Genomic DNA, 57,326 nt, shown 5'->3' with positions numbered 1-57,326 from the left:
TGGCACCGCGTTACCAACGCCCTCACACGGAAGTAGATTCTGTGTGTGGGCTTTTTTCATATCTTGAAATCAATACAAAAAGAGGAAAAATTATGACAACTAAAGGTTATTTTGGACAATTTGGTGGTAGTTTTGTACCGGAGCCGATTCAGGTTTTGTTGGATGAGTTGGAAGTGACATTTGACAAGTACAAGGATGATCCAGAATTTTTGGCAGAATTTCGCCATTACTTGAAGGATTATTCCGGTCGCGAAACACCGCTTTATTTTGCGGAAAGTTTGACAGATCACTTAGGTGGAGCTAAGATTTATCTCAAGCGAGAAGACCTTAACCACCTTGGTTCTCATAAGCTTAACAACGTTTTAGGGCAAATTCTTCTGGCAAAACGTATGGGCAAAAAACGGGTTATCGCAGAAACAGGGGCTGGTCAGCACGGGGTTGCGACTGCAGCTGCTGCAGCCAAGTTTGGTATGGCCTGTGATGTTTATATGGGGGCAGAAGATGTGGAGCGTCAACGTCTCAATGTTTTCCGTATGGAGATGATGGGAGCAACTGTGCACGCAGTTGAAATAGGCACTCGTACCCTTAAGGATGCGGTCGATGCAGCCTTTGGAGCATGGATGAATGACCTTGAAGCCTTCTATGTTTTGGGATCTGCTGTTGGACCTCACCCTTATCCTACCATTGTCCATGAGTTCCAAAAGGTTATTAGTGAAGAATCTCGTCGTCAAATTTTGGAAAAAGAAGGACGCTTGCCAGACTACGTCATTGCCTGTGTAGGTGGTGGTTCCAATGCCATCGGTGCTTTTTCACAGTATGTGGCTGATGAAGAAGTCAAATTGGTTGGAGTTGAAGCTGCTGGTCATGGGCTTGACACAGACAAGCACGCAGCTACCATGACAAAAGGTAGTGTCGGAATTGTCGACGGAATGAAGACCTATGCTGTCTTTAAGGAAGACGGAGAGTTGGCTCCAGTTTACTCTATCTCAGCTGGTTTGGACTATCCAGGTGTTGGCCCAGAACACGCCTACTTCAAAGACTCAGGTCGCGTGGAATATGTGGCAGCGACGGATGAAGAAGCTGTCCAAGCCCTGCTCCTTCTCAGCAAGACAGAAGGGATTATCCCAGCGATCGAAAGTTCACACGCTATCGCAGAAGCAGTTAAACGTGCACCGAAACTAAGTAAAGATGAGATTATCATCATCAATGTCTCTGGTCGTGGAGACAAGGACGTAGCTGCAATTGCAGACTACCTAGAAGCTAAAAAATAAGAGATGGAAAAATTACAGTCCTTTCTCTCACAGAGAGCTTGTGGTTGCTGGAAACAAGCAGAGAAAGCTGTAAGGTTGGGTCCATCTGAAACGAGAGAAGAAAACATAATTCTCAAGGGAGTGCCCTTTATCGCACAGCCTGTTACAAGAGGTATCTGAGACAGGAATGAGAGATAGGAGAAATCCTATAATTGAGGTGGCACCGCGAATTTCGTCCTCACGCAAGTTATTTTGCGTGGGGATTTTTATATATTTATCGTAGATATGGTCATCAGTTTTAAATTATGCTTCATCAATAGATAGATTTCTATAAAATATTTGCGAACGAAGTGAGCATTGAACCGCTATTTTCCGCTATAGTGGTATTCTAGAGAAGCAAAGATGCTTCTCTAGAACGGAATTTTTGAGAGTAAAATAGTTCGGGGAACTATTTTAGCCTGAGGCTAGAAATGAATGAGCGAGGAGCTCGAAAATTAGGTCTTTCATTTCATGGATTTCTAAAATCATCCACTGGACAATTTTACCTCCCGTCCTCATTATTTTAAGGGAAATAGAAAAAAAGACCAAAAATTAAAAATAAGAAACTGAAAGGGAAATTACAATGGAACGAATCATTCATGGAGATGTCTTATCACCAATATTGGCTTATATGCGCTTAAAAGGGCAACGCAAGGTTATCCTAGAGAGTATTCCGAGAGACAAGGAAACCGCTCGTTTTTCTATCCTAGCCTATAATCCAGTTTTTGAGATTCAGTTTGAAAATGGAGTCCTTTATCAAAATGGTCAAGTGATTGATAGGGATCCCTTAGATTACCTTTATGAAGTGACTCATAAAAGCCAGCACCATTCAGACCTCCCCTTTGGTGGAGGAGCCATTGGTTTTGTTGGTTACGATATGATTTCGCTCTATGAAGAAATCGGCCAAATCCCTGAGGATACAATTGGGACGCCAGACATGCATTTCTTTGTCTATGAGAGTTACATGGTCTTTGACCATAAGAAGGAAAAAATTCATATCATTGAGGATGCTCTCTATAGCGATCGCAGTCAAGAAGACTTGGAAAAAGCTTTGAGCCAAGTGCTTGAGGAATTATGCATTCCTGCTCCAAATGAATTTGAAGATTTGGATCTATCTCCGCTGGATTTCAAACCGCACATCGCTCCTCAGAAGTTTGAGCAAATGGTCGAAACCGCTCGCGACTTGATTCGTAACGGAGACATGTTCCAATGTGTGCTCAGCCAGCGTTTCTCAGCCGAAGTCACTGGAAATCCATTTGACTTCTACAGAAATCTCCGCGTGACCAATCCATCCAATTACCTCTATTTCTATGATTTTGGGGATTATCAAATCATCGGAGCTAGTCCAGAAAGTTTGGTCTCTGTAAAAAATGGCATCGTGACAACCAATCCGATTGCGGGTACACGACCAAGAGGAGCTACAGATGAAGAGGACAAGGCCTTAGCGACAGACCTGCTTTCTGATGAGAAGGAAACAGCAGAACATCGAATGTTAGTAGACTTGGGTCGTAACGATATTGGCCACATCTCTGAAACGGCAAGTGTCCAAGTTACCAAGTATATGGAAGTGGAGCTCTTCCGCTACGTCATGCATTTGACCAGTGTGGTCAAGGGGCGATTGCTTCCCGAACTCACTGCCATGGATGCCTTGAAAGCTACACTTCCAGCTGGAACAGTTTCGGGAGCACCAAAGATTCGGGCGATGAGACGGATCTATGAACTGGAAACGGAAAAACGTGGTGTATACGCAGGAGCAATCGGCTACTTGTCTGCGACGGGTGATATGGACTTCGCTATCGCTATTCGAACCATGATTCTTAAAAATCAAACAGCCTACGTGCAGGCTGGGGCAGGCATTGTCTACGACTCCATCGCCCAAAACGAATACCAAGAAACCATTAACAAGGCTAAATCTATGACTAGAATTGGAGAACTAAGACCATGATTTTATTGATTGACAACTATGATTCCTTTACCTATAACTTGGCCCAATACATCGGGAATTTTGCAGAGGTGCAGGTTTTGAGAAATGATGATCCCAAGCTGTATGAAGAGGCTGAAAAAGCAGATGGTCTGGTCTTTTCTCCTGGTCCAGGTTGGCCAGTTGATGCTGGAAAGATGGAAGACATGATTCGTGACTTTGCAGGTAAGAAGCCGATTTTAGGGATTTGTTTGGGACACCAAGCCATCGCAGAAGTCTTTGGTGGGAAGCTAGGTTTGGCTCCAAAAGTCATGCATGGGAAACAGAGCAATATCAGCTTTGAAGCGCCATCTGTTCTCTATCGAGGTATTGAGGATGGTCGTCCAGTCATGCGTTATCACAGCATTTTGATTGAAGAAATGCCAGAAGGCTTTGAAGTGACAGCTCGTTCGACTGATGACCAAGCTATTATGGGAATTCAACACAAAAGCCTGCCGATTTATGGCTTCCAGTACCATCCAGAAAGTATCGGAACGCCAGATGGCTTGTCTTCTATTCGGAATTTTATCGAGAAGGTTGTAAAGTGAGGAAACTAGGATGAAAGAGATTATTGAAAAATTAGCAAAATTTGAAAATTTATCAGGTGTGGAAATGACGGATGTCATCGAGCGCATCGTAACTGGGCGTGTAACCGAAGCTCAGATTGCTTCTCTCCTTTTAGCTCTTAAGATGAAGGGGGAAACACCTGAAGAACGCACAGCTATTGCACAAGTCATGAGAGGCCATGCCCAACACATTCCAACTGAAATTCATGACGCCATGGACAACTGTGGTACAGGTGGGGACAAGTCTTTCAGCTTTAACATTTCCACAACTGCAGCCTTTGTCTTGGCTGGTGGCGGCATTCATATGGCCAAGCACGGTAACCGTTCGATTTCTTCTAAATCAGGTTCGGCAGATGTCCTTCAAGCATTGGGCATCAATCTTGACCTCAAACCAGCTGAATTAGGTAAGGTCTTTGATAAAACTGGCATCGTCTTTCTATTTGCCAAAAATATGCACCCAGCTATGAAATACATCATGCCAGCTCGTTTGGAGTTGGGAATTCCAACAATCATGAACTTGACTGGTCCACTGATTCACCCAATGGCCTTGGAAACACAGCTTCTTGGAATTAGTCGTCCAGAACTTCTAGAAAGTACAGCTCAGGTTTTGAAAAATATGGGTCGTAAACGTGCCATCGTGGTTGCTGGGCCAGAAGGACTGGATGAAGCTGGTCTAAATGGAACAACCAACATTGCTCTTCTTGAAAATGGCGAAATCACCTTGTCAAGCTTTACTCCAGAGGATTTGGGTATGGAACGCTACGCTATCGAAGATATTCGTGGAGGCAATGCTCAGGAAAATGCAGAAATTTTGCTTAGTGTTCTGAAAAATGAACCAAGTCCATTCTTGGAAACTACAGTCTTGAATGCTGGTCTTGGTTTCTATGCCAATGGTAAGGTTGATAGCATCAAGGAAGGAGTTGCCTTGGCTCGTCAAGTGATTGCTAGTGGCAAGGCACTTGAAAAACTCAGACTGTTACAGGAGTACCAAAAATGAGTCAGGAATTTTTAGCACGAATCTTAGAGCAGAAGGCGCGTGAGGTCGAGCAAATGGAGTTGGAGGAAATCCAGCCCTTGCGCCAGACTTATCGCTTGGCAGAATTTTTGAAGAATCACCATGACCGTTTGCAGGTCATCGCTGAAGTCAAGAAGGCTAGCCCTAGTCTGGGAGATATCAATCTCGATGTGGATATTGTGCAACAGGCCCAGACTTATGAAGCAAATGGAGCAGTGATGATATCGGTTTTGACAGATGAAGTTTTCTTTAAAGGGCATTTGGATTATCTGCGGGAGATTTCCAGTCAGGTAGAGATTCCGACGCTCAACAAGGACTTTATTATCGATGAAAAGCAAATCATCCGTGCTCGCAATGCAGGTGCGACAGTCATCTTGCTCATCGTCGCGGCCTTGTCAGAAGAGCACCTCAAGGAACTGTATGACTATGCGATAGAGCTTGGTCTGGAAGTCTTGGTGGAGACTCACAATCTAGCTGAACTAGAAGTGGCCCACAGACTTGGTGCGGAGATTATTGGGGTTAATAACCGCAACTTGACGACCTTTGAGGTCGACTTACAAACCAGTGTAGACTTGGCCCAGCACTTTGAGGAAGGTCGTTATTACATTTCTGAATCTGCTATTTTCACAGGACAGGATGCAGAACGAGTAGCACCATACTTTAACGGAATTTTGGTGGGAACAGCTCTGATGCAGGCAGAAGATGTAGCCCAGAGAATCAAGGAGTTGCAGATTGACAAAGGTTAAGATTTGTGGATTATCGACCAAAGAAGCGGTGGAGACAGCCGTATCAGCAGGGGCAGACTACATTGGTTTTGTCTTTGCGCCTAGTAAAAGACAGGTGACCTTGGAAGGGGCTGCTGAGCTAGCAAAGCTCATTCCTTCCGATGTAAAAAAGGTTGGCGTATTTGTTTCGTCAAGTCGGGCTCAACTGCTAGAAGCGATTGAAAAAGTTGGCTTGGACTTGGTTCAAGTTCATGGTCAGGTAGCAGATGAGTTGTTTGAGGATTTACCTTGTGCCAGCATTCAGGCTGTGCAGGTGGATGGAAATGGGCATGTGCCTAATTCTCGGGCAGACTATCTACTCTTTGATGCCCCTGTGGCTGGGAGTGGTCAGACCTTTGACTGGGGCCAACTGGATACGGCAGAACTAGCTCAGTCCTTCTTTATCGCAGGTGGGCTCAATGAAGATAATGTAGAAAAAGCAATTCAACACTTTACTCCCTATGCAGTAGATGTATCAAGCGGAGTGGAGACGGATGGACAAAAAAATCAGGAAAAGATTAGAAGATTTATAGAGAGGGCAAAGAATGGCATATCAAGAACCAAATAAAGATGGATTTTACGGAAAATTCGGCGGACGTTTTGTCCCAGAAACATTAATGACAGCAGTTTTGGAGTTGGAGAAGGCCTACCGTGAAAGTCAGGCAGACCCAAGTTTCCAAGAGGAATTAAATCAACTTTTGCGCCAGTATGTAGGACGTGAAACTCCCCTTTACTGCGCAAAAAACCTGACCCAGCATATCGGTGGAGCCAAGATTTATCTCAAACGGGAAGACCTTAACCATACAGGGGCTCACAAGATTAACAATGCCTTGGGACAAGTTCTCCTTGCTAAACGTATGGGCAAAAAGAAAATTATCGCTGAAACAGGCGCTGGTCAGCACGGTGTAGCAACTGCAACAGCTGCAGCCCTCTTTAACATGGAATGTACCATCTATATGGGTGAGGAAGATGTCAAACGCCAAGCCCTTAATGTCTTCCGTATGGAGCTTTTGGGAGCCAAGGTTGAGGCAGTAACAGATGGTTCGCGCGTGCTCAAGGACGCGGTCAATGCAGCCCTTCGTTCATGGGTGGCTAATATCGATGATACCCACTATATCCTTGGTTCTGCCTTGGGACCTCATCCTTTCCCAGAAATCGTTCGTGACTTCCAAAGTGTGATCGGTCGAGAAGCTAAACAACAGTACCGCGATTTGACAGGTCAAGATCTGCCAGATGCCTTAGTAGCCTGTGTTGGCGGTGGTTCTAATGCCATCGGTCTCTTCCATCCATTTGTGGAAGATGAGTCTGTAGCAATGTATGGAGCTGAAGCAGCAGGGCTTGGTGTGGATACAGAGCACCACGCAGCTACCTTGACCAAGGGTCGTCCAGGTGTCCTTCACGGTTCCCTCATGGATGTGCTCCAAGATGCCCATGGTCAAATTCTTGAAGCCTTCTCTATCTCAGCAGGTTTGGACTATCCTGGTATCGGTCCAGAACATTCTCACTACCACGATATCAAGCGTGCTAGCTATGTCCCTGTGACAGACGAAGAAGCCTTGGAAGGATTCCAACTCTTGTCTCGTGTGGAAGGGATTATTCCAGCCTTGGAATCAAGCCACGCCATTGCCTTCGCAGTGAAATTGGCCAAAGAACTCGGTCCAGACAAGTCGATGATTGTCTGCCTATCCGGTCGTGGGGACAAGGATGTAGTTCAAGTCAAAGACCGCTTGGAAGCAGATGCAGCAAAGAAGGGAGAAGCTCATGCCTAAGACTCTAACAGAAAGATTGAACGCTATCAAAGCAGCAGGAAAAGGAATTTTCGTTCCTTATATCATGGCTGGAGACCATGAGAAAGGTCTGGATGGTCTTGGTGAAACAATCCACTTTTTAGAAGATTTGGGTGTTTCTGCAATCGAAGTGGGCATTCCCTTTTCAGACCCTGTTGCAGATGGACCTGTGATCGAAGAAGCAGGCTTGCGCAGTCTAGCTCATGGGACTTCTACCCAAGCTTTGGTTGAAATCTTGAAAACCATTCAAACAGAGGTTCCACTGGTCATTATGACCTACTTCAATCCCCTCTTTCAGTACGGTGTGGAAAAATTTGTCAAAGATTTGGCAGATACAGCGGTTAAGGGTTTGATTATCCCAGACCTGCCTCACGAGCATGCCAACTTTGTGGAGCCTTTTTTGGCAGATACAGACATTGCCTTGATTTCCCTAGTTAGCTTGACAACAGGACTCGAGCGTCAAAAAGAGTTGATCAAGGGAGCAGAAGGCTTTGTCTATGCTGTTGCCATCAATGGGGTGACAGGGAAGTCAGGAAATTACCGTGCAGACTTGGACAAGCACTTGGCACAATTGCATCAAATGGCGGATATCCCAGTCTTAACAGGATTTGGCGTGTCTAGTCAAGCCGATGTGGAACGATTCAATGCGGTGTCCGATGGCGTTATCGTCGGTTCGAAAATTGTAAAAGCTCTCCACCAAGGAGAGCCAATTCAGGACTTTATCAAACAAGCAGTAGCTTACCAAAAATAATCATGCAAGCAGCAAGTAAGAGGAAAGGCACAAAAGGAAGTCTTTCCTTTTTCTTTTGAGGGTATAAGTTCATGAATGACAGTTGAATATTAGTTTGGGTATTGCTTATGAATGGTATCTATATAGCTGGTGAAATGTTTCAAGAAATGCTTAGGAGATATAACAGTGATGTATTTTCCAAAAGCAAGCAAGGTATTGTATCCCCAATCATTGTCGTTTAACGGATAAGTAATCTCGTAAATATCGCTATTAATAGGTTTTATGGCATTATAGCCTAAGAGTTCCACAAATCGATCAAGAACAATTTTCTGGACATGCAGGATGACAGGTACTTTGTTTTCATTCATCCAAGCACCACCATCATAGGGAAGTGGTGTAAAATGTCTTTTTGAAAAAGTATCGGAGAGAGTAAGTTCACTAATTCTAGCAACTTTAAAAACAGAAAAACGCGCTTTATCAGTATCGTAGGCATCCATATACCAACTCCGGTCCTTATAGACAATACGGTAAGGCTCACAATTTTTTTGACTCACTAGTCCTTGTGAATTAATATAGGAAAATTTTATTTTTACTCTGCCTCTGATAGCTTCCAATAACTTAAAAATCAAAGTTCGTATTTCCAAGTTCCCATGAGATAGAGACAAATCAATTTCGAAATCAGAGTATGCATTAGTAGCATTTAATTTCAATATAGCATTGAAAGTAGAGGCATCTTCCAATACTTGATAGCGACTTTTTAAACCAGATTCGATCGAAAGCCGTTCGGATTGGGTCAGGGGAGGTTTGTCAGTTTGGAAGTCTTCCATAAGAAAAATGCCTCCATTTTTTCCTTTCATTACATAGAGAGGAATGCCTGCAAGAGATAAATCATCAATATCTCTCATAATAGTTCGTGTGCTGACTTTAAAAAGTTCTGATAGTTCTTTAGCTGTTGTTTTTCGTTGATTTACTAAATGAGAAATGATTCCCATTTGACGGTCGATTTTCATAATTTTCTCCTTAAATATGACATATAGTTGTCATATTATTTTTGTTATGATTATACCATAAAGAAAGGAGTTCATATAATGAAACATCAAACTAAACCATCGTTTACCTTAGTTGGCAAGAGTATTTTGATAGAAGGAACTACAGTTCATGAACATCACTATTCTAAAGAGAAAACGGCATTCTATACTCAGTTATTTAAAGAAGGAATGCTAGGAAAATTGATGCCCCATTCCATAGATAAAAGAGGCTATGCTTTGATAGTTCCTCATAAAGATGGTATACAATACTACGCAGGAGTTGCGGCAAATAATGCTGTGGCAGGTTACGAAAGCATTCTTGTCCCAGAGAAAGATTATTTAGTAAGCTCAGCCAGTGGTGATAAATCAAGACTCTTGTTTGATAAATTGGAGGATAACTTTTTTGAGGGAGAATATAGCTCGCTTTACAATGATGGAATTATCTTAGAAATACTTTTAAACGGTAATCCCATGGATGCAGAAGTTGAGCTTTGGGTTCCCAATTCAACAAACTAATAAGAACTGATAGAAAATTATTATAGTCGCAGCAAGTAAGAGGAAAGGCACAAAAGGCAGTCTTTCCTTTTTCTTTTGCGAAAGAAAGGCTAAAATCCCTGTCGCAGAAGCAAACTGAATCAAGATCAGTAATTCGGTTACACTAAAGACGAGAGCACAAGAAGCCAGAAAGAGAAAATCCCCTGCGCCCATGCGGATATCGATAAAATGAGCCATGATTCCGAGGGCAAGAAAGAAGACCATAACCAGATTCCAACCAGTGCAGGCCATGAGGATTAGGTGAAATGTCAGCCAGACCAGTAAGGGATATTCCTGATGGCGAAAGTCGTAGATGCCCAAGGTCAAGCCAGCAGTGATTAGGATGACTTGACCAAAGGAAATCAAACCCCATGACCAAGTCAGAAAGAGTAACCCCAAGCCCAATTCAAAGAGGGCATACCAGAATGGATAGCGAGCCTTGCAGTAGCGACAGCGAAAGCGACCAATTACTTGAGAGATAATCGGAATCAAATCTAAGGGACGCAAGCGAGTCTGACAGGAATCGCAGTGACTAGCTGGTCGAATAATGGATTGCTCAGGAAAACGGTCAATGACCAAACCCAAGAAAGAAGCGAGAATGCTCCCGACAAGAAAAAAATAAAGATCAATCATACTTATCTATTCGTAAAAAATAGGAGAAGTGGTATAATGGAGAAACATAGATAAGATGGTGAGGAAATAGATGACAATTCGTTTTGAAGAAAATGTGAGCACAGAAAATGCTCAGCTCGTATGCCAATGGTCCAACTCCCTTGGCAAATCCTTTCAAGAACAATGGATGGGAACAATGATTCCTTTTCCCTTAACAATTCAAATCTTGCAAGATTTGGAAGGAATCTTTTCAATCTTTGATGAACAAGAGTTTGTGGGGCTTATCCAGAAAATCAGGCTAGAAGACAGGAATCTTCATATCGGGAGATTTTTTATCAACCCTCAGAAGCAGGGGCAAGGCTTAGGTAGCCAGGCTTTAAGGGAATTTGTTAGTTTGGCCTTTGAAAATGAAGACATAGACACTATTTCTCTAAATGTCTACGAGGCAAATCAAACAGCTTACAAGCTTTACCAAAAAGAAGGATTTGAAATCGTTCAAATGGTTGAAGTACCTATACGAAAATACATCATGAAAAAGGGGAGGTAGCAGACAAAGAAGATGCGGAAAACAGCTTTAAAATCAAAAAACGCATAATATCAGGTATTAAAAAACTTGATACTATGCGTTTTATTATAGAGGGATTTACTGGATTTTCTCTACAACTTGAGTTTATATCTAACTTCTCTTTCTATTAACGATTTTTCCAAGCTTGGTAGCGGGTGTCAATCAAGAGTTGGGTTAAGCGCCCCATGGTTTCTCTTTCTTCGGGAGTGAGGGATTGAGCTTGTACAAAGAGTTGATGAATGTGTTCAATGACATTGAAGGAAGAAAGATCGTTGATAGAGGAGATGCCCGCATCGAGAATGATTCCAAAAAAGAGGTCGAAGTAGAGCTGCAGTTCTTCGTCAGGGACCGTCTCAACCCATTCCTTGAAGGTAGTATCAACTTGCTGGCTGTCACTATTGGTCTCGTCTAGTTGGACAAAGTGTTTGTCTTCGACCTGCCAACTAAAGGTGTCATGCTGGGCAAGGCCACCTAAGGCGGTGCTTCGAACGACGATTTTTTTATCCGGAATTTCCAGCATCATCCCGATGATAGACCCTTGTGGGATAAATACTTTCGTTCCTTCCATCATGTTTTGATATCCAGGTGTTTCGGTTAGTTCCTTGTGAAGCCCAGGGGCATCAAAAGTATAGACAGCGACAATGTTTTTCTGTAAGTTTGGATCAAGTTGACTGGCAGCATAGACAGCTAGATTGCCCCCTTTTGAGTGTCCTGCCAGAATAACTTTTTGCTTAGGATGTTGAGCAAAAAAGTCCTGTAAATACTGAAGGGCGTGTTTTTGAGCTGGGATTTCTTTCATATAGGTCATATGGAAATCTTCTTTCCAACCGATGATACTATCATCCGTCCCGCGAAAAACAAGCAAATAGGTATCGAGGCTGATACGATAGGTCATGGCTGCAAACTGTTTTTGCAATTCAGGATCAATATCATTGATAAAGTTTGATAGTTTGCAATTTTTAAACCGTTTGTGTTGAGAGAGTTGATCCAATAACTGGAGGCGGTTTTTGCTGGTCAGCATCGTCGTTTCTCTAGGGATTTGAGGTGCAAGATCTATGAGACGCTTTGGTTCTTGGGCGACTAAATCATCAAAAGTAAGGTAGGTTAATTCAGTCAAGGCAAGAACATCTAACTCGTTCACGGGGAGGTCATAAAAGGAATCGTATGCTACATCATTCAAGTAGTCAAAAATATTGGCCATAAAAGCTCCTTTCTCTATGTTTATCCTATCACATTTACCTAGAATTAGCTAGTAGGCTTGTTGGAATGACCTAGTAGGGTTTGATTGAAATACATAGAAGATAGATTGCTCCTATTTCAAACCTCTAAACGAGCTTACTTGGATGTTTTTGCTATCAATCCCATTTTCCTTTAAAAAATTCTTCATCTCATTTACATCATCAGGCTGACCTGTGATGAGATAGCTGGCTTGATTGCCGTATTCATCAATAGCACGTTTTAAAAATTCTTGACTTTGAGAAAGTTCATCGCTAGTTTTATAAGTAAAATTCGATGTTTTTTGAGCCAGTTCCTTCATCTCATTATTGAAAATAGTAACTCCTTTGTCAAAATGGTTGAGAATAATCGGACATTTACCAGCCCATTCTTTGATAAGGGGGCGTAGAGCAGAAATACCGACATCAGATGCAAAGCAAACTAGTGGCTGATTCGTATCTTTAACAGTCAAAGAGGAATCCAGCCAACTCATCTCAATCTCACTGTCAGCCGGTAAATGCGTCAAGGTTTCCTTAAAGTGGCTACCACTATTATGAGTCAAAATGAGAATTTCATCTTCATCAGGTGTGGAGGCAATGGTTAGCCATCGACTGGATTGCTCTCCCTTGGCTTCATATTTACTAGAAGTAGACGAGGTATCAGGGAGTGTAAACTTAGCATAAGCCCCCGCTTTCCAGGTTTGATGACTCGGTTTTGTGATATGAATTAAATATAGATCTCCGCTGGGATTTTCGATGGATTTTATCGATAATGTCTGGCTTCGTCCAAGATAAGCGATGGTGCCCCAAGTTATAAGGCCTAAGACTCCAAGTGTTGATAGAATGATGATAAACATTTTTTTACCTCTTTTCATTTTTTATGACTCCTGTTCTTAATTTTATGAATGAACTAAAAAATAATTCATTCATGTCTTTTCAAAAAATAAAGAAATCCATCTTCTTTATTTTAGAACTCCTTTTATGAAGTTGGTTGCAAGTATTTCAACGGTCTTGCCAATATATGGAAAATCTTTTTCCGTGATATGCATATCTATATAGTAAAACAGATTATAAACCTGTAAAATATCTTGAATTTTTTCTGGCGAGTACCCTTCAGCCTGCATACGATTTGTAAAAGTTTTAACTAGAAACTGATGAAATGGATTTGCGACTTTGCCTTCTTCCGAGGAATAGTAGCTGTGCAACTCATCTGCTATGGCAGGATTGTACCATTCTGCAAGGATTTTATTGGAAGAAATGAGAGTTCTGGACTGAGCAAATAGTTGACCAATGAGGTCGATCATGTCAATTTCCCAATCCAGTTCTTCGATCATAGCTTTGCGAACACGGTTGTTTTCATCTATATAGATGTCTAGAAAAATGGCTTCTTTACTTTCGTAATAGTTATAAAAAGAGCCAACTGCCACCCCAGCTTGCCTAGCAATTTCTGAAATTCCTGTCGCCTTGTAACCTTTTTTCGAAAAAACTTCATAGGCCGCTGTCTTTAAAGCTTGTTTTTTGTCCAATATGATTTAGCCTCCTTTGTTTTATGAATGAATAAACCGATTTGTTCATTCATATTCTAACAAATCATGGCTAGTTTGTCAATAAGAAGGCTAGATCTATTAAATAAGTGAAAGAGACGCTAACTAAATGAGCACAAAAAGGAAAATATAGGATAAGGCTGGAACTATAATTAAAAATAAGGTATGATATCAGTGGGAATGTTCTCTATTTAGCATCTGTTTTCTGATCTGGATTTGGGGAATAGGCTGCTAAACAGTATGAGATACTAATCCGTAAATCTGATATGAAGGGTTTTGATACTTTGAGAAATAGCAAAGGAGGAGCGCATGCACAAGATTTTACTAGTAGAAGATGACCAAGTCATTCGGCAACAAGTGGGGAAACTGCTCTCTGAGTGGGGCTTTGAGGTCGTTTTGGTAGAGGATTTTATGGAAGTATTGAGTCTTTTTGTTCAGTCAGAACCTCATTTGGTCCTCATGGATATTGGTCTGCCTCTTTTTAATGGTTACCACTGGTGTCAGGAGATTCGCAAGATTTCCAAGGTGCCTATCATGTTTCTGTCTTCGAGAGACCAAGCGATGGATATCGTCATGGCGATCAATATGGGGGCAGATGACTTTGTGACCAAGCCTTTTGACCAGCAGGTGCTCCTTGCCAAGGTTCAGGGATTGTTGCGCCGTTCTTACGAATTTGGGCGAGATGAAAGTCTGCTGGAGTATGCAGGTGTGATCCTCAATACCAAGTCTATGGACTTGCATTATCAGGGGGAAATCCTGAGTTTGACCAAGAATGAATTTCAAATTTTGCGGGTTTTATTTGAACATGCTGGCAATATCGTGGCGCGTGATGACCTGATGCGAGAACTCTGGAATAGCGATTTTTTCATTGATGACAATACCTTGTCCGTCAATGTTGCTCGCCTGCGCAAAAAGTTGGAGGAGCAAGGTTTAGCAGGCTTTATCGAAACCAAGAAAGGGATAGGATACGGACTGAAACATGCTTGATTGGAAATCATTTTTTCTATCCTATCTGCGTTCTCGCAGTCGCGTTTTTGCCTATATTTTTTCATTAGGCTTTCTCGTCCTTCTCTTTCAGTTTTTATTTGCTAGTCTAGGAACTTATTTTCTTTATTTCTTTCTGCTTAGTAGTTTTTTGACCTTCTTATTTTTGGCTTGGGATATATTTGCAGAAGCTCAGGTTTACCGTCAGGAAGTACTCTATGCTGAGAGAGACCCCAAGTCTCCTCTGGAATGTGCGCTAGCAGAAAAGCTCGAAGAGCGTGAGTCTGAATTATATCAAAAGAGGTCGGAAGCCCAAAGTAAACTGACGGATTTGCTGGACTACTACACCTTGTGGGTTCACCAAATCAAGACCCCCATTGCGGCTAGTCGACTTTTAGTCGCAGAAGTCTCTGATCGTGAGGTCAAGCAGCAACTGGAACAGGAAATCTTCAAGATTGACTCCTATACCAATCTGGTGTTGCAGTATCTTCGTTTGGAAAGCTTCCACGATGACTTAGTATTTGAAAAGGTTCAAGTGGAGGATCTGGTGAAGGAAGTGGTTCGCAAGTATGCTCTTTTCTTTATCCAAAAAGGACTGACGGTCAATCTCCATGACCTTGACAAAATCATCGTGACCGATAAGAAGTGGCTGTTGGTCGTCATTGAACAAATCCTCTCAAACAGTCTCAAATACACCAAGGAAGGTGGGCTAGAGATTTATATGGAAGGTCAGGAGCTCTGTATCAAGGATACGGGAATCGGGATTAAAAACAGCGATGTTCTCCGAGTCTTTGAACGTGGGTTTTCAGGCTATAATGGTCGTTTGACCCAGCAGTCCTCTGGACTTGGTCTTTACCTATCTAAGAAAATTTCTGAAGAACTGGGTCACCAGATTCGCATCGAATCTGAGGTCGGAAAAGGAACAACCGTACGGATTAAATTCGCTGAAGTGAAGCTCGTTATTGAGTAGGAATAAATGATAAAAGGCTTTCGCCTGTATTCCCACTCAAAAGTTAGACAGGAAAATTTTTTATTAAGATTTTTAATAAAATCAACGAAAATACTTGCTAAAGTTTTCAGAATCTGATAGACTAGTATAGTAACAATCTATGGCTCGCAAAGAGACCATGGCAGAAAGGAAATATTGCAAAATGAAAAAAGATATCCATCCAGAATATCGCCCAGTTGTCTTCATGGACACAACTACTGGTTACCAATTCCTTAGCGGTTCAACAAAACGCTCTAACGAAACTGTTGAGTTCGAAGGCGAAACTTACCCATTGATTCGTGTGGAAATTTCATCAGACTCACACCCATTCTACACTGGACGTCAAAAGTTCACTCAAGCAGATGGACGTGTGGATCGTTTCAACAAAAAATACGGTCTCAAATAATCAACCGCATTTATTGCTTAAAAATGTTGATACAAAGCCTTTTCCAAGAAATTGGAATTGGCTTTTTTTATTTTTAGTACCGTTTTTGGTACCGTCTTGGAAAACTAACCTTTTGCACTATCCAGATAATCTACAAATTTTGTGATAGCTTTCTTCTCTCCTGCTACTGTAGAATGGCTATAGGTGTCCAGGGGCATCTGACTACTTGCATGCCCTAATCTTTTGGCTGCATTAACAGGATTAACACCCGTTTCAATAATCAAGGTAGCATGAGTATGTCTGAAGCCACGAGGAGTTATCTTCTTCAAGCCATGTTTCTTGATAATGCGCTTCAGTATACTATTGATATAGTCTTGGTATAAAGATTCTATCTTTCCGTCTCGATCAACAAACGTAAACATGTAATCACTATCAATCAAAGGGGGAACTGACAGTTGCCCCTTTTCATTTCTGTTCTTTTGTTTCCACTCTTTCAAAATCAGTATCAGACCACCTCAAAGAATACAGCTCCCCATTCCTCAAGCCACTACCAACAAACGAAATAAGGCATAGTTTTTATAAGTCTTTTCTGCATTGTCAATGATTTTTCTTACTCTTTTTCTTTCTTTGACTACAAACGTGTTATAATGATAGTATGAATTTTCAAAGGGGTGCCTTATGAAGGGAAACAATATTATTAGAAAAATGATTGAATCGGATATCCAATACCTGTCCCAAGGTTTTATCAATCAAGGTTGGCCAAGTAGAGAGGAGATTTTAACTCGATACTTGAAGGAGCAAGAAAGTGGGGAGAGAGAAGTCTTAGTTGCAGAGGTTGAGGGTGCTGTAGCGGGTTACATTACGATTTTGCCCTGCGCTAAGCAGGGGCCCTTTGCTGGAATGGCTCCAGAACTCTCAGATTTCAATGTCTTTGAAGCCTTTCAAAATCAAGGTATTGGAAATCTCTTGATGGAAGAAGCGGAAAAACGAGTCAAGCTTATATCGAATAAGGTGACGCTTGGTGTTGGGCTCCATTTAGGTTATGGACCTGCTCAGAGATTGTACATCAAACGAGGCTATATTCCAGATGGTTCGGGAGTTTGGTATCGAAACCAACCGTTGGAAATGAATGCCACTATTCAAAATAATGATGATTTAGTTTTGTATCTATCCAAGAAATTCTAATAAGAGATAGTGAACTTCTTTGAAGATATGGGATTTCTTTACTTTATGGTATAATGGAAAGAGTTAGATTGAAAGAGGTAGAGAGATGGATGCGAAATTAAAATACAAGGCAAAGAAGATTAAGATTGTCTTCTTTGATATTGATGATACCCTGCGTACGTCAAAGACAGGTTTTATTCCAGCTACGATTCCCACGGTTTTTAAGCAGTTGCGAGAAAAGGGGATTTTGACAGGGATTGCATCTGGGCGTGGTATTTTCGGTGTTGTTCCAGAGATTCGAGACCTCAAGCCGGACTTTTTTGTAACCTTAAATGGTGCCTATATAGAAGATAAAAAAGGAAATGTCGTTTATCAGTATCAGATTGACAAGTCAGATGTAGAAGAGTACATTTCTTGGACTAAAAAAGAGGGGATTGAATATGGCTTGGTTGGCAGTCATGACGCCAAACTCTCCACGCGAACAGAACTGATCAGTGAGGCTATTGATCCGATTTATCCAAACTTGGATGTGGATCCAGATTTTTATGAAAAAGCAGATATATACCAGATGTGGACCTTTGAAGATAAAGGGGATGACTTGCACTTGCCAGATTCCTTGTCGGATAAACTTCGCATGGTGCGTTGGCATGAACATTCATCTGATATCGTGCCCATTTCGGGTTCAAAAGCCACAGGTGTAGCTAAGGTTGTGGAGCATTTAGGCTTGAAACCAGAAAATGTCATGGTCTTTGGCGATGGGCTCAATGACTTGGAACTCTTTGATTATGCAGGAATTAGTATTGCCATGGGAGTTTCCCACGAAAAGATCAAAGAAAAAGCAGATTATATTACAAAAACAGTAGAAGAAGATGGTGCTTTTGATGCCCTAACTAAGTTTGGTTTAGTAAAAAAAGAATTGTATTTCCCACAAGTAGACATTGAAACAGTAGAAGGTCCGCTGGCGACCATTAAGACAAATCACGGAGACTTGCGTATCAAGCTCTTCCCTGAGCAGGCTCCCAAAACAGTAGCTAACTTTGTTGCTCTTTCAAAAGATGGTTACTATGATGGTGTGATTTTCCATCGTATCATCAAGGACTTTATGATCCAAGGTGGAGACCCAACTGGTACTGGTATGGGGGGAGAGTCAATCTACGGCGACTCTTTTGAAGATGAATTTTCAGAAGAACTCTACAATATCCGTGGTGCCCTTTCTATGGCCAATGCTGGTCCAAATACCAATGGTAGCCAGTTCTTTATCGTTCAAAACCAACATTTGCCGTACTCTAAGAAAGAGATTGCGCGTGGTGGCTGGCCTGAACCAATTGCTGAGATTTATGCAGAGAAGGGTGGGACTCCTCACCTTGACCGCCGCCATACTGTTTTTGGGCAATTGGTCGATGCAGAATCTTTTGCAGTCTTGGATGCCATTGCAGCTATTGAGACAGGCGCTATGGACAAACCGGTTGAAGATGTAGTAATTGAAACGATTGAAATTGAGGACTAAGATGAAAATTGGTGATAAGTTAAAGGGGCGTATTACAGGAATTCAGCCCTATGGTGCCTTTGTCGAATTAGAGACAGGGGTGATTGGGTTGATTCACATCTCGGAGATTCGAACAGGATTTATCGAAAATATCTATGAAGTTTTGAAAATTGGTGAAGAAGTGCAAGTTCAGGTTGTTGATTTGGATGAATTTACTGGTAAAGCCAGTCTTTCCATCCGCACTCTGGAAGAAGAAAAGCATCAGCTACCAAGACGGAGACGTTTTTCAAATGATCGGATCAAGCATGGTTTTGCTCCACTTGGGCGAATGATGCCAATCTGGATAAAGGAAGCCCTTAACAATTTGAAAGAGAAAAACTAGTCTATTAGATTTCGCATTTTTAAAAATCAATATATGGAAGAACAATTATTGAAACCAGGAGAGCGAATCAATCAGCTCTTTTCGACAGATATCAAGATTATTCAAAATAAAGAGGTGTTTAGCTATTCGGTAGATAGTGTTCTCTTATCACGCTTTCCTCGCTTCCCTAAACGGGGTTTAATTGTGGACTTTTGTGCAGGAAATGGGGCAGTAGGGCTTTTTGCCAGCACTCGTACTCAGGCGCAGATATTATCTGTAGAGATTCAGGAGCGCTTGGCAGATATGGCAGAGCGTTCGGTTCGGTTGAATGGTTTGGAAGAGCAGATGCAGGTCATCTGCGATGATTTGAAAAATATGCCTGCCCACATTCAGGGAAGTAAGGTGGATATGATTTTGTGTAATCCGCCTTATTTTAAGGTGGATCCGCATTCTAATCTGAACGAGAGTGAACACTACCTTCTGGCCAGACACGAAATTGCGACTAACTTAGAAGAAATCTGTCGAAGTGCTCAGAGTATTCTCAAATCCAATGGCCGTTTGGCCATGGTTCATCGTCCTGACCGACTCTTGGATATCTTGGATATGTTGCAACGGCATAATCTAGCTCCTAAGCGCCTGCAATTTGTCTATCCTAAACGAGAGAAGGAGGCCAATATGCTCTTAATTGAAGCTATCAAGGATGGCTCGACCAGTGGCTTTAAGGTCTTGCCACCTCTCATCGTTCACAATGATGATGGTTCCTATACACCAGAAATTCAAGAGATTTACTATGGATCATAAGGCCTATATGTATGTGGTGGAGTGTCGCGACGGTTCTTACTACACGGGCTATACAACGGATGTGAAGAGGCGCTTTGCCGTTCATAATAGTGGTAAGGGAGCCAAGTATACCCGAGCTCGCTTGCCAGTCAAACTCATCTATGTAGAGGGTTTTGCCAGTAAGGAAGAAGCCATGTCTGCCGAAGCTCTCCTCAAACGAAAGAAACGTCCACAGAAAGAACGTTTTCTATCCGAAAATCAAGAGAAAAATCTAGTTAACGATATTGATGTCTAAGGAGGAGTCTTTTGACTCCTCTTACTTTTGTCAAAAGAGGAAAAAAGTGCTACAATAAGATGAATAAATTTAAAGAGGTATTATCATGTCTAAGATTCTAGTATTTGGTCACCAAAATCCAGACTCAGATGCCATCGGGTCATCTGTAGCCTTTGCCTATCTTGCAAAAGAAGCTTATGGATTGGACACGGAAGCAGTAGCACTTGGAACTCCTAATGAAGAAACAGCTTTCGTTTTGAACTATTTTGGTGTAGAAGCACCACGCGTCATTTCATCTGCTAAAGCAGAAGGTGCAGAACAAGTCATCTTGACTGACCACAATGAATTCCAACAATCAGTGTCAGATATCGCTGAAGTAGAAGTTTACGGTGTTGTAGACCACCACCGTGTGGCTAACTTTGAAACTGCAAGCCCACTATACATGCGCTTGGAACCAGTTGGATCAGCTTCATCTATCGTTTACCGCATGTTCAAAGAACATGGTGTAGCAGTTCCTAAGGAAATCGCAGGTTTGATGCTTTCAGGTTTGATTTCAGATACCCTTCTTTTGAAATCACCAACAACTCACCCATCTGATAAAGTCATTGCTCCTGAGTTGGCAGAATTAGCTGGCGTGAACTTGGAAGAGTACGGTCTTGCTATGTTGAAGGCTGGTACTAACTTGGCAAGCAAATCTGCTGAAGAATTGATTGACATCGACGCTAAGACTTTTGAACTCAACGGAAACAAAGTTCGTGTTGCCCAAGTCAATACAGTTGATATTGCTGAAGTCTTGGAACGCCAAACTGAAATTGAAGCAGCAATGCAAGCGGCTAATGCGGCAAACGGCTACTCAGATTTTGTTTTGATGATTACAGACATCGTCAATTCAAACTCAGAAATCCTTGCTCTTGGATCAAACATGGACAAGGTGGAAGCAGCCTTTAACTTCAAACTTGAAAACAACCACGCTTTCCTTCCAGGTGCTGTTTCACGTAAGAAACAAGTGGTGCCACAGTTGACTGAAAGCTTTAATGGGTAATTCTTAATGAATATTTGGAACTGTTAATTTGACTATTTATAGACGGTGATAGCATGATGCGATTGATTGAAGGACTGCGCTTTTTGGTTGAGGTTGTGGCAATCCTTGGTCTTTTCTCCGTGTCTGTGATACAAATTTCTTGGCTGGAAAAATTCCTATTTTTTCTTCTAGCAGTTCTATTAATCTTATTTTGGGCGCGATATATGGCACCAAAATCTCCACATGCTTTTAAAAAATGGCATCGCCTCGTTGCTGAGACATCGATTTTTATTTTAGTTAGTGGTAGTTTTTGGCATTTGTATGGATTGCAAATAGGAATCCTATACTTAGCTCTGTCTTTTGGAAGTTTGGGTCTGCTTTATTATTTTCAGCTAGAGTGATTCTTATAATATAGTTAATGAATTATTTAAATGGTAATTATTTGACTGGAGATTGACACGAGAAAACAGTGTTTTCCATATAGCTAAAGGGGTTTCGGCTCCTTTTTTTCTAGGAGAGAAAGATGTTAGAAAATGGTGATTTGATTTTTGTGAAGGACCTTTCAGATATGGGGCAGGCCATCCAGGCTTCTACTGGGAACTATAGTCATGTAGCCATCTTTTTGGACGGTTTCATCTACCATGCTAGTGGGCAAGCAGGGGTCATTTGTCAAGAACCGGCTGAATTTTTTGAACCGACTCATCTCTACGATCTTTATGTCTATCCAGAGCTGGAAATTGACTTGGTAAAGGAGAGAGCTAGCAAACATTTAGGTGCACCCTATAATGCCTCTTTTTATCCACATGGGTCTGGCTTTTACTGCTCCCAGTACATCGCTGAAATCCTACCGATTTTTGAAACTATTTCCATGAAATTTGGGGATGGGAAGCAGGAGATTAGTGATTTTTGGAGGGAATATTACAGGAAACTCGAACTTCCTGTGCCTCTGAATCAACCAGGGACCAATCCTAGTCAACTAGCAACATCCCCTCTTTTAGAATGTAAAGAAAGGAATCTTCATGATTCAGATTTTTAACCCATCTCGTTTGACTCGACAGCCATTTTTTATAGATTTGGTGGACTATCTGGACCAGCATAACGATGTGATTCTACGAGAAATCAAGGCTCAGTTTCCAGATGTGGCAGTTGATAAACTCATGGAGGAGTATATAAAGGCAGGCTTGATCCGAAGGGAAAACAAACGTTATTGCCTCAATCTCCCTTTTCTAGAATCAATAGACAGTCTGGTCCTTGACCAAGAAATTTTTGTCAGAGAGGATAGTCCAGTTTATCATGCTTTGTTAGAGCAGAGTTTTGAGACAGAATTGTGCAATCAAACCAATGCAGCCATTTTAGTCGAATCTACAGATTTTGCTAGAGAAAAGATGACCCTGTCGAATTATTTCTATAAGGTCAAACAACAGTATCCTTTGACGGGAAAACAGCAGGAACTTTATGCTATTTTAGGAGATGTCAATCCTGAGTATGCTCTCAAATATATGACGACCTTTTTACTGAAGTTTCTCAAAAAAGACCAGCTGATACAGAAACGCCGTGACATCTTCGTTGAGAGTCTAGCCGTCTTGGGCTATGTTGTGCAAAACGAAGAAGGGAAGTATGAGTTGGCTGTTGATTTCGACAAGGAACGGTTGATTTTCTATTTACCTTAATTGCTTGCTTTTGAGCAGATTGTTTGACTTTACTAAAGAATAAGCATAAACTGAATGTAAGCGATAACGTTTATCGTATTAAAAGCAAAGGAGACAGAGCTATGTCACTTGAAAATAAATTGGATCAAGCAACTGGTGCTATCAAAGAAGGATTTGGTAAAGTTACTGGTGATAGCAAGACAGAAGCAGAAGGTGCTGTAGAAAAAACAGTTGCCAAAGCAAAAGAAGTTGTTGAAGATGCTAAAGGTGCTGTAGAAGGTGCCGTTGAAGGTCTTAAAAATTCATTTAAAAAAGAAGACTAAAAAAATCAAGGGAATGTTTCCCTTGATTTTTTTTATAGATAACGTTCTGCGATAGCCGCATCTCCAGGATAGTCTTCTTTCTTTCCTTGGACGATCTGGTAGCAATCAGCTCCCTTACCAGCAATAATCACGGCATCAAGTTCTTGATTTGTGATGGCCATAGCTGCCTTGATGGCTTGTTCACGATCGGCAATCTTTTCAACAGGATGACTGATGTAGCTGCTGATTTCTTCAGCAATGGCCATTGGATCTTCATAGTTTGGATCATCCGCAGTTAGAAAGACTTGAATCTCAGGATGTTGATTGAGAAGGAGTCCAAAGTCTTTGCGACGACTTTCACCCTTGTTTCCAGTCGAACCGAGAACCAGAACAATCTTTCCAGTTTGATGGGTTTCAACAACAGAAATCAGTTTTTTCAGACTATCACCATTGTGGGCATAGTCGATGAAGACCTTGGCACCATTTTTCTGAGTGAGAACTTCCATACGTCCAGGAACGCGGGTTGCAGCAATCCCTTTTTTGATGTCCTCTAGACTGGCACCTAGACGAAGACAGGCAAGTCCTGCAGCAACTGAATTTTCTTGGTTAAAGTGGCCGATGAGTTGAATGTCATAATCACCAGCGAGTTTACCTGTAGCTGAAAAGCTAAAGGCTTTTGAGGTCTCGATTTGGTTACTTGACTGGCTACCATAGAAGTCATGTTCTTGATCTTCCACTTGTTCTTTCAGTACAGAAAAGTGGTCCATGTCGCTGTTAATGACAACTGCTCGGCTATTTTTCATCAAGAGACGTTTGTGGTAGAAGTAATCTTCAAAACTAGGATGTTCAATTGGTCCGATATGATCAGGGCTGATATTGAGGAACACTCCTACATCAAAAGTCAGACCATAGACGCGTTTGACCAGATAGGCTTGACTGGAGACTTCCATGATGAGATGGGTCCTACCATTCTTAACAGCCTGAGCCATCATATCAAAGAGATCAATGCTCTCAGGAGTTGTGAGGGCAGATTTAAAGAAGGTCTTACCATCTAAGGTTGTATTCATGGTAGACAGCATAGCTGGGCGATGGTGTTGAGCCAAGATGTTATAGGCAAAATAGGCTGCTGTTGTCTTACCCTTGGTTCCAGTGAAGGCGATAATTTTGAGTTTCTCTTGTGGATTACCATAAAACTCCACAGCAATCAAACTCATGGCTTTCTTGATATCGCTCACAATGATGACGGGGATACCGACTTCGTAGTCCTTTTCAGCTACATACCATCCGAGACCTTGTGTAATAGCAGAGGTAAGAAATTCTTTTTTAAAGGTAGCGCCTTTTGCAAAAAAAAGAGTGCCTTCTTTTACTTTTCGGCTATCGTAATTGATGCTATCAAAAACAACTTCGCTGTAGTTATAGTGGTAATGACCTTGGTCGATAATCTCGCGGAAGAGACCATCTTTTTTTAAAATATCTAATACGGTTTCAATCTTTATCATACTTTCTATTGTAAACCGAAAGTCGTAAATTTACAAGTGACAAGGAAAAGTTTATAATGGAAGATGAGGAAAATTTCCTAGTTATCAAAATTGAATGAGGAAGCTATGTCTAACGAAAACAATCACCAGCAAGCCCAGATGTTGCGAGGGACTGCTTGGCTAACAGCTAGTAACTTTATTAGTCGCCTCCTTGGGGCTATCTATATTATTCCCTGGTATATCTGGATGGGGACTTATGCCGCCAAGGCAAATGGTCTCTTTACCATGGGCTACAATATTTATGCTTGGTTCTTGCTGATTTCAACAGCAGGTATACCTGTTGCGGTTGCCAAACAAGTAGCTAAGTACAATACCATGCGAGAAGAAGAGCACAGCTTTGCCTTGATTCGGAGTTTCCTAAGTTTTATGACGGGCTTGGGTCTAGTCTTTGCCTTAGTCTTGTACCTATTTTCTCCCTGGTTAGCAGATTTGTCAGGTGTGGGGAAAGACCTGATTCCCATCATGCAGAGTTTGGCTTGGGCAGTTTTGATTTTCCCATCTATGAGTGTTATCCGAGGCTTCTTCCAAGGGATGAACAACCTGAAACCCTATGCTATGAGCCAAATCGCCGAGCAGGTAATTCGTGTTATCTGGATGTTGTTGGCGACCTTCTTCATTATGAAGATGGGGTCTGGTGACTACTTATCAGCCGTTACTCAATCGACCTTTGCGGCCTTTGTGGGGATGGTGGCAAGTTTTGCAGTCTTGATTCATTTTCTTTCCAAGGAGGGACTGCTCCAAAAGGTATTTGAAACACGAGATAAGATTAATAGCAAGCGACTTTTAGTTGACACCATCAAGGAAGCCATCCCTTTTATCCTGACAGGATCAGCCATTCAACTCTTCCAAATCTTGGATCAGATGACCTTCATCAACAGTATGACTTGGTTTACCAACTATAGCAAGGAAGACTTGGTTGTCATGTTCTCCTATTTCTCAGCCAATCCCAACAAAATCACCATGATTTTGATCTCTGTTGGGGTTTCGATTGGAAGTGTTGGCTTGCCACTTTTGACGGAAAATTATGTCAAAGGTGATTTGAGAGCCGCTGCTCGTCTTGTCCAAGATAGTATGACCATGCTCTTTATGTTTCTCTTGCCAGCAACGGTTGGAGTGGTCATGGTAGGGGAACCTCTTTATACAGTCTTTTACGGGAAGCCAGATAGTTTGGCCATGGGTTTATTTGTCTTTGCAGTTTTGCAGTCTACTATCTTAGGCTTGTATATGGTCTTGTCTCCTATGCTTCAGGCCATGTTCCGCAATCGCAAGGCAGTGCTTTACTTTGTCTATGGTTCCCTTGCCAAGCTAGTCTTGCAATTGCCAACCATTGCCATTTTCCACAGCTACGGTCCCTTAATCTCAACGACTATCGGACTTATCATTCCAAATGTTCTGATGTACCGAGAGATTTGCAAGGTAACGGGTGCACGCCGTAAGATTATCTTAAAACGGACAATTTTAATTACGATTTTGACAATGGTCATGTTTCTCTTAGTTGGTTTCCTACAGTGGATTTTAGGATTTTTCTTCCAACCAACAGGACGTTTGTGGAGCTTCCTATATGTTGCTCTTATAGGCGGTATAGGTGGAGCTCTCTATGGCTTCATGAGTCTAGCTATTTGCTTGTTGGATAAAGTAATCGGTAAATCGAAGGCAGAACGCCTGAGAGCACGATTTAAATTATCATAAAAATATTTTATAAATATAGATAAAGAAACAACCTTTCTGTTATATAAAGGTTGTTTTTATTCTGTTTTTATCAAAAAAGGAGTATTTTTTCTAAAATTAATAGAGTGAAAATATGTTTTTTAAATTATTGTTTAAAAACTATTGACTAAATAAAACTTAAGTTGTATAATAAGTCAAATATTAAAAACAGGAGGTTCTGAAAATGAAAAAGTCTAAGGCCAAGTATCTGACACTGGCAAGTGTCGTGTTAAGCGCTGGTATCCTACTAAGCGCATGTGGGAACTCAGCAAGTTCATCCAAAACATACAATTATGTTTACTCGAGCGATCCATCTAGTTTGAACTATCTGGCAGAAAACCGTGCAACAACCAACGATATTATTACCAATTTGGTTGATGGTTTGATGGAAAATGACCAATACGGTAACTATGTGCCATCTTTGGCAGAGGATTGGACTGTTTCTCAGGACGGTTTGACCTATACTTACAAATTGCGTAAGGATGCAAAATGGTATACCTATGAGGGTGAAGAATATGCCCCTGTAACGGCCCAAGACTTTGTGACAGGTTTGAAATATGCTGCTGATAAAAAATCAGAAGCCTTGTACCTGGTTCAAGACTCTGTAGCAGGTTTGGATGACTATATCAACGGGAAAACAACTGACTTTTCAACTGTCGGTGTTAAGGCGATTGACGACCAAACGGTTCAGTACACTTTGACACGTCCAGAATCTTATTGGAACTCTAAAACAACTTCAACCATTCTTTTCCCTGTCAATGCAGACTTCCTGAAATCAAAAGGGGATGATTTTGGTAAGGTAAACCCTTCTAGTATTTTGTACAGTGGACCTTTCTTGATGAAATCTTTTGTTTCAAAATCTGTTATCGAATACAAGAAAAATCCAAATTACTGGGATGCTAAAAATGTCTTTGTGGACGATGTGAAATTGACTTACTATGATGGTAGTGACCAAGATGCCCTAGCTCGTAACTTTGTAGAAGGAGTCTACAGCTATGCGCGTCTCTATCCAAATAGCTCAAGCTTTGAAGGAATTAAAGAGAAGAACAAGGATAATATCATCTATAGTATGCAAACCGCAACTTCTTATTACTTGAACTTCAACTTGGACAGAAAATCTTATAATTTCACTTCTAAATCCTCAGATATCGAAAAGAAATCAACCCAAGAAGCAGTTCTGAATAAAAACTTCCGTCAAGCCTTCAACTATGCTTATAACCGTACAGCCTATGGAGCTCAATCTCAAGGGGAAGACGGAGCAACGAAGATTATTCGTAACTTGGTTGTACCTCCAACATTTGTAAGTATCAACGGAAAAGACTTTGGCGATGTTGTTTCAGAAAAGATGGTCAACTATGGCCAAGAATGGCAAGGAATCAACTTTGCAGATGCGCAAGATCCATACTACAATCCTGACAAGGCCAAGGCTAAATTTGCAGAAGCTAAGAAAGAATTGGAAGCTAAAGGTGTGCAATTCCCAATCCACTTGGACGTATCAGTTGACCAATCTGCTAAAAAAGGTGTACTTGAAGCAAGTTCTTTGAAACAATCCATCGAATCTGTTCTAGGAGCAGAGAATGTGGTTATCGATATCCAACAATTATCAACAGATGACTACGATAATTCTAGCTACCTCGCTCAAACTGCAGCCCAAAAAGACTTTGATATATATAATGGCGGTTGGAGTGCTGACTACTTGGATCCATCAAGCTATCTTGATATTTTAAATGTCAATAACGGTGGTATGTTGCAAAACCTTGGTCTAGAACCAGGTGAGGTTAATGACAAGGCTAAGGCAGTTGGTCTGGATACTTACACTCAAATGTTAGAAGAAGCGAACAAGGAGCAAGATCCAGCGAAACGTTATGAAAAATATGCTGAAGTTCAAGCTTGGCTCGTTGATAGCGCCCTTGCAATTCCAAACGTTTCCCTTGGTGGAACACCTAGCTTGAGAAAAACAGTTCCTTTCTCAGCACCATACTCTCTTGCTGGAAATAAGGGTGTAGAATCATACAAGTATCTCAAGTTGCAGGATAAGACTGTAACGACTGATGAGTATGAAAAAGCTAAAGAAAAATGGCTGAAAGAAAAAGAAGAATCAAATAAAAAAGCCCAAGAAGACTTGGCAAAACACGTTAAATAACCAGTCTATTCAACAGGAAAACGATAGTTTCTCAAGGAACTATCGTTTTTGTATAGTTTGAAACTATAACTAGCTCTTGAAAACAAGAAAATGAGTTAGTGAAAATAAGTGGTACAATAGTTACTATAGATTTGGAGGTATTGTATGAGCAAAGAACTACACATCAACACAATTTTGGCCCAGGCGGGAATCAAGTCAGATAAGGCAACAGGTGCCTTGGTGACGCCACTTCATTTTTCAACCACTTATCAGCATCCTGAGTTCGGTCAGTCTACAGGATTTGACTATACCCGTACTAAAAATCCAACTCGTAGTAAGGCGGAGGAAGTCTTGGCGGCAATCGAATCAGCAGACTATGCCCTAGCAACGAGCTCAGGAATGGCTGCGATTGTACTGGCCTTTAGTGTTTTTCCAGTGGGAAGTAAAGTTTTGGCTGTGCGTGATCTGTATGGGGGTTCTTTCCGTTGGTTCAACCAAATCGAGCAAGAAGGCCGCTTCCATTTTACCTATGCCAATACAGAAGAAGAGCTGATCGCAGAGTTAGAGAAAGATGTGGATGTTCTCTATATTGAAACGCCAACCAATCCCTTGATGTTGGAATTTGATATTGCAAAACTAGCCAAACTAGCTCATGCCAAGGGTGCCAAGGTAGTGGTAGACAACACCTTCTACAGTCCGATTTACCAACGTCCGATTGAAGACGGTGCGGATATTGTTCTTCATTCGGCAACCAAGTATCTAGCAGGACACAATGATGTCTTGGCTGGGGTGGTTGTGACTAATAGTTTAGAACTATATGAACAACTTTTTTACAATCTAAATACGACAGGTGCGGTCTTGTCGCCATTTGATAGTTATCAGTTGATTCGTGGTCTTAAAACTCTACCTCTTCGTATGGAGCGTTCTACAGCCAATGCCCAAGAAGTGGTTGCCTTTTTGAAGGATTCACCTGCTGTCAAGGAAGTGCTCTATACAGGACGTGGAGGCATGATTTCCTTTAAAGTAGTGGATGAAAAACGTATTCCTCATATTTTAAATAGCTTGAAGGTCTTCTCTTTTGCGGAAAGTTTGGGTGGGGTAGAGAGTCTGATTACCTATCCGACAACTCAGACTCATGCGGATATTCCAGCAGAAGTGCGCCATTCCTATGGCTTAACAGATGACCTCTTGCGCTTGTCAATTGGGATTGAAGATGCTAGAGATTTGATTGCGGACTTGCATCAAGCTTTGGAAGGATAAGATAGATATGGGAAAATATGATTTTACAAGCCTGCCCAATCGTTTTGGGCACCATACCTATAAATGGAAAGAAGCGGAAGCTGATCGAGAAGTTCTACCAGCCTGGATAGCAGATATGGACTTTGTGGTTTTGCCTGAAGTTCGACAAGCTATACAAACCTACGCAGATCAGTTGGTCTATGGCTATACCTATGCTAGCGATGCTTTGATTCAGTCTGTTCAGGATTGGGAAGCCAGTCAACACGGGTATCACTTTGACAAGGATGCCCTCGTCTTTATCGAGGGTGTGGTACCAGCTATTTCAACAGCTATTCAAGCCTTTACAAAAGAAGGAGAGGCTGTTCTGATTAACACACCGGTCTATCCACCCTTTGCCCGCAGTGTCAAACTGAACAATCGCAGATTGATTACCAATTCTTTGGTGGAAAAGGATGGGCTGTTTGAGATTGATTTTGACCAGCTGGAAAAGGAATTGGTAGAAGAGGATGTGAAGCTTTATATCCTTTGCAATCCTCACAATCCTGGTGGACGTGTTTGGGAAAAGGAAGTGTTAGAAAAGATTGGGCATCTCTGCCAAAAACATGGTGTTTTGTTGGTTTCAGATGAGATTCACCAAGATTTGGCCCTCTTTGGTCACAAACACCAGTCTTTTAATACCATTGATCCTGCTTTTAAAGACTTCGCCCTTATCTTGAGCAGTGCCACTAAGACCTTTAATATTGCTGGGACCAAGAATTCCTATGCAGTTATTGAAAATCCCAAGCTTCGTGTGGCTTTCCAAAAACGCCAGTTGGCTAATAACCAACATGAAATCTCAGGCTTGGGTTATTTAGCGACAGAAGCTGCCTACCGTTATGGCAAGGACTGGTTAGGAGAGTTAAAAGAAGTCATCGAGGACCACATTAACTATGTAGTGGATGTTTTGGGCAACGAAACCAAGATTAAGGTCATGAAACCACAAGGTACCTACTTGATCTGGCTTGATTTTTCAGCCTATGACCTAACGGATGACCGCTTGCAAGAGCTTTTGAAGAATGAAGCCAAGGTTATCTTGAACCGAGGTTTGGACTTTGGGGAGGAGGGAACTCTTCATGCCCGCCTCAATGTAGCCATGCCGAAGTCAGTACTAGAAGAAGTTTGCCAACGCATCGTGACCACTTTTGCTACACTTTAAAAATCCAGCCTTCTAGGAGAAAAGTCTTCCTAGAAGGCTATTTTCGTAGGGGAAAATGTGGTATAATGAAAAGATAAGATAAAGGGGTAACTATGGCTAAATTGATTCCGGGAAAGTTGCGCATGGAGGGGGTTGCACTCTATGAAACAGGCAACATTGAGATTATCAAGGAAAAAGGGAATCGCCTCTATACTCGTGTGGCGGGAGAAGACTTGCGCTACAGTTTAGAGGATGATCTGGTTTTTTGTGCTTGCGATTTTTTCCAAAAAAGAGGTTACTGTGTTCACCTAGCAGCGCTCGAGCATTATCTGAAGAATGATGAAGAAGGCCAGGTGATTTTACAAGTCTTAGAAAAAGGACATGAAGAGCAAGAAGAGGTCGAAACCAAGGTTAGTTTTGGTGGTAGTTTTTTGGAGCGTATCCAACCTCAGAAGAGAGAGAAAATCTACACTTTGTCGTCTCAAGGCCAGGTAGAAGCTGGAACCAATCGCCTCCTTTGGACTCTCCGAATCGGTTTAGTTGATAGTCAAAAATATTATGTCATTCGTGACATCCCTCTCTTTTTGAAGGTCTTGGTCCATCGAAAGCCATATATGATTGGGAAACACTATGAAAATGACTTGTCTTGGGATGCTTTTGATACAGCTAGTCAAGAAGTTCTTACTTTTTTATGTGGCTTGATTGAGGAGGGACTGAGTCAAGACCTCTTTTTCCCCAATCAAGGTCGTCACCTCTTTTTCCCTCTGACCTTTTTTGAGCAAGGAGTGGAGTTGCTGATGAATTTGGAAGATTTTCATTTCGAACATCAGATTACTAGTTATGAAAATCTTCTCTTTCATGATTTAGATCCAGAAGCAAACCTTTTCTCTTTTTCCGTGCAGGAGTATCCCGATTATTTTGAAATGGAGATTTCTGAAAGTGAGCGAGTTAACGTATTCTATGGGGGAGCGGTTCTCTTTCGTAAGGGGAATCTTTATCTCTTAAACCCTAAACAAATCAGCCTCCTAAAGGAAATCAAGGAGCTTCCTCAGGAGGAAAGAGGGAGAAAATGCCTCCAGTTTGACAACAGTGATCGTGACCGCCTAGCCGCCTGCCTGCCTTTGTTTGGACAGCTGGGCACAGTTTCTGCCCCCGAGCGTTTGCAAATCAGACCCTTTTCACCAATCTTTTACTTTGATAAGGAGGATGACGACCGCATCCGTTTAGATATCCAGTTTGACTATGGAGATGTTAAGGTGACTAGCCGTCAACAGTTGGAACAATTACCATTTTCAAGCGATGCCGTTTTGGAAAGCCAGCTATTTCAAGTTTGTTTAGGGGCTGGTTTTGAAGCTGATTTTCAGTCTTGGAGACAGGCTTTGAAGCCAGAAACAGTTTCTTCTTTCTTTCACCATACGATTCCAGCTTTTGAGAAATTGGGTCAGGTCTTCTTATCTGATGAAATCAATCAGCTCTACAGCGTCCAAGCTCCTCAGGTTCAGATTGAGTCCAAGGGAGGATTGTTGGAAATCCAATTTGATTTCCAAGGGATTGCCCAAGAAGAGATTGATCAAGCTCTTAAAGCCCTGACCAGCAATCAGGATTTCTATATCAGTTCTTCTGACCAAGTGTACTTTTTTGATGAGGAAACCAAGCAGATTCGTCAGAATATGCAGGAACTGGGGGTTGAGCTAAAAGATGGTTCTTTTCAAGCGCGAAAATCTCTGGCTTATAGTCTTTCTCAGCTTTTTGAAGGTCGAGGTAGGATCTCCTTCTCGGAAGAATTTCAGCATTTAGCTCATGATTTGACCCATCCAGAGGATTTTCCTTTGGGAGATATACGGGTGCAGGCGAGTTTGAGAGACTATCAGGAAAAGGGTGTTCGTTGGCTCCAGATGCTTCATCACTATGGTTTTGGTGGCATTCTGGCAGATGATATGGGACTGGGAAAAACATTGCAAACTATCGCTTTTTTGACGAGTCAGGTGACAGAAGATAGTCGAGTCTTGATTTTAGCGCCGTCAGGTTTGATTTACAACTGGGCAGATGAATTTAGAAAATTTGCCCCACAGTTGGATTTGGCTGTCGTTCATGGTTTGAAAGCGAATCGAGAAGCGATTCTTTCTGAAAATCACCAAATCTATGTAACTAGCTATGCAACCTTTCGTCAAGACAGCGAGCTTTATCAAGAGATGGCTTTTGATTTTCTCTTCTTAGATGAAGCCCAGGTCATGAAAAATGCCCAGACCAAGATTGCTCAGAGTTTGCGCCAGTTTGTGGTGCCAGCAGTCTTTGCTTTGTCAGGTACGCCCATTGAAAATCATTTAGGAGAGTTGTGGTCTATCTTTCAAATTGTGTTTCCAGGGCTCTTGCCAAGTAAAAAGGAGTTTATGAAATTGCCAGCTGACCGAGTCGCGCAGTTTATCAAGCCCTTCGTCATGAGGCGTAAGAAAGAAGAAGTCCTAACAGAACTACCTGACTTAATCGAAGTCGTCTATAAAAATGAACTGGAAGACCAACAGAAGGCTATCTATCTGGCCCAGCTGCAACAGATGCGAGACCGCCTAGCGCAAGTGACTGACCAAGAATTCCAGAGAAGTCGGGTAGAAATCTTATCTGGCCTCATGCGTTTGCGTCAAATCTGCGATACGCCAGCTCTCTTTATGGACGATTACCAGGGAGCCAGTGGTAAATTGGATATCCTTCGAGATTTATTGCTACAAGTGGCTGATGGTGGGCATCGGGTCTTGATTTTCTCCCAGTTCAAAGGAATGTTGGAAAAAATCGAGCAAGAACTCCCAGAATTGGGCTTAACCTCCTTCAAAATCACGGGATCAACTCCTGCTCAAGATAGACAGGAGATGACCAAGGCCTTTAACCAAGGGGAGAGAGATACCTTTCTCATCTCCCTTAAGGCGGGTGGTGTTGGTCTTAATCTAACGGGAGCTGATACGGTTATTTTGGTTGACCTCTGGTGGAATCCCGCTGTCGAAGCTCAGGCTATCGGACGAGCCCACCGAATGGGGCAGGAGCAGATGGTTGAGGTCTATCGATTGATTACCAAGGGAACCATTGAAGAAAAGATCCAAGAACTTCAAGAACAAAAGAAACATTTGGTTTCCCAAGTTTTAGATGGTACAGAGTCGCGTGCGAGTCTCAGTCTGGCAGAAATTCGTGAAATTTTGGGAATTTCTGAAGCCAGCACTTGAAAAATCAAGACAATACGCTATAATGAAGTGTTGAAAGGAAATACAAAATGAAACAAGATCGATTTCCATTGGTGTCAGATGATGAGATCATGCTGACCAAAATGCCAGTCATGGACTTGTACGATGAGTCAGACTTTATTAGCAATATCAAAGGTGATTACCGCGATAAGAACTATTTGGAATGGTCTCCTATCAATGAAGAAGAAACCGTAGTTTCTCCAGTGGTTAATCAGGAGTCAAAGCCAAGCCCAGAACCTAAAAAAGTTGAGAAAACGTATGCTGAATTGGCTCGAGAAGAGGCGCGTGCGGACTTAAAGAAGAAACGTTCAGCTAAATATTTGACTCAGGATGTTAGTCATACCAGACGACACAATGGTTCAACACTTGTTCGACAAGGAAACCAACCAACAGCACTATTTCAAAAGGAAAATCCAGGTGAGTTTGCCAAATTTAGTAAAAACTTGAGCCAGTCTCACTATATCTTAGCTGAGGAGGTTGGCCAAGTGGCGAATCCAACTCCGAAAACCAAAACGGGAAAAGCTAAAAAGAACAACTATGATTTTCTAAAGAAGAGTCAAATCTATAATAAAAAGAATAAGCAAACAGAACAGGAACGTCAGGTTGCCCAAGAGTTGAATCTGACAAGAATTACTGAGTAGGGGAGAAAAGCATGTCAAAAACATATCATTTTATTGGAATCAAGGGATCAGGTATGAGTGCCCTAGCCTTGATGTTGCACCAAATGGGGCATAAGGTTCAAGGGTCAGACGTTGAAAAATACTACTTTACTCAACGTGGACTAGAGCAGGCAGGGATTGCGATTCTTCCTTTTGATGAAAAGAACCTGCAAGGTGATGTGGAGATTATCGCTGGAAATGCCTTTCGTCCAGATAACAATGTTGAAATCGCCTATGCCGACAAAAACGGTATCAGCTACAAACGTTACCATGAATTCCTAGGTAGCTTTATGCGTGACTTTGTTAGCATGGGGGTTGCAGGAGCGCATGGTAAGACATCAACGACTGGGATGCTGTCTCACGTTTTGTCTCACATCACAGACACTAGCTTCTTGATTGGGGATGGAACGGGTCGAGGTTCTGAAAATGCGAAGTATTTTGTTTTTGAATCAGACGAATATGAGCGTCATTTCATGCCTTACCACCCAGAATACTCTATCATCACCAACATTGACTTTGACCATCCAGACTACTTTACAAGTCTAGAGGATGTTTTCAATGCCTTTAACGACTATGCCAAACAAATTAGTAAAGGTTTGTTTGTATACGGTGAAGATCCTGAGTTGCGTAAGATCACAGCCAATGCTCCAATCTATTACTATGGTTTTGAAGCTGAGGGCAATGACTTTGTAGCTAGCGATCTCCTTCGTTCTACGACTGGTTCGACATTCACCGTTCACTTCCGTGGACAAGAATTGGGTCAATTCCACATTCCAACCTTTGGTCGTCACAATATCATGAATGCGACAGCTGTTATTGGTCTTCTTTACACAGCTGGATTTGATTTGAACTTGGTCCGTGAACACTTAAAAACTTTTGCAGGTGTTAAGCGTCGTTTCACTGAAAAAATTGTCAATGATACAGTGATCATTGATGACTTTGCCCACCATCCAACAGAAATCATTGCAACCTTGGATGCGGCTCGTCAAAAATACCCAAGTAAGGAAATCGTGGCAATCTTCCAACCGCATACCTTTACAAGAACCATTGCCTTGTTGGACGAATTTGCCCACGCTTTGAATCAAGCAGACGCCGTCTACCTAGCGCAAATCTATGGATCAGCTCGTGAAGTGGACCATGGTGATGTCAAAGTAGAAGACTTAGCTAATAAAATTAACAAGAAACACCAGGTTATCACTGTTGAAAATGTTTCTCCACTCCTAGACCATGACAATGCTGTTTACGTCTTTATGGGTGCTGGAGATATCCAAACCTATGAATATTCATTTGAACGTCTCTTGTCTAACTTGACAAGCAACGTCCAATAAGGAAAACAGATGGAAATTCCAATCACTATAAGGCAAGCTACCTTATCAGATTTAGAAGAAATGTTGGCGGTTGAAGAAGCCAATCCTTCATCAGAAGAGACCCTTAGCCGCCAATCCTTAGAAGAGAGTATCCGCAAGTCTGCGGGTACCTTTCTTGTAGCTGGGGATGAAAATCGGCTCCTAGGCTATGTTTTAGGAGAAGCTCAGTCTCTTTATCCCAAATGGATAGAAATAAGATCATTTGCTATTCATCCTGACCATCGCGGACAAGGCTTGGGTACCCTTCTTCTTGCTAGTTTGAAACAAGTGGCAGTGGAAGGAGGGTATGAGTATCTTCGCTTGACTTGTCCTGATGACTTGCTCTCTTATTTTGAGATGAATGGCTTTGTTGAGGAAGAAGTGCCAGAAGCTTCGTACGCAAGATTTTCGGGATGGAATTTGATTTGGGCCAATCCTTTTTATCAGGAGGAAGTATGAAAATCAGACAAGCAAGATTTTCGGATTTAGATCAAATTTTAGAGATAGAGCTGGAGAATTTTTCCCTTGAAGAAGCGATTCCTCGTTCGGTCTTTGAGGCGCACTTACGTGAGATTGAGACCAGTTTTCTCGTAGCTGAAAAGGAGGGACGTATCCTTGGGTATATTGAAGGCCCAGTCGTCCCATATCGTCATCTACAAGATCAGTCCTTTACAGAAGAAATAAAAGACTATAGCCATCAACCTGGAGGTTATATTTCTGTGACCTGTCTCTCCATAGCTAAGGAAGCGCAAGCTTTGGGAGTGGGGAAAAGACTATTAAAGGCTTTAAAAGAAGTCGCTTTGGAACACGAAAGAGAAGGCATTAACCTGACCTGTCATGATTATCTTATAGCCTATTACGAAAAACATGGGTTTGTTAATGAAGGAATATCCCAGTCAAGCTTTGCTGGGGAAACGTGGTATGATATGGTCTGGCAGCCTGAAAATAAAGAAAACTAGCTAGGGAATGCCCTAGTTGGTTGCTTTTCTGCGATTTTTGAGATATAATATTATGGATTGTCAACAAGGAGGTAATACTTTTGACCGAAAAATCAAGAGAAGAAGAAAAATTAAGCTTCAAAGAGCAGATTTTACGTGATTTAGAAAGAGCACGAGAAAGAGAACGGAGGACTGGAGAGGAAGATGCAGCGACTTTCGTTCCTCCTATCCAGAATGATACTCCTTCTACTTTTTCTGATTTGGAAATAGAGGACTCTACTGAAGATGCGGTTGGTGATTCTTTAGCTTCTGTAGGGGACGTTCTAAAAAAGGCTCCTACTGTGTTACCACGCAGAGATTCTGAACTAAGTGAGCCGGTATCACTAGAACAGGAAAATCCAAATCTAGAAAAAGTTGCTCCAGTTGGAATTGAATCAGTAGAACCTAAAGAAGATGAAAAATCTTTTAATGAAGTAACAACAAAGATAGCAGTTTCGTATAAGACTGCAGATAAGGTAGAAGTAGCGGTATCTCCGCTTATGGAGAATGAGGAAACTAGCTCAACCGAAGGTACTGGTGACCAAACAGATCGTTCTCGTCGCAGTCGTCGCGAAGGGGCAAAACCAGCTAAGAAAAAGAAGAAATCAAAAGCTAAAGGTTGCTTGCTTACTTTCCTAGTTCTTCTAGTGCTTGGAGGTATTGGTGGCTTCTTTGGTTATGGTTATGTTCAAGAATCTTTGAAACCTGTTGATGCGAGCTCTAAGGACTACGTAACGGTTCAAATCCCAGACGGTGCAAACGTTCAAGAAATTGGGAGCACTTTGGAAAAATCTGGTCTGGTTAAACATGGACTTATCTTTAGCTTTTATGCTAAATATAAGGGCGCAGACTTAAAATCAGGTTATTACAACTTGAAGAAGAGTATGAGTACGGATGAGTTGATTCAAGAATTGCAAAAAGGTGGGACTCCTGAAGCTCAGGCACCTGTTCTTGCAAATTTGACAATTCCAGAAGGCTATACATTAGAGCAAATCGCTCAAACAGTAGGACAACTTCAAGGTGAATTTAAAGAACCTCTTACTGCGGATGCTTTCTTGGCAAAAGCTCAAGATGAGACTTTTATCTCACAATTAGTAGCCAAGTATCCAAACCTACTTGGAAGTCTTCCAACAAAAGATAGTGGCGTTCGTTATCGTCTTGAAGGCTACCTTTTCCCAGCGACCTATACGATCAAAGACAGCACAACTGTTGAAAGTTTGATTGATGAGATGGTGGCTGCTATGGATAAGACCATGTCATCATATTACGCCTCAATTAAAGAAAAGAATCTGACAGTCAATGAATTACTCAGCATCGCTTCTCTTGTTGAAAAAGAAGGTGCTAATACAGAAGACCGAAAGAAAATTGCAGGTGTTTTCTATAACCGCTTGAATCTCGGTATGCCACTTCAAAGTAATATCGCTATCCTATATGCTCAAGGAAAACTTGGTCAAAAGATTAGTTTAGCAGATGACGCTGGAATTGATACAACGATTGATTCACCATACAACGTTTACACACACCTTGGGCTCATGCCTGGACCAGTAGACAGTCCAAGTCTGGATGCCATCGAAGCAAGTGTAAATCAGACAAAGAGTGACTACTTATACTTTGTAGCCAATGTCGAAGATGGTAAAGTGTACTTCGCAACTACCAAAGAAGAACACGATCAAAACGTTGCAGAACATATCAATAGCAAACTAACCCAATCAAGTAGTTCAAACTAAAATTATGTGGTTTTCCACATAATTTTGTTTTAAAAACAAATTAAGAAAAGAAAGTTGAGAAAAATGGCAGAAAAAACTTACCCAATGACCCTTGAAGAAAAAGAAAAATTAGAAAAAGAATTAGAGGAGTTGAAACTCGTTCGACGCCCTGAAGTGGTAGAACGCATCAAAATTGCTCGTTCCTATGGCGACCTTTCAGAAAACAGTGAGTATGAAGCAGCGAAAGATGAACAAGCTTTTGTTGAAGGTCAAATTTCAAGTCTAGAAACAAAAATTCGCTATGCTGAAATTGTTAATAGCGATGCTGTTGCCCAAGATGAGGTAGCAATCGGTAAGACAGTAACAATCCAAGAAGTTGGTGAAGACGAAGAAGAGGTCTACATCATCGTCGGTTCCGCAGGTGCAGATGCTTTTGCTGGTAAAGTATCAAATGAAAGTCCGATTGGCCGTGCTTTGATTGGCAAGAAGACTGGTGATACAGCGACCATCGAGACACCAGTTGGTAGCTATGATGTCAAAATCTTAAAGGTTGAAAAAACAGCCTAAATAGAATGAAAAAGGAGTAGTAGAGGCTTTGCCTTGCTCAACTCCTTTTTGGTTTTTTGAATAAAATAGGAGACTATATGAGTGAAAATAAGAAAAAAAATAAGATGGAGCGTGGATTAACCAATCGCCATGTTCAGGTGATGGCTATTGCGGGAACAATCGGAACAGGTCTTTTCCTAGGTGCCGGTCGCTCCATCAGCCTTACTGGACCTTCTATCATCCTGATTTACATGATTACAGGAGCCTTTATGTTTTTGATGATGAGGGCTGTTGGGGAGATGCTGTATCAGGATCCAGAACAGCATACCTTTATCAACTTTATCACCCGTCATTTGGGGAAAGGCTGGGGTTATTTCTCAGTTTGGTCTTATTGGTTGTCTGTCGTCTTTATCGGTATGGCAGAAATCACCGCGATTTCGCATTATGTTCAGTTTTGGTTTCCTAGCTGGCCTAGTTGGCTGATTCAGATTGTCTTTTTAACGATTTTGGCCTTAGTCAATCTGATTGCGGTTAAGCTCTTTGGAGAAGTCGAGTTTTGGTTTGCTATGGTTAAAATTGTGGCTATTTTAGCTATGATTGCAACGGGAGCCTTTATGGTTTTAACTGGATTTGAGACACCGCATGGTACTGCAAGTTTGGCAAATATCAGCGATCAGTTCTCTCTTTTCCCAAACGGTGTTATGAACTTTGTCATGGCCTTTCAAATGGTATTTTTTGCCTATCTGATGATTGAATTTATCGGAGTGACAACTTCTGAAACGAAGAATCCTCGTCAGGTTTTGCCAAAAGCAGTTAAGGAAATTCCCCTCCGAATTGTCTTCTTCTATGGTGGAGCCCTATTAGCCATTATGTCTATCATTCCCTGGAGAGAACTTGCTTCTTCAGATTCACCATTTGTAACGGTTTTTGAGCTAGCAGGTATCAAGTGGGCGGCAGCTCTGATTAACTTCGTTGTTTTGACGTCGGCAGCATCTGCTCTTAATTCAACCCTCTATTCAACAGGGCGACACCTTTACCAGATTGCCCATGATTCACCCAATCGCTTCTTAAAAGCAATCAAGGCAGATACTCTTTCTCGCCATAATGTTCCACAAAATGCTATTATTGCTTCAGCAATCTTGATTGCTCTGGCTGCCTTTATCAATGTGTTGCCAGGCGTTTCCGATGCTTTTGCTTTGATTACGGCGTCTTCATCAGGTGTTTACATCGCGATTTATATCTTGATTATGGTGGCTCATCTCAAATACCGCAAGTCACAAGACTTCATGGCGGATGGCTACCTCATGCCTCAGTATTGTTTCTTAAATCCTTTAACCATGCTCTTCTTTATCTTTGTCTTTGTAACCCTCTTTTTACAAGAATCTACCTTTATGGGGGCAGTTGGTTCTGCCATCTGGATTCTTGTTTTTGGGATTTATAGCCAGTGGAAATTTAGAAAATAAATCATGAACTCATCAACTCTGCTTGGTGAGTTTTTCTTGTTTGACAGTCTATCGAAATAAGACTATAATCAAGCTGTAGTAGTTTATTAGGAGGTTTGAATGCACGTTAGATTGGGAAATAAGGAATCGCTTAAAGCGCAAGAAATAGGGGATTTGATTCGTGCTTATAATCGTTCCAAAAGAGAAGAGGCTGAAAGTGAGCCACTGAACCTTTATGTCGAAGATGAAAAGGGCAATCTCTTGGCGGGCTTGGTAGCAGAGACTTTTGGAAATTGGTTGGAAATCGAGTATTTGTTTGTGAAAGAGGAATCGCGAGGACAGGGAATTGGTTCAAAACTATTGCAACAGGCAGAAAGTGAAGCTAAGCATCGAAACTGTCGTTTTGCTTTTGTCAATACTTACCAGTTTCAAGCGCCAGATTTTTACCAAAGGCATGGCTACAAGGAGGTCTTTACCTTGCAAGACTATCCCTACACAGGGCAAAGATACTATTACCAAAAGGATTTGTAAGATAAATATGAAGGTATAAAGCAAAGAGGATTTTTCACATCACTATGGAGGTGGGCTAATGGACATCATACTAGATATGGGCAACGTCTTATTAGAATGGAACAAGGATAAGATTTTGCAAGGCGTTTCGGATACGAAGAAAGATTATCTGATGTTAGATAAGACTATCTTTCAGTCGGGGCTTTGGGAGAGATTAGATCTTGGTATCATGACGAGAGAAGAATTAGTGCTTAAAGTTGTGTCCATGATTGGAAGGACCTATCAAAAGAAGGTCGAAGAAGTTATCTGGAACTGGCCTAGCTACATTGACATTTATACGGAAGTCTTTCCTGTCTTGTCAGAACTAAAGAAAAAGGGGCATCGCATCTTTGTCTTGTCCAATACCTCAAAGGTATTTTATGACTTGCTGGAAGAGCAGCTATCTCCCATAAAAGAACTTTTAGATGGCTTTGTCCTATCCTGTGATATAAAAGCTATAAAGCCTGATTTGGCAATGTTTAAGGAGATTCTCGATAAATACCAGCTAGATCCTACAAATTGTGTCTTTCTAGATGATATTGAGGACAATACAATGGCAGCTGAGAAATTGGGCATCAAGGCCTATCAGGTTAAGAAAAGAAGTAATGTCGTCGATATTTTGAAATCCTATATTTAAATTCAAAACTCTCTATTTTTTGTGGTAGAGAGTTTTTTCGTTAACAAAATGTTACAAAATGACATTTATATATTGCATTAAGTTAGATATATGGTATAATGTTTTTAAAAGAAGCGCAACTTTTTAAAAATGTGAAGGAGGACGCTAGTGGCTAAAAATTTAAAATTAAAATTAGCTCGGGTGGAGCGTGATTTAACACAAGGGGATTTGGCAGAGGCTGTCGGGGTTACGCGACAGACTATTGGTCTGATTGAAGCTGGGAAATACAATCCTAGTCTCTCCCTCTGCCAGTCCATTTGCAGATGCTTAGGCAAAACTTTAGATCAATTATTTTGGGAGGAAGAAGATGAAAAATAGAAAGAAACTCGTGATCAAAGATGAACGTACGGAAAAATTAGACGGAAAAATTTCAGGAGAAATTCTCTTGGGAATGTGCTTATTTTTGGCACTGGAAATTTTTGCCAAAGTTTATATTTTCAATTTAACACTTTTGTCCTATTTACCAGAATTACTTTTATTGATTGGAGTCGGTTTGTATGCCATTATTCGCCGCATGTATGTAGGAATTGACATTCGAGATATTGTTGAGAATACTGGAAAAGAAAGAATTTTATCTGCTTTGGGATTTTCTATAGTGATTTTATTGATTGATATCGTAGGCAATCGCGAGGAACTGGTCAATCTATTGACTTGGAAGTACTCCCTAAAAGTGGTTCTAGCAGTTATCATCTATCTCGTTGGGAGTTATTCTATGGATAGAGTTATCCTATACTTGAATTGCAGAAATCAGCAAGTTTGGGAGGAAGAAGATGAAAAATAGATTTTTTTATTATCAATTATTAGACGAAAGAGAAGAACAACTGATGAATAAAGCGGGAGCTGAAAGTTTCTATATCTCTATAGCTTTCTTGCTTTTATCTTATATGATTACAGTATTAGCACCAAGTCTTTTTAATCCAATAATGATTCTCATCATTATCATTATTGGAACTTCTTACTTTTTCGGCCGTGCTCGAGATTTGGGTGTGAACTACTATAGTCGTTTTCATTTTACAATTATAGGGTGTTTGCTGGTAACTCTCGCTATTACGACTCTTTTGATGTTGCAGAATTATCAATTCAATATCGAAATTTATCAGCACAATCCTCTGAACGTTAAATACTTGTCTGCTTGGGCCATCACTTATCTGATCTACCTTCCTTGGGTTTTTATCGGCAATCTCGGGCTTAAAAGTTATGGCGAATGGGCTCAAAAAAAGTTTGAGCAAGATATGGATGAACTTGAGAATGGAGAATGGCTTGTTAGCTTTTTATCAATCTCAGTAAAATGTGTTATAATAGTACTAATTTATCGGATGGTGTGAAAGTGGTAGAATACGTTCATACCTTTGTAAAGTAGGAAGAAGGAAAATAGATGTATCCAGATGATAGTTTGACATTGCACACGGACTTGTACCAGATTAACATGATGCAAGTTTACTTTGACCAAGGGATTCACAATAAAAAGGCGGTCTTTGAGGTTTATTTCCGCCAGCAACCGTTTAACAACGGCTATGCAGTTTTTGCTGGTTTGGAAAGAATTGTACATTATCTTAAAGACTTGCACTTTTCTGATAGCGATATTGACTACTTGGAGTCGCTTGGCTATCATGGAGAATTCTTGGATTACCTACGAAATCTCAAGTTAGAACTAACGGTTCGTTCTGCTCAGGAAGGGGACTTGGTTTTTGCTAATGAACCGATTGTGCAGGTTGAAGGACCTCTAGCCCAATGTCAATTGGTCGAAACGGCTCTCTTAAACATCGTTAACTTTCAAACCTTGATAGCGACCAAGGCAGCACGTATTCGTTCAGTCATTGAAGATGAACCTTTGATGGAATTCGGGACACGTCGTGCGCAAGAAATGGATGCAGCTATCTGGGGAACACGCGCAGCCGTGATTGGTGGAGCCAACGGGACTAGCAATGTGCGAGCAGGGAAGCTCTTTGGCATTCCTGTCTTGGGTACTCATGCGCATGCCTTGGTACAGGTTTATGGAAACGACTATGAAGCCTTCAAGGCTTATGCGTCAACCCATCGTGACTGTGTCTTTCTAGTAGATACATATGATACGCTTCGCATCGGTGTGCCAGCTGCAATTCAGGTTGCTCGTGAACTGGGAGACAAGATTAATTTTAAAGGCGTTCGTATCGACTCAGGGGATATAGCCTATATTTCCAAGAAAGTTCGCCAACAGTTGGATGAGGCTGGATACCCAGATGCCAAAATTTACGCTTCCAATGACCTCGATGAAAATACCATCCTCAACCTCAAAATGCAACACGCTAAGATTGACGTTTGGGGGGTGGGTACCAAGCTGATTACAGCCTATGATCAGCCTGCTCTTAGCGCAGTTTATAAGATTGTAGCTATCGAAGATGAAACTGGTAAGATGCGCAATACCATCAAGCTTTCAAGCAATGCTGAAAAAGTATCGACACCAGGTAAGAAGCAAGTATGGCGCATTACCAGTCGTGAAAAAGGCAAGTCAGAAGGTGACTACATTACTTATGATGGTGTGGATGTGAGTGACATGACAGAAATCAAGATGTTCCATCCGACTTATACCTACATCAAAAAGACCGTTCGTAATTTTGATGCCGTTCCTCTCTTGGTGGATATTTTCAAAGAAGGAACATTAGTCTACAACCTGCCTAGTTTGACTGAGATTCAGGCTTATGCCCGCAAGGAATTTGATAAGTTATGGGATGAATACAAGCGCGTGCTCAACCCGCAACATTACCCAGTAGATTTGGCGCGTGATATTTGGCAAGATAAGATGGACTTGATTGACAAGATGCGCAAGGAAGCCCTTGGCGAAGGAGAAGAAAAATGAGTTTGCAAGATACTATTATCCAGCAACTAGGTGTCAAGCCAGTGATTGACGCCCAGGAAGAAATCCGTCGTTCCATTGACTTCTTAAAAAAATACCTAAAAAAACATCCCTTCCTTAAAACTTTTGTACTAGGAATTTCTGGAGGACAAGACTCAACCTTGGCAGGGCGTTTGGCACAATTAGCTATGGAAGAAATGCGAGCTGAGACAGGAGATGACAGCTACCAATTTATCGCTGTCCGCCTGCCATACGGAGTGCAAGCTGATGAAGCAGATGCTCAAAAAGCTCTTGCTTTCATCCAGCCAGATGTCAGCTTGGTTGTGAATATCAAGGAATCAGCTGATGCCATGACAGTTGCAGTCGAAGCGACAGGAAGCTCCGTTTCAGACTTTAATAAGGGCAATATTAAAGCTCGTAGTCGTATGATTGCCCAATATGCCCTTGCGGGCGCTCATAGCGGAGCCGTCATTGGAACAGACCATGCTGCGGAAAATATCACAGGTTTCTTTACTAAGTTTGGCGATGGTGGTGCGGATATTCTTCCTCTTTACCGCCTCAATAAACGCCAAGGGAAACAACTTTTGAAAGAGCTTGGCGCAGATCCTGCCCTCTATGAAAAGGTTCCTATCGCTGACCTTGAAGAGGATAAACCGGGATTGGCTGACGAAGTCGCTCTCGGAGTCACTTATGCAGAAATTGATGACTACCTAGAAGGCAAAACAATCAGCCCAGAAGCCCAAGCAACTATCGAAAACTGGTGGCATAAAGGCCAACACAAACGCCACCTACCAATCACCGTCTTTGATGATTTTTGGGAGTGAAAACCTCCAGTGGAGGTTTTCAGCCTCTCACCTTGAAATAAAAAAGTGAGAGTAGGTCCGGTAACTCGTAGAGTTCTATTTTTCTTGTCTCACCCTCGCAACGATGACTAGGTTTGAAAAAGCTTGGTAAAGCGCATTTCAAACCAGACAGCGACTGCGTCAAGGGACTAGATAAAACACTTGTTTCCTAGCTGTTATTGAGTATAGTCTTTTTACCCTGAGCCTAGAAATGAGAAAGCGAGGAAGGTCCGGGGGACCTTTTTACCCCGAGTCTAAAAATGGGAAAACGAGGAGCCTCCAGTGGAGGTTTTTAGCCTCTCACCTTGAAATAAGAAAGTGAGGTAGCCTCATGAAAGCAATCGGTACGCAAATATTACAGGCAGAACGTTTAATCTTGAGAAGATTTGTAGAGAGTGATGCGGAAGCTATGTTTCAAAATTGGGCTTCGTCTGCTGAGAATCTGACCTATGTCACCTGGGATCCTCATCCTGATGTCGAGGTGACTCGGAATTCGATTCAAAATTGGGTTGCATCCTATACCAATCCCAACTATTACAAATGGGCCATTTGTCTCAAAGAGAACCCAGAGCATGTGATAGGAGATATCAGCATCATTGAAATGCACGAGGAAGATTTAAGTTGTGAAATTGGGTATGTTTTAGGAAAAAACTTTTGGGGTCGAGGTATGATGACAGAGGCCTTGAAAGCTGTGTTAGATTTTTGTTTTACTCAAGCAGGCTTTCAAAAAGTCAGAGCTCGTTACGCTAGTCTCAATCTAGCTTCAGGTCGTGTCATGGAAAAAGCGGGAATGTCTTATCTAAAAACCATTACCAATGGTGTGGAGAGAAAAGACTACGTTGCGGACCTTATTTATTACCAGATAAGCAGGGAAGATAGGTGATTTTCTTTTCTGTTTCTATCAAAGTCAGACCTTGTCTGGCTTTTTTTGTGCAAAATTTCTAAATAAGCTGATTAAATTCCTATTTTTGCCTATCATTGTCCCTGTTTTTTCTGGAGCTTTGGAGCTATAATAGTCCTATCAAATCAAAGAATGGAGGAAGGCAATGGACAATGTAATCTTTTTTATCAGTGTTTTTCTTGCTGGAATTCTTTCCTTCTTTTCTCCTTGTATTTTACCCTTGTTACCTGTCTATGCGGGGATCTTGTTGGATGACAAAGATGGTGCTCAGGTTTCTAGCGGAAAATTGTCAATCTCAGTTGTTAGTTTATTGCGAACTATGGCCTTTATAGCGGGGATTTCTTTTATCTTTATCTTACTGGGCTATGGAGCTGGTTTTTTAGGCAATTTGCTGTATGCTTCTTGGTTTCAATATGTGACGGGTGCGGTTATTATTCTCTTGGGCTTACACCAGATGGAAGTTTTACATTTGAAGGGGCTCTACAAGGAGAAAAGGATACAATTACAGGGACAGAGAAAAAACGCTAACGGCTATAGTCAGGCTTTTTTACTGGGGTTGACCTTTAGTTTTGCTTGGACGCCATGTGTGGGGCCGGTTCTGGGGTCTGTTTTGGCCTTGGCGGCTTCAGGTGGTTCAGGAGCTTGGCAGGGTGCTGGTCTCATGTTGGTTTACACGCTGGGATTGGCGCTACCATTTTTAGTCCTAGCTCTCGCCTCCAGCTATGTTTTGAAACATTTCCGAAAACTGCATCCTTACCTCGGAATCCTCAAAAAAGTGGGTGGTTTCCTCATTATCGTGATGGGAATCTTGGTGCTTTTGGGAAATGCTTCCATTTTGACTACATTATTTGAATAGAGAGGAAAAAGAAATGAAAAAATGGCAAACATGTCTCCTTGGAGTAGGCTCAATCTGTTGCTTGGCAGCCTGTTCGGCTAAAAATATGGCAGACGAAGCTACTATGAAGGAGCAATCCAAAACAGAACAAGTTAGTTCACAAACTGCCACCAAGGGTCAAGCAGTAGCTGATTTCGAATTGATGGGTGTAGATGGCAAGACCTATCGTTTGTCTGATTACAAAGGCAAGAAAGTCTATCTCAAATTCTGGGCTTCTTGGTGTTCCATCTGTCTAGCCAGTCTTCCAGATACGGACGAAATCGCTAAGGATGCTGGTGATGACTATGTGGTCTTGACAGTTGTATCTCCTGGCCACAAGGGGGAGCAAGCAGAAGCGGACTTTAAGAACTGGTACAAGGGCTTGGATTATAAAAATTTTCCGGTTTTAATTGATCCGTCAGGTAAACTTTTGGAAAGTTATGGTGTTCGTTCTTACCCAACCCAAGCCTTTATAGACAAGGAAGGCAAGCTGGTTAAAACGCAACCAGGTTTTATGGATAAGGATATGATTTTAAAAGAATTGAAAGAAATGGGGTAGAGAAAGGCTATGAATGATAAAGTAAAACTATTTGTCTTAGCAGGGGTCATTCTCCTAGCCATAACCGGTTTCTATTTTCTATTGATGCGAAATGCAGGGCAGACAGATAGCTCGCAAATTGAGAAAGCATCAGTTAGCCAAGGAGGAAAAACAGTGAAAAAAACAGAAGTGAGTAAAGACGCAGACTTGCACGAAATTTATCTAGCTGGAGGTTGTTTCTGGGGAGTGGAGGAATACTTCTCACGCGTGCCTGGAGTAACCGATGCCGTTTCAGGCTATGCAAACGGTAGAGGGGAAACAACCAAGTACGAATTGATTAACCAAACAGGACATGCGGAGACTGTCCATGTCACCTATGATGCCAATCAAATTTCCCTCAAGGAAATTCTGCTTCATTACTTCCGCATTATCAATCCAACCAGCAAAAATAAACAAGGAAATGATGTGGGGACCCAGTATCGTACCGGCGTTTATTACACAGATGAAAAGGATTTGGAAGTAATCAACCAAGTCTTTGATGAAGTTGCTAAGAAATACGACCAACCTCTGGCAGTTGAAAAGGAAAACTTGAAGAATTTTGTGGTGGCGGAGGATTATCACCAAGACTACCTCAAGAAAAATCCAAATGGCTACTGTCATATCAATGTCAATCAGGCTGCCTATCCCGTCATCGATGCCAGCAAATATCCTAAACCAAGTGATGAGGAATTGAAAAAGACCTTGTCACCTGAGGAGTATGCAGTTACCCAGAAAAATCAAACAGAACGAGCTTTTTCAAACCGCTATTGGGATAAATTTGAATCCGGTATCTATGTGGATGTCGCAACTGGTGAACCCCTCTTTTCATCAAAGGACAAGTTTGAGTCTGGTTGTGGCTGGCCTAGTTTCACCCAACCCATCAGTCCAGATGTTGCTACCTACAAGGAAGATAAGTCTTACAATATGACACGCATGGAAGTGCGGAGCCGAGTTGGGGATTCTCACCTTGGCCATGTCTTTACGGATGGACCACAGGACAAGGGGGGCTTGCGCTACTGTATCAATAGTCTCTCTATCCGATTTATTCCAAAAGACCAAATGGCAGAAAAAGGTTATGCTTATTTACTAGATTATGTTGATTAAGAAGGCTTTCCTAAGCAGGTAGAGGAGAATTTTGCTATACTGATACTAGTAAGTGACAAAGGAGCAGAGTATGACCTACACAATCTTAATCGTAGAAGATGAGTATCTGGTAAGACAAGGCTTGACCAAGCTGGTCAATGTAGCAGCCTACGATATGGAAATCATCGGTCAGGCTGAAAATGGAAGGCAGGCTTGGGACTTGATTCAAAAGCAGGTGCCAGATATCATTTTAACCGATATCAACATGCCTCAGCTGAATGGCATCCAGTTGGCCAGTCTGGTACGAGAAACCTATCCTCAGGTTCACCTAGTTTTTTTGACAGGTTACGATGATTTTGATTATGCCTTGTCTGCTGTCAAACTCGGTGTGGATGACTACTTGCTCAAGCCCTTTTCTCGTCAGGATATTGAGGAAATGTTAGGGAAAATCAAGCAAAAACTAGACAAGGAAGAAAAAGAAGAGCAGTTACAAGATTTATTAACCGATAAGTTTGAGGGAAATCTGGCCCAGAAAATCCAGTCTCATCTGGCTGACAGTCAATTTAGTTTAAAGAGCTTGGCCAGTGATTTGGGCTTTAGCCCAACTTATTTGAGTTCCTTGATTAAGAAAGAGTTGGGCCTGCCTTTTCAGGATTATCTGGTGAGAGAGCGTGTCAAACAAGCCAAGCTCTTGCTTCTGACCACAGATTTAAAGATTTATGAGATAGCCGAAAAGGTTGGTTTTGAAGATATGAACTACTTTACTCAACGTTTTAAACAGATTGCAGGTGTGACACCTCGTCAGTTTAAGAAGGGAGAAGGCCGATGAAGCGTTCTTCTCTTTTAGTCAGAATGGTTATTTCCATCTTTCTGGTCTTTCTCATTCTCCTAGCTGTGGTCGGGACTTTCTATTATCAATCTAGTTCATCAGCCATTGAGGCTACTATTGAGGGTAATAGCCAAACGACCATTAGCCAAACTAGCCACTTTATTCAGTCTTATATCAAAAAATTAGAAACCACCTCTACCAGTTTGACCCAGCAGAAGGATGTGTTGGCCTATGCTGAGAATCCTAACCAAGACCAGGTCAAGGGAATCAGAGATCTGTTTTTGACTATCTTAAAGGCAGACCAGGACTTGAAAACGGTGGTACTGGTCACCAAATCCGGTCAGGTTATTTCTACAGATGACAGTGTGCAGATGAAAACTTCCTCAGATATGATGGCTGAGGATTGGTACAAAAAGGCCATTCATCAGGGAGCTAAGCCAGTTTTGACACCAGCTCGTAAATCAGATAGTCAGTGGGTCATTTCTGTTACTCAGGAACTTGTTGATGCAAAGGGAGCCAATCTTGGCGTGCTTCGTTTGGATATTTCCTACGAAACTCTGGAATCCTATCTCAACCAACTTCAGTTGGGCCAGCAGGGCTTTGCCTTTATCATCAATGAAAACCATGAATTTGTCTACCATCCGAAACACACAGTTTATAGCTCATCTAGTGAAATGGAGGCCATGAAACCCTACATCGAGACGGGACAGGGCTATACGCTGGACCATCAATCCTACGTCAGTCAGGAACAGATTGCAGGAACAGATTGGACGGTTATAGGCGTGTCTTCGTTGGAGAAGTTAGACCAGGTTCGGAGTCAACTCATGTGGACCTTGCTTGGTGCCAGTGCCTTATCTCTTCTTGCCTGTCTCTGTTTGGTGTGGTTCAGTCTCAAACGCTGGATTGCCCCTTTGAAGGATCTGAGAGAAACCATGCTGGAAATTGCTTCTGGTACACAAAATCTTCGTGCTAAGGAAGCTGGCGCCTATGAACTGAGAGAAGTGACTCGCCAGTTTAATGCCATGCTGGATCAGATTGATCAGCTGATGGCAGATGTGCGCAGGCAGGAAGAAGCGACCCGGCAGTATGAACTTCAAGCCTTGTCGAGTCAGATTAATCCTCATTTCCTCTACAATACTTTGGATACTATCATATGGATGGCTGAATTTCAGGATAGTCAGCGAGTGGTTCAGGTGACCAAGTCCTTGGCAACCTATTTTCGCTTGGCGCTCAATCAAGGAAAGGATTTGATTTCTCTTTCTGATGAAATCAATCATGTCCGCCAGTACCTCTTTATCCAGAAACAACGCTACGGAGATAAGCTGGAGTATGAGATTGATGAAGAACCTGCTTTTGATAACCTAGTCTTACCCAAGTTGGTGTTGCAACCTCTTGTAGAAAATGCTCTTTACCATGGCATCAAGGAGAAGGAAGGTCAGGGCCATATTAAAGTCTCTGTTCAGAAAAAGGATTCAGGACTAGTCATCCGCATTGAGGATGATGGTGTTGGCTTCCAAAATCTTGGCGATAGTAGTCAAAGTCAGCTCAAACGTGGGGGAGTTGGCCTTCAAAATGTCGACCAACGACTCAAACTTCATTTTGGAGACAATTACCAGATGAAAATCAATTCTGCACCCGAAAAAGGGACGACAGTTGAAATATACATCAATAAAATTGAAACTAGTTAACTCCCAGTTCACTCCCAGTTCACTCTGGGAGTTTTACTTTTAAAATTCAGAATAATTAGTTGGCCTTGATAAAATCAGTAAAAAAAGATATGATAGATAGTGACAAAAGAGGTATCAAGTATGAAGGAAAAAGACATTCAAAGAGCAACAAGTCAGATTGTTGAAGATGTATTAGACAAGGCTAATTTGAAGCAAGGAGCTATCTTTGTTTTGGGCCTTTCTTCTAGTGAGGTGATAGGTGGTCAGATTGGCAAGGAATCCAGCCAGGAAATTGGGGAAATCATCGTGAAAACCATCCTAGATATCCTAGAGGAAAAAGGAATTCATCTAGCTGTTCAAGGTTGTGAACATGTTAATCGTGCCCTCGTTGTTGAACGTCAGGTGGCAGAGCAGTTTGGCCTGGAAATTGTTAGTGTCCTTCCTACACTTCATGCAGGAGGTTCGGGTCAGTTGGCAGCCTTCAAGTTTATGCAGGATCCAGTAGAGGTTGAATTTATCAAGGCCCATGCTGGATTAGATGTCGGAGACACTGCGATTGGCATGCATGTCAAGCATGTTCAAGTACCAATTCGCCCTGTACTGCGTGAAATTGGGCATGCTCATGTAACGGCTCTAGCAAGTCGTCCCAAACTCATTGGAGGTGCGCGTGCGCAGTATCCAGAAGACTTCATAAGAAAGTCATAGGTGGGCTGAAAGTTATCGTAAATTAGAGATGTTTCAAATATGTAGAGGTATAAGGTTGGAAAATTGTGTTTATATCATTTCAGGGCCCCCAGGCGTTGGAAAGAGCACTGTCAGCAAAGAGTTGGCCTACTCTTTTGACAAAAGTGCAGTGATAGAGGGCGACATGATTTACTTAATGATTAAAGGAGGTCTCGTAGCTCCCTGGGAGGATGATGGATTTTACATGGATTTATTCTGGGATAATATCATCAGTCTGACCAATAATTTCTTGGATCGTGGCATTACTGTCGTGATAGAGTATGTCATATTTGAAGAGCAACTGAAGAAAATTGCAGCCTTCTTAAAAGAAAAACAAATTAAGCTAAAATATTGTGTCCTAATGGCTCAAGAAGAAACCTTGAAAGATAGAGATTCTTCTCGGAAAGAAATTGAGAGAACAGGCGATTTATCAATCCAAGCAAGAAAAGAGTTCCTAGCTAAAAATAGTGAGAAACATCATTTTCTGTACACGGATGATTTAGATGTCAAAGAAACGGTAAATATCATTAAAACTTCAAATCAATTTTTAATTTCTGAACAGTAAAAGACAGAGAGAGTGAGGGTATAGCAACCAAGACTCTCTCTGTTTTTGTTGTTGAATGTTTGTGCGAAGTGATCTAAAAAAGACCATCTTTTACTAGAATAACTAGTGCCATCTAATAGAGAATTGCCAAAAGTAGGAAAAAGTAACTTAGAGAAAATTTTTCGTTATAGAAATCAGTAAACAAAGCTGGATTTAGGTGTTCTAGGTCGGCTATTTTGTGCTATACTTAAGATATGCATAGAAAAACAGTGATTGATTTTAGAGCTTTGGGCGAGAGATACACCTTTACCCAGCCTATCAAAGAGTTAAAAACGAGAGATTTATCAGAAGTGGCAGACTTGCTGGCACAGGTGGAGAGCTACCAAGAACAGGGATATTATGTGGTGGGCTATGTCAGCTATGAGGCTGCACCTGCTTTTGAGGAAAAACTAGCAGTTCACAAGCTTCCTCTACTGGGCGAGTATTTGCTTTACTTTACCGTTCACGATAGGGTGGAAACATCCCCTATTCCTCTGACTTATGAGGAAGTAGATTTGCCTTCAAAGTGGCAGGAAGTAACGTCTGAAGCAAACTATGAAAAGGCTATTGTCCAGATTCACCATCATTTGCGTCAGGGAGACACCTATCAGGTCAACTACACCGTCCAACTCAAGCAAGATTTAAGTGCCAATCCCTTTGCCACCTACAACCGTATGGTGGTAGAGCAGGAGGCGGGCTACAATGCCTATGTGGAACACGATGAGATGGCAGTAATTTCTATGAGCCCAGAGCTCTTTTTTGAGCAAAATGACCGAGAATTAACGACTCGTCCAATGAAGGGGACAACCCAGCGGGGAGTGACTGACCAAGAAGACCTTGCCCAAGCTAGCTGGCTAGAACAGGATCCTAAAAATCGGTCTGAAAATATGATGATTGTGGACCTCTTGCGCAATGATATGAACCGTATTTCTGAAGTTGGAAGTGAACATGTGGAACGTCTTTGTCAAGTGGAGCAGTATTCGACGGTTTGGCAGATGACTTCGACCATCAAGAGTCAGTTACGAGCAGATGTGGACTTGATTGCCATTTTTCGCTCTCTCTTTCCTTGTGGTTCCATAACGGGTGCACCCAAAATTGCGACCATGGAAATCATCAAGAAATTGGAGCCACAACCCAGAGGAGTCTACTGCGGAACGATTGGTCTTCTGCTTCCAAATGGGCGACGGATTTTCAATGTCGCCATTCGGACCATTCAACTGCATCAAGGGAAAGCCATCTATGGAGTGGGTGGCGGCATTACTTGGGATAGCACTTGGCAATCTGAATACCGTGAGGTTCATCAAAAGGCGGCAGTGCTTTATCGTAAACAAGCACGTTTCCAATTGATTACTACAGGGAAAATCAGCCAGAAGAGCTTGCTGTTTGAAGAGCAACATTTGGAAAGACTGACAAAGGCGAGTCGTTATTTTGCCTATCCTTTTGATCCGAAAAACCTGAGACAAAAGATAGAGGCAGAGTGCCGAGCTTGTGATTCCCACCAGGACTACCGTTTGCGAATCAGCCTTAGCAAGTCTGGAAAGATAGAACTCAGTCGCCAAATCTTAATACCCCTTAGTCCAAGTTTCTGCAAAGCCAAACTTTGTCTGCAAGAAGCAGATTTGAATCAATCCTTTACCTACTTTAAAACAACTCATAGACCGCATTTGAGCCTAGGGGAGCAAGAGAAGATTTACCACAATAAGTCAGGAGAACTGCTTGAGACCTCCATTGGAAATCTGGTTCTGAAAATTGCCGGAAAATTCTATACACCGCCTATCAGACTAGGAATTTTGCCAGGAATCTACCGCCAGCATTTGCTAGAAACAGGACAGGTAGAGGAAAAAGTCTTGACTTTGACAGACTTGAACCAAGCGGAAACTATCTATGGCTGTAATGCAGTCAGAGGTTTGTATGAGTTGAAAGTGATATAACTATGGATTTTTCAATTAAGTTTTAGATTTATTTCTGAATATTTAATATTTGATTTGAAAGCAAAATAAAGTATATGGTATACTATAGGTATAAATCGTTAAAATAATGGAGATTTTTATGAAAAAATCAAAAAAAGTTTTAGTAACCAGCTTAGCAACTGCAACACTGGGACTTATTTCATTTGCAGATACAACTGGAGCCTTTCCTTTTTCGGCTCAGCATGTTTCTGCTCAAGAAAAGGATGCACCTAAAAATGGTAAGGTTGTAAAAGAGAATACAACTTCGGCGCCAAATCAAGCTGAAAAACCGAAAACACCAGCGCAAAAGCCTGCTGAGAAATCGAAAACACCAGCGCAAAATCCTGCTGAGAAACCGAAAACATCAGCACAAAAATCTCCTGAGCAGGCAAAAAATATAACTCCTAAAGAGGATAAGTCCAAATCTACAGCTCAGTCTGGTTGGGTAGGCTCATCATACTATCAAAATGGTACTAAAGTTACTAATAAGTGGATTTTTGATAAAAAAGCTAATTCTTATTTCTATCTAAATGCATCGGGAAATTATGTCCAAAATGCCTGGGTCGGCAATTACTATCTTAAATCAGATGGTAAAATGGCTAAGAACGAATGGATTTATGATAAAAAATACTCTGCACATTATTATTTAACAGGAGAAGGTAGCTACGCTCGTAATACATGGGTAGGTAATTACTATCTCAAATCAGACGGGAAGAGAGCTAAAAATGAATGAATTTATGATACGAAATCGAGTTCATATTTTTATCTAACATCAGAAGGAAGTTCTGCTCGTAACACTTGGGAAGGCAATTACTATCTTAAATCAGATGGTAAAATGGCTAAGAGTGAATGGATTTATGATAAAAACTATGGATCCTATTATTATCTAACAACAGAAGGTAGCTACGCTCGAAACACATGGGTCGGCAATTATTATCTTAAATCAGATGGTAGGATGGCTAAAAGTCAGTGGGTAGATGGTGGCCGTTATTATGTTGATCCGAATGGTCTATGGCTACCAAAGTCAACAGATGGGAATCCATACTCAGCAGCTTTAAATGAAGCAAAAAGTTATAATAGGAATCATTATTCAAAAAAAAGAATTTATAAGTTATTAATTCTTTTTGGGTTTAATAGTGATGTTGCACAATACACTATCGATCATTTGTATGCAGATTATAAGGCAAATGCCTTAGCTAGAGCAAGGGATTATCGTAAATATACTAACCTCTCAAAAACAGAAATTCATGAGAGACTACTCTCATCCTCATATTTTACTGGTGAATTTACTGAAGAAGAAGCAAGATATGCCATTCAACATCTTGATGATTAATCATTTTGATTAGTGAACAATTTTGAGATATTTAATGTTGACTTTGTAGTACGCAAACCTTTGCACAAAACAGACGATTTTGTTATACTATATCTGTAAGCATTTTCAATTAAAAAGGAGAAGACGATGAGTCAAAAGATTATTGGGATTGACCTTGGTGGAACATCTATCAAGTTTGCAATTTTAACTCGAGAGGGAGAAATCCAAGAAAAATGGTCTATTAAGACCAACATTTTGGATGAAGGAAGCCATATTGTAGATGATATGATTGAGTCTATTCAGCATCGTTTGGACTTGCTTGGATTGTCAGCTACGGATTTCCGAGGGATTGGGATGGGATCACCTGGTGTGGTTGACCGTGAAAAAGGGACTGTTATAGGTGCCTACAACCTCAACTGGAAAACCCTTCAACCGATTAAAGAAAAGATTGAAAAAGCCTTGGGTATTCCATTCTTCATCGATAATGATGCCAACGTAGCTGCGCTTGGTGAGCGCTGGATGGGTGCTGGTGAAAACCAACCAGACGTTGTCTTTATGACGCTTGGTACAGGTGTTGGTGGCGGTATCGTCGCAGAAGGTAAATTGCTCCACGGTGTTGCTGGTGCGGCAGGAGAGCTTGGTCACATCACTGTTGACTTTGACCACCCAATCGCATGTACCTGTGGCAAGAAAGGCTGTCTTGAAACAGTAGCTTCTGCAACAGGGATTGTCAATTTGACTCGTCGTTACGCTGATGAATATGAGGGCGACGCAACTTTGAAACGCTTGATCGATAACGGAGAAGAAGTAACTGCTAAAACTGTATTTGATTTGGCAAAAGAAGGCGACGACCTTGCCTTGATTGTTTATCGCAACTTCTCACGTTACTTGGGAATTGCTTGTGCCAATATCGGTTCAACTCTTAATCCATCAACGATCGTTATTGGTGGCGGAGTGTCAGCAGCGGGAGAATTCCTTCTACAAGGTGTCCAAAAAGTTTATGATGAAAATACCTTCCCACAAGTGCGTACATCTACAAAATTGGCTCTTGCAACTCTAGGAAATGATGCTGGAGTTATCGGGGCAGCATCACTTGTATTGCAATAAAATGATGAAGCAATCACTAACTGAATGGATTAAAACCTGTTAAGTAGACAATGTAATATAAAAAGGCTCTTTGTCAACTGTAGTGGGTTGAAGTCAGCTAAGATCGAGAAAGGACGAAATTCGTCCTTTCTTTTTT

The 57,326-nt window shown here is 41.5% G+C and carries 59 protein-coding genes, 3 pseudogenes and 2 other annotated features (1 of these 64 running past the window's edge); of the genes and pseudogenes, 54 read left to right on the top strand and 8 right to left on the bottom strand.

The features are described 5' to 3' along the window. Positions 1-27: a binding site (T-box leader), on the top strand; it begins 205 nt to the left of the window's first position. 62 nt (positions 28-89) lie between these two features. From trpB (K1I97_RS00305) to trpA, 8 genes are all read left to right on the top strand, one after another. Beyond that, the gene (gene trpB / locus K1I97_RS00305; RefSeq protein WP_223331174.1) at positions 90-1,271 is read left to right on the top strand and encodes a tryptophan synthase subunit beta; all 1,182 of its coding nucleotides are present in this window, start codon (positions 90-92) and stop codon (positions 1,269-1,271) included. Then, positions 1,268-1,493 (top strand) — a binding site (T-box leader). It overlaps the preceding gene by 4 nt. A gap of 379 nt (positions 1,494-1,872) precedes the next feature. Beyond that, complete coding sequence (trpE, locus tag K1I97_RS00300; RefSeq protein WP_223331122.1) at positions 1,873-3,234, top strand: anthranilate synthase component I; 1,362 nt, start codon at positions 1,873-1,875, stop codon at positions 3,232-3,234. Next, positions 3,231-3,797, top strand: a complete 567-nt coding sequence (locus K1I97_RS00295; protein ID WP_223331123.1) for an aminodeoxychorismate/anthranilate synthase component II — start codon at positions 3,231-3,233, stop codon at positions 3,795-3,797. The genes trpE and K1I97_RS00295 overlap by 4 nt, the downstream gene beginning before the upstream one ends. A gap of 10 nt (positions 3,798-3,807) precedes the next feature. Continuing rightward, entirely contained in the window at positions 3,808-4,812 is a 1,005-nt protein-coding gene (trpD, locus tag K1I97_RS00290; protein ID WP_223331124.1) for an anthranilate phosphoribosyltransferase, read from the top strand. After that, positions 4,809-5,576 carry an indole-3-glycerol phosphate synthase TrpC gene (gene trpC, locus K1I97_RS00285; protein ID WP_223331125.1) on the top strand — a complete coding sequence of 256 codons (768 nt, stop codon included), beginning with the start codon at positions 4,809-4,811 and terminating at the stop codon, positions 5,574-5,576. Before trpD ends, trpC begins: the two co-directional genes overlap by 4 nt. Then, positions 5,563-6,162, top strand: a complete 600-nt coding sequence (locus tag K1I97_RS00280) for a phosphoribosylanthranilate isomerase (RefSeq protein ID WP_223331126.1) — start codon at positions 5,563-5,565, stop codon at positions 6,160-6,162. Before trpC ends, K1I97_RS00280 begins: the two co-directional genes overlap by 14 nt. Then, positions 6,140-7,363, top strand: a complete 1,224-nt coding sequence (gene trpB / locus K1I97_RS00275; RefSeq protein WP_223331127.1) for a tryptophan synthase subunit beta — start codon at positions 6,140-6,142, stop codon at positions 7,361-7,363. Before K1I97_RS00280 ends, trpB (K1I97_RS00275) begins: the two co-directional genes overlap by 23 nt. Further along, complete coding sequence (gene trpA / locus K1I97_RS00270) at positions 7,356-8,132, top strand: tryptophan synthase subunit alpha (protein WP_223331128.1); 777 nt, start codon at positions 7,356-7,358, stop codon at positions 8,130-8,132. Before trpB (K1I97_RS00275) ends, trpA begins: the two co-directional genes overlap by 8 nt. Here the strand turns inward: trpA and K1I97_RS10260 are convergent. Together K1I97_RS10260 and K1I97_RS00265 are read right to left on the bottom strand one after the other, a co-directional pair. Further along, positions 8,104-8,190: pseudogene (locus K1I97_RS10260) on the bottom strand (prepilin peptidase); the annotation flags it as partial. The gene trpA and the pseudogene K1I97_RS10260 sit on opposite strands and share 29 nt — an antisense overlap. Positions 8,191-8,221: 31 nt before the next feature. Then, positions 8,222-9,121 (bottom strand): helix-turn-helix transcriptional regulator, encoded by a 900-nt coding sequence (locus tag K1I97_RS00265; RefSeq protein WP_223331129.1) that lies wholly within the window; start codon positions 9,119-9,121, stop codon positions 8,222-8,224. 78 nt (positions 9,122-9,199) lie between these two features. Between K1I97_RS00265 and K1I97_RS00260 the strand changes: the two genes are divergently transcribed. Beyond that, the gene (locus K1I97_RS00260) at positions 9,200-9,655 is read left to right on the top strand and encodes an effector binding domain-containing protein (RefSeq protein ID WP_000682682.1); all 456 of its coding nucleotides are present in this window, start codon (positions 9,200-9,202) and stop codon (positions 9,653-9,655) included. On the opposite strand, the gene K1I97_RS00255 is transcribed toward K1I97_RS00260, so the two are convergent. Next, complete coding sequence (locus K1I97_RS00255) at positions 9,644-10,306, bottom strand: prepilin peptidase (protein ID WP_223331130.1); 663 nt, start codon at positions 10,304-10,306, stop codon at positions 9,644-9,646. The two genes, K1I97_RS00260 and K1I97_RS00255, sit on opposite strands and share 12 nt — an antisense overlap. A 70-nt stretch (positions 10,307-10,376) precedes the next feature. Here K1I97_RS00255 and K1I97_RS00250 point away from each other — a divergent pair, with 70 nt between their 5' ends. Further along, entirely contained in the window at positions 10,377-10,832 is a 456-nt protein-coding gene (locus tag K1I97_RS00250; RefSeq protein WP_223331131.1) for a GNAT family N-acetyltransferase, read from the top strand. A gap of 145 nt (positions 10,833-10,977) precedes the next feature. Here K1I97_RS00250 and K1I97_RS00245 read toward each other — a convergent pair whose 3' ends face one another. From K1I97_RS00245 to K1I97_RS00235, 3 genes are all read right to left on the bottom strand, one after another. Next, positions 10,978-12,051 carry a DUF2974 domain-containing protein gene (locus tag K1I97_RS00245; protein ID WP_223331132.1) on the bottom strand — a complete coding sequence of 358 codons (1,074 nt, stop codon included), beginning with the start codon at positions 12,049-12,051 and terminating at the stop codon, positions 10,978-10,980. Between the two features lie 111 nt (positions 12,052-12,162). After that, complete coding sequence (locus K1I97_RS00240; RefSeq protein ID WP_223331133.1) at positions 12,163-12,939, bottom strand: ferredoxin reductase; 777 nt, start codon at positions 12,937-12,939, stop codon at positions 12,163-12,165. An 87-nt stretch (positions 12,940-13,026) separates the two neighbouring features. Continuing rightward, positions 13,027-13,596 carry a TetR/AcrR family transcriptional regulator gene (locus K1I97_RS00235; protein ID WP_223331175.1) on the bottom strand — a complete coding sequence of 190 codons (570 nt, stop codon included), beginning with the start codon at positions 13,594-13,596 and terminating at the stop codon, positions 13,027-13,029. Positions 13,597-13,917: 321 nt separating this feature from the next. On the opposite strand from K1I97_RS00235, the gene K1I97_RS00230 reads away from it, so the two are divergent. The 3 genes from K1I97_RS00230 to K1I97_RS00220 all read left to right on the top strand — a co-directional run bounded on the left by K1I97_RS00230 (position 13,918) and on the right by K1I97_RS00220 (position 15,986). Next, positions 13,918-14,595: a response regulator transcription factor gene (locus K1I97_RS00230; RefSeq protein WP_084975784.1), complete on the top strand. Its 678-nt coding sequence runs from the start codon at positions 13,918-13,920 to the stop codon at positions 14,593-14,595. Then, the gene (locus K1I97_RS00225; protein ID WP_223331134.1) at positions 14,588-15,562 is read left to right on the top strand and encodes a sensor histidine kinase; all 975 of its coding nucleotides are present in this window, start codon (positions 14,588-14,590) and stop codon (positions 15,560-15,562) included. The genes K1I97_RS00230 and K1I97_RS00225 overlap by 8 nt, the downstream gene beginning before the upstream one ends. Before the next feature lie 181 nt (positions 15,563-15,743). Continuing rightward, positions 15,744-15,986, top strand: coding sequence for a type B 50S ribosomal protein L31 (locus tag K1I97_RS00220; RefSeq protein ID WP_000710764.1), 243 nt, complete (start codon positions 15,744-15,746; stop codon positions 15,984-15,986). A 104-nt stretch (positions 15,987-16,090) separates the two neighbouring features. On the opposite strand, the pseudogene K1I97_RS00215 reads toward K1I97_RS00220, so the two are convergent. Continuing rightward, a pseudogene (locus tag K1I97_RS00215) lies at positions 16,091-16,609 on the bottom strand (site-specific integrase); the annotation flags it as partial. A 34-nt stretch (positions 16,610-16,643) separates the two neighbouring features. Between K1I97_RS00215 and K1I97_RS00210 the strand changes: the two are divergent. The 10 genes from K1I97_RS00210 (at position 16,644) to K1I97_RS00165 (ending at position 23,023) form a co-directional block, all read left to right on the top strand. Then, entirely contained in the window at positions 16,644-17,150 is a 507-nt protein-coding gene (locus K1I97_RS00210; RefSeq protein ID WP_223331135.1) for a GNAT family N-acetyltransferase, read from the top strand. 85 nt (positions 17,151-17,235) lie between these two features. Further along, positions 17,236-18,636 (top strand): bifunctional Cof-type HAD-IIB family hydrolase/peptidylprolyl isomerase, encoded by a 1,401-nt coding sequence (locus K1I97_RS00205; protein WP_223331136.1) that lies wholly within the window; start codon positions 17,236-17,238, stop codon positions 18,634-18,636. A 1-nt stretch (position 18,637) separates the two neighbouring features. Then, positions 18,638-18,997 (top strand): S1 RNA-binding domain-containing protein, encoded by a 360-nt coding sequence (locus K1I97_RS00200; protein WP_223331137.1) that lies wholly within the window; start codon positions 18,638-18,640, stop codon positions 18,995-18,997. A gap of 33 nt (positions 18,998-19,030) precedes the next feature. Further along, positions 19,031-19,777 carry a tRNA1(Val) (adenine(37)-N6)-methyltransferase gene (locus K1I97_RS00195; protein ID WP_223331138.1) on the top strand — a complete coding sequence of 249 codons (747 nt, stop codon included), beginning with the start codon at positions 19,031-19,033 and terminating at the stop codon, positions 19,775-19,777. Beyond that, positions 19,767-20,051 (top strand): GIY-YIG nuclease family protein, encoded by a 285-nt coding sequence (locus K1I97_RS00190; RefSeq protein ID WP_223331139.1) that lies wholly within the window; start codon positions 19,767-19,769, stop codon positions 20,049-20,051. Before K1I97_RS00195 ends, K1I97_RS00190 begins: the two co-directional genes overlap by 11 nt. 85 nt (positions 20,052-20,136) lie before the next feature. Continuing rightward, on the top strand, positions 20,137-21,072 hold the full coding sequence (locus K1I97_RS00185) for a manganese-dependent inorganic pyrophosphatase (protein ID WP_223331140.1): 936 nt from the start codon (positions 20,137-20,139) through the stop codon (positions 21,070-21,072). A 53-nt stretch (positions 21,073-21,125) separates the two neighbouring features. After that, the gene (locus tag K1I97_RS00180) at positions 21,126-21,452 is read left to right on the top strand and encodes a DUF2568 domain-containing protein (RefSeq protein ID WP_000985025.1); all 327 of its coding nucleotides are present in this window, start codon (positions 21,126-21,128) and stop codon (positions 21,450-21,452) included. Positions 21,453-21,574: 122 nt separating this feature from the next. Then, the gene (locus K1I97_RS00175; RefSeq protein ID WP_223331141.1) at positions 21,575-22,087 is read left to right on the top strand and encodes a YiiX/YebB-like N1pC/P60 family cysteine hydrolase; all 513 of its coding nucleotides are present in this window, start codon (positions 21,575-21,577) and stop codon (positions 22,085-22,087) included. Then, positions 22,071-22,721: a DUF1803 domain-containing protein gene (locus tag K1I97_RS00170; RefSeq protein ID WP_223331142.1), complete on the top strand. Its 651-nt coding sequence runs from the start codon at positions 22,071-22,073 to the stop codon at positions 22,719-22,721. The genes K1I97_RS00175 and K1I97_RS00170 overlap by 17 nt, the downstream gene beginning before the upstream one ends. A 101-nt stretch (positions 22,722-22,822) precedes the next feature. Continuing rightward, complete coding sequence (locus K1I97_RS00165) at positions 22,823-23,023, top strand: CsbD family protein (protein ID WP_000051178.1); 201 nt, start codon at positions 22,823-22,825, stop codon at positions 23,021-23,023. A gap of 32 nt (positions 23,024-23,055) precedes the next feature. Here K1I97_RS00165 and K1I97_RS00160 read toward each other — a convergent pair whose 3' ends face one another. Next, on the bottom strand, positions 23,056-24,501 hold the full coding sequence (locus K1I97_RS00160) for a UDP-N-acetylmuramoyl-L-alanyl-D-glutamate--L-lysine ligase (protein WP_223331143.1): 1,446 nt from the start codon (positions 24,499-24,501) through the stop codon (positions 23,056-23,058). Between the two features lie 105 nt (positions 24,502-24,606). On the opposite strand from K1I97_RS00160, the gene K1I97_RS00155 reads away from it, so the two are divergent. The 31 genes and pseudogenes from K1I97_RS00155 to K1I97_RS00005 all read left to right on the top strand — a co-directional run bounded on the left by K1I97_RS00155 (position 24,607) and on the right by K1I97_RS00005 (position 57,190). Next, positions 24,607-26,229 (top strand): putative polysaccharide biosynthesis protein, encoded by a 1,623-nt coding sequence (locus K1I97_RS00155; RefSeq protein WP_223331144.1) that lies wholly within the window; start codon positions 24,607-24,609, stop codon positions 26,227-26,229. 202 nt (positions 26,230-26,431) lie between these two features. Continuing rightward, positions 26,432-28,390, top strand: a complete 1,959-nt coding sequence (locus K1I97_RS00150; protein WP_223331145.1) for a peptide ABC transporter substrate-binding protein — start codon at positions 26,432-26,434, stop codon at positions 28,388-28,390. A gap of 144 nt (positions 28,391-28,534) precedes the next feature. Then, positions 28,535-29,629, top strand: coding sequence for a cystathionine gamma-synthase (locus tag K1I97_RS00145; protein ID WP_223331146.1), 1,095 nt, complete (start codon positions 28,535-28,537; stop codon positions 29,627-29,629). Between the two features lie 7 nt (positions 29,630-29,636). After that, positions 29,637-30,803, top strand: a complete 1,167-nt coding sequence (locus K1I97_RS00140; protein WP_223331147.1) for a MalY/PatB family protein — start codon at positions 29,637-29,639, stop codon at positions 30,801-30,803. Between the two features lie 92 nt (positions 30,804-30,895). Then, complete coding sequence (locus K1I97_RS00135) at positions 30,896-33,991, top strand: DEAD/DEAH box helicase (RefSeq protein ID WP_223331148.1); 3,096 nt, start codon at positions 30,896-30,898, stop codon at positions 33,989-33,991. A gap of 47 nt (positions 33,992-34,038) precedes the next feature. Further along, on the top strand, positions 34,039-34,650 hold the full coding sequence (locus K1I97_RS00130) for a cystathionine gamma-synthase (RefSeq protein ID WP_223331149.1): 612 nt from the start codon (positions 34,039-34,041) through the stop codon (positions 34,648-34,650). An 11-nt stretch (positions 34,651-34,661) separates the two neighbouring features. Beyond that, positions 34,662-35,996 (top strand): UDP-N-acetylmuramate--L-alanine ligase, encoded by a 1,335-nt coding sequence (murC, locus tag K1I97_RS00125; RefSeq protein WP_223331150.1) that lies wholly within the window; start codon positions 34,662-34,664, stop codon positions 35,994-35,996. A 9-nt stretch (positions 35,997-36,005) separates the two neighbouring features. Next, positions 36,006-36,473: a GNAT family N-acetyltransferase gene (locus K1I97_RS00120; protein ID WP_223331151.1), complete on the top strand. Its 468-nt coding sequence runs from the start codon at positions 36,006-36,008 to the stop codon at positions 36,471-36,473. Further along, a complete protein-coding gene (locus K1I97_RS00115) occupies positions 36,470-36,973 on the top strand; it encodes a GNAT family N-acetyltransferase (RefSeq protein ID WP_223331152.1) in 504 nt (167 codons plus the stop codon). Before K1I97_RS00120 ends, K1I97_RS00115 begins: the two co-directional genes overlap by 4 nt. 74 nt (positions 36,974-37,047) lie before the next feature. Further along, entirely contained in the window at positions 37,048-38,718 is a 1,671-nt protein-coding gene (mltG, locus tag K1I97_RS00110; protein ID WP_223331176.1) for an endolytic transglycosylase MltG, read from the top strand. A gap of 63 nt (positions 38,719-38,781) precedes the next feature. Then, positions 38,782-39,264 carry a transcription elongation factor GreA gene (gene greA, locus K1I97_RS00105; RefSeq protein ID WP_000818765.1) on the top strand — a complete coding sequence of 161 codons (483 nt, stop codon included), beginning with the start codon at positions 38,782-38,784 and terminating at the stop codon, positions 39,262-39,264. A 77-nt stretch (positions 39,265-39,341) separates the two neighbouring features. Next, on the top strand, positions 39,342-40,706 hold the full coding sequence (locus K1I97_RS00100; RefSeq protein ID WP_223331153.1) for an amino acid permease: 1,365 nt from the start codon (positions 39,342-39,344) through the stop codon (positions 40,704-40,706). Between the two features lie 99 nt (positions 40,707-40,805). Next, positions 40,806-41,216, top strand: a complete 411-nt coding sequence (locus K1I97_RS00095; protein ID WP_223331154.1) for a GNAT family N-acetyltransferase — start codon at positions 40,806-40,808, stop codon at positions 41,214-41,216. A gap of 58 nt (positions 41,217-41,274) precedes the next feature. Next, on the top strand, positions 41,275-41,871 hold the full coding sequence (locus tag K1I97_RS00090; protein ID WP_223331155.1) for an HAD family hydrolase: 597 nt from the start codon (positions 41,275-41,277) through the stop codon (positions 41,869-41,871). A gap of 147 nt (positions 41,872-42,018) precedes the next feature. Further along, positions 42,019-42,228: a helix-turn-helix transcriptional regulator gene (locus tag K1I97_RS00085; protein WP_001107502.1), complete on the top strand. Its 210-nt coding sequence runs from the start codon at positions 42,019-42,021 to the stop codon at positions 42,226-42,228. After that, positions 42,218-42,691 (top strand): DUF6773 family protein, encoded by a 474-nt coding sequence (locus tag K1I97_RS00080; protein WP_223331156.1) that lies wholly within the window; start codon positions 42,218-42,220, stop codon positions 42,689-42,691. Before K1I97_RS00085 ends, K1I97_RS00080 begins: the two co-directional genes overlap by 11 nt. Continuing rightward, positions 42,681-43,166 (top strand): annotated as a pseudogene (locus tag K1I97_RS00075) (DUF6773 family protein); the annotation flags it as partial. The gene K1I97_RS00080 and the pseudogene K1I97_RS00075, both read left to right, overlap by 11 nt. A 119-nt stretch (positions 43,167-43,285) precedes the next feature. Continuing rightward, the gene (locus tag K1I97_RS00070; RefSeq protein WP_223331157.1) at positions 43,286-44,746 is read left to right on the top strand and encodes a nicotinate phosphoribosyltransferase; all 1,461 of its coding nucleotides are present in this window, start codon (positions 43,286-43,288) and stop codon (positions 44,744-44,746) included. Continuing rightward, positions 44,743-45,567, top strand: coding sequence for an ammonia-dependent NAD(+) synthetase (gene nadE / locus K1I97_RS00065; RefSeq protein ID WP_223331158.1), 825 nt, complete (start codon positions 44,743-44,745; stop codon positions 45,565-45,567). The genes K1I97_RS00070 and nadE overlap by 4 nt, the downstream gene beginning before the upstream one ends. A gap of 349 nt (positions 45,568-45,916) precedes the next feature. After that, a complete protein-coding gene (locus tag K1I97_RS00060; RefSeq protein ID WP_223331159.1) occupies positions 45,917-46,468 on the top strand; it encodes a GNAT family N-acetyltransferase in 552 nt (183 codons plus the stop codon). A gap of 163 nt (positions 46,469-46,631) precedes the next feature. Then, positions 46,632-47,342: a thiol-disulfide oxidoreductase-associated membrane protein CcdA2 gene (ccdA2, locus tag K1I97_RS00055; protein ID WP_223331160.1), complete on the top strand. Its 711-nt coding sequence runs from the start codon at positions 46,632-46,634 to the stop codon at positions 47,340-47,342. A 13-nt stretch (positions 47,343-47,355) separates the two neighbouring features. Next, positions 47,356-47,919 (top strand): redoxin family protein, encoded by a 564-nt coding sequence (locus K1I97_RS00050; protein ID WP_223331161.1) that lies wholly within the window; start codon positions 47,356-47,358, stop codon positions 47,917-47,919. 9 nt (positions 47,920-47,928) lie between these two features. Beyond that, positions 47,929-49,041, top strand: a complete 1,113-nt coding sequence (msrB, locus tag K1I97_RS00045) for a peptide-methionine (R)-S-oxide reductase MsrB (RefSeq protein WP_007518411.1) — start codon at positions 47,929-47,931, stop codon at positions 49,039-49,041. A gap of 70 nt (positions 49,042-49,111) precedes the next feature. Beyond that, on the top strand, positions 49,112-49,849 hold the full coding sequence (locus K1I97_RS00040) for a response regulator transcription factor (protein ID WP_033584528.1): 738 nt from the start codon (positions 49,112-49,114) through the stop codon (positions 49,847-49,849). Further along, entirely contained in the window at positions 49,846-51,537 is a 1,692-nt protein-coding gene (locus tag K1I97_RS00035) for a cache domain-containing sensor histidine kinase (protein ID WP_223331162.1), read from the top strand. The genes K1I97_RS00040 and K1I97_RS00035 overlap by 4 nt, the downstream gene beginning before the upstream one ends. Positions 51,538-51,657: 120 nt before the next feature. After that, the gene (locus K1I97_RS00030) at positions 51,658-52,221 is read left to right on the top strand and encodes a TIGR01440 family protein (protein WP_223331163.1); all 564 of its coding nucleotides are present in this window, start codon (positions 51,658-51,660) and stop codon (positions 52,219-52,221) included. 55 nt (positions 52,222-52,276) lie between these two features. After that, a complete protein-coding gene (locus K1I97_RS00025; RefSeq protein WP_317628028.1) occupies positions 52,277-52,804 on the top strand; it encodes an AAA family ATPase in 528 nt (175 codons plus the stop codon). Positions 52,805-53,037: 233 nt separating this feature from the next. Beyond that, a complete protein-coding gene (gene pabB, locus K1I97_RS00020) occupies positions 53,038-54,753 on the top strand; it encodes an aminodeoxychorismate synthase component I (protein ID WP_223331165.1) in 1,716 nt (571 codons plus the stop codon). A gap of 118 nt (positions 54,754-54,871) precedes the next feature. Continuing rightward, entirely contained in the window at positions 54,872-55,504 is a 633-nt protein-coding gene (locus K1I97_RS10180) for a hypothetical protein (RefSeq protein ID WP_263284038.1), read from the top strand. 102 nt (positions 55,505-55,606) lie between these two features. After that, positions 55,607-56,104 carry an Ltp family lipoprotein gene (locus K1I97_RS10175; RefSeq protein ID WP_263284037.1) on the top strand — a complete coding sequence of 166 codons (498 nt, stop codon included), beginning with the start codon at positions 55,607-55,609 and terminating at the stop codon, positions 56,102-56,104. A gap of 126 nt (positions 56,105-56,230) precedes the next feature. Then, positions 56,231-57,190 carry an ROK family glucokinase gene (locus tag K1I97_RS00005; RefSeq protein WP_223331166.1) on the top strand — a complete coding sequence of 320 codons (960 nt, stop codon included), beginning with the start codon at positions 56,231-56,233 and terminating at the stop codon, positions 57,188-57,190. The last annotated feature ends 136 nt before the right edge of the window (positions 57,191-57,326 follow it).

The sequence above is a fragment of the Streptococcus oralis genome (assembly GCF_019929345.1).
In the GTDB taxonomy this organism is placed as follows: domain Bacteria; phylum Bacillota; class Bacilli; order Lactobacillales; family Streptococcaceae; genus Streptococcus.
Note: the sequence above shows the minus strand (reverse complement) of the source record. Positions and strands in the feature narration are given on the sequence as shown.

Coding starts and splice junctions, on each gene's coding strand:
- K1I97_RS00190 (WP_223331139.1), top strand. CDS start 19,767: ATGGATCATAAGGCCTATATGTATGTGGTGGAGTGTCGCGACGGTTCT.
- trpD (WP_223331124.1), top strand. CDS start 3,808: ATGAAAGAGATTATTGAAAAATTAGCAAAATTTGAAAATTTATCAGGT.
- nadE (WP_223331158.1), top strand. CDS start 44,743: ATGAGTTTGCAAGATACTATTATCCAGCAACTAGGTGTCAAGCCAGTG.
- K1I97_RS00205 (WP_223331136.1), top strand. CDS start 17,236: ATGGATGCGAAATTAAAATACAAGGCAAAGAAGATTAAGATTGTCTTC.
- K1I97_RS00130 (WP_223331149.1), top strand. CDS start 34,039: ATGAAACAAGATCGATTTCCATTGGTGTCAGATGATGAGATCATGCTG.
- K1I97_RS00195 (WP_223331138.1), top strand. CDS start 19,031: ATGGAAGAACAATTATTGAAACCAGGAGAGCGAATCAATCAGCTCTTT.
- K1I97_RS00255 (WP_223331130.1), bottom strand. CDS start 10,306: ATGATTGATCTTTATTTTTTTCTTGTCGGGAGCATTCTCGCTTCTTTC.
- K1I97_RS00210 (WP_223331135.1), top strand. CDS start 16,644: ATGAAGGGAAACAATATTATTAGAAAAATGATTGAATCGGATATCCAA.
- K1I97_RS00035 (WP_223331162.1), top strand. CDS start 49,846: ATGAAGCGTTCTTCTCTTTTAGTCAGAATGGTTATTTCCATCTTTCTG.
- K1I97_RS00135 (WP_223331148.1), top strand. CDS start 30,896: ATGGCTAAATTGATTCCGGGAAAGTTGCGCATGGAGGGGGTTGCACTC.
- trpC (WP_223331125.1), top strand. CDS start 4,809: ATGAGTCAGGAATTTTTAGCACGAATCTTAGAGCAGAAGGCGCGTGAG.
- K1I97_RS00150 (WP_223331145.1), top strand. CDS start 26,432: ATGAAAAAGTCTAAGGCCAAGTATCTGACACTGGCAAGTGTCGTGTTA.
- K1I97_RS00245 (WP_223331132.1), bottom strand. CDS start 12,051: ATGGCCAATATTTTTGACTACTTGAATGATGTAGCATACGATTCCTTT.
- msrB (WP_007518411.1), top strand. CDS start 47,929: ATGAATGATAAAGTAAAACTATTTGTCTTAGCAGGGGTCATTCTCCTA.
- K1I97_RS00095 (WP_223331154.1), top strand. CDS start 40,806: ATGCACGTTAGATTGGGAAATAAGGAATCGCTTAAAGCGCAAGAAATA.
- K1I97_RS00260 (WP_000682682.1), top strand. CDS start 9,200: ATGAAACATCAAACTAAACCATCGTTTACCTTAGTTGGCAAGAGTATT.
- K1I97_RS00060 (WP_223331159.1), top strand. CDS start 45,917: ATGAAAGCAATCGGTACGCAAATATTACAGGCAGAACGTTTAATCTTG.
- K1I97_RS00220 (WP_000710764.1), top strand. CDS start 15,744: ATGAAAAAAGATATCCATCCAGAATATCGCCCAGTTGTCTTCATGGAC.
- K1I97_RS00080 (WP_223331156.1), top strand. CDS start 42,218: ATGAAAAATAGAAAGAAACTCGTGATCAAAGATGAACGTACGGAAAAA.
- K1I97_RS00140 (WP_223331147.1), top strand. CDS start 29,637: ATGGGAAAATATGATTTTACAAGCCTGCCCAATCGTTTTGGGCACCAT.
- K1I97_RS00170 (WP_223331142.1), top strand. CDS start 22,071: ATGATTCAGATTTTTAACCCATCTCGTTTGACTCGACAGCCATTTTTT.
- pabB (WP_223331165.1), top strand. CDS start 53,038: ATGCATAGAAAAACAGTGATTGATTTTAGAGCTTTGGGCGAGAGATAC.
- K1I97_RS00050 (WP_223331161.1), top strand. CDS start 47,356: ATGAAAAAATGGCAAACATGTCTCCTTGGAGTAGGCTCAATCTGTTGC.
- K1I97_RS00225 (WP_223331134.1), top strand. CDS start 14,588: ATGCTTGATTGGAAATCATTTTTTCTATCCTATCTGCGTTCTCGCAGT.
- K1I97_RS00040 (WP_033584528.1), top strand. CDS start 49,112: ATGACCTACACAATCTTAATCGTAGAAGATGAGTATCTGGTAAGACAA.
- K1I97_RS00155 (WP_223331144.1), top strand. CDS start 24,607: ATGTCTAACGAAAACAATCACCAGCAAGCCCAGATGTTGCGAGGGACT.
- K1I97_RS00175 (WP_223331141.1), top strand. CDS start 21,575: ATGTTAGAAAATGGTGATTTGATTTTTGTGAAGGACCTTTCAGATATG.
- K1I97_RS00185 (WP_223331140.1), top strand. CDS start 20,137: ATGTCTAAGATTCTAGTATTTGGTCACCAAAATCCAGACTCAGATGCC.
- K1I97_RS00240 (WP_223331133.1), bottom strand. CDS start 12,939: ATGAAAAGAGGTAAAAAAATGTTTATCATCATTCTATCAACACTTGGA.
- K1I97_RS10180 (WP_263284038.1), top strand. CDS start 54,872: ATGAAAAAATCAAAAAAAGTTTTAGTAACCAGCTTAGCAACTGCAACA.
- K1I97_RS00090 (WP_223331155.1), top strand. CDS start 41,275: ATGGACATCATACTAGATATGGGCAACGTCTTATTAGAATGGAACAAG.
- K1I97_RS00250 (WP_223331131.1), top strand. CDS start 10,377: ATGACAATTCGTTTTGAAGAAAATGTGAGCACAGAAAATGCTCAGCTC.
- K1I97_RS00160 (WP_223331143.1), bottom strand. CDS start 24,501: ATGATAAAGATTGAAACCGTATTAGATATTTTAAAAAAAGATGGTCTC.
- K1I97_RS00145 (WP_223331146.1), top strand. CDS start 28,535: ATGAGCAAAGAACTACACATCAACACAATTTTGGCCCAGGCGGGAATC.
- greA (WP_000818765.1), top strand. CDS start 38,782: ATGGCAGAAAAAACTTACCCAATGACCCTTGAAGAAAAAGAAAAATTA.
- K1I97_RS00295 (WP_223331123.1), top strand. CDS start 3,231: ATGATTTTATTGATTGACAACTATGATTCCTTTACCTATAACTTGGCC.
- K1I97_RS00230 (WP_084975784.1), top strand. CDS start 13,918: ATGCACAAGATTTTACTAGTAGAAGATGACCAAGTCATTCGGCAACAA.
- ccdA2 (WP_223331160.1), top strand. CDS start 46,632: ATGGACAATGTAATCTTTTTTATCAGTGTTTTTCTTGCTGGAATTCTT.
- K1I97_RS00030 (WP_223331163.1), top strand. CDS start 51,658: ATGAAGGAAAAAGACATTCAAAGAGCAACAAGTCAGATTGTTGAAGAT.
- K1I97_RS00120 (WP_223331151.1), top strand. CDS start 36,006: ATGGAAATTCCAATCACTATAAGGCAAGCTACCTTATCAGATTTAGAA.
- K1I97_RS00180 (WP_000985025.1), top strand. CDS start 21,126: ATGATGCGATTGATTGAAGGACTGCGCTTTTTGGTTGAGGTTGTGGCA.
- murC (WP_223331150.1), top strand. CDS start 34,662: ATGTCAAAAACATATCATTTTATTGGAATCAAGGGATCAGGTATGAGT.
- trpE (WP_223331122.1), top strand. CDS start 1,873: ATGGAACGAATCATTCATGGAGATGTCTTATCACCAATATTGGCTTAT.
- K1I97_RS00115 (WP_223331152.1), top strand. CDS start 36,470: ATGAAAATCAGACAAGCAAGATTTTCGGATTTAGATCAAATTTTAGAG.
- K1I97_RS00100 (WP_223331153.1), top strand. CDS start 39,342: ATGAGTGAAAATAAGAAAAAAAATAAGATGGAGCGTGGATTAACCAAT.
- K1I97_RS00070 (WP_223331157.1), top strand. CDS start 43,286: ATGTATCCAGATGATAGTTTGACATTGCACACGGACTTGTACCAGATT.
- K1I97_RS00200 (WP_223331137.1), top strand. CDS start 18,638: ATGAAAATTGGTGATAAGTTAAAGGGGCGTATTACAGGAATTCAGCCC.
- K1I97_RS10175 (WP_263284037.1), top strand. CDS start 55,607: ATGGCTAAGAGTGAATGGATTTATGATAAAAACTATGGATCCTATTAT.
- K1I97_RS00165 (WP_000051178.1), top strand. CDS start 22,823: ATGTCACTTGAAAATAAATTGGATCAAGCAACTGGTGCTATCAAAGAA.
- trpA (WP_223331128.1), top strand. CDS start 7,356: ATGCCTAAGACTCTAACAGAAAGATTGAACGCTATCAAAGCAGCAGGA.
- trpB (WP_223331127.1), top strand. CDS start 6,140: ATGGCATATCAAGAACCAAATAAAGATGGATTTTACGGAAAATTCGGC.
- K1I97_RS00265 (WP_223331129.1), bottom strand. CDS start 9,121: ATGAAAATCGACCGTCAAATGGGAATCATTTCTCATTTAGTAAATCAA.
- K1I97_RS00005 (WP_223331166.1), top strand. CDS start 56,231: ATGAGTCAAAAGATTATTGGGATTGACCTTGGTGGAACATCTATCAAG.